At 36.2% G+C, this 57,671-nt stretch carries 51 protein-coding genes (2 of these 51 running past the window's edge); 18 read left to right on the forward strand and 33 right to left on the reverse strand.

Going from position 1 to position 57,671, the window contains the following annotated elements:
- The 8 genes from ACONDI_RS12050 to ACONDI_RS12085 all read right to left on the reverse strand — a co-directional run.
- Window positions 1-492: the 5' portion of a sigma-54-dependent Fis family transcriptional regulator gene (locus ACONDI_RS12050; protein WP_241078797.1), read on the reverse strand. 1,476 nt of this gene lie to the left of the window's left edge; only the first 492 of its 1,968 coding nucleotides appear in the window; the start codon lies at window positions 490-492; the stop codon falls past the left edge of the window.
- Between the two features lie 316 nt (window positions 493-808).
- On the reverse strand, window positions 809-2,950 hold the full coding sequence (locus ACONDI_RS12055) for an acetate--CoA ligase family protein (RefSeq protein WP_241078798.1): 2,142 nt from the start codon (window positions 2,948-2,950) through the stop codon (window positions 809-811).
- A gap of 152 nt (window positions 2,951-3,102) precedes the next feature.
- Window positions 3,103-4,023: a DUF8173 domain-containing protein gene (locus ACONDI_RS12060; RefSeq protein ID WP_241078799.1), complete on the reverse strand. Its 921-nt coding sequence runs from the start codon at window positions 4,021-4,023 to the stop codon at window positions 3,103-3,105.
- Between the two features lie 86 nt (window positions 4,024-4,109).
- Window positions 4,110-4,700: an anti-sigma factor family protein gene (locus ACONDI_RS12065; RefSeq protein WP_241078800.1), complete on the reverse strand. Its 591-nt coding sequence runs from the start codon at window positions 4,698-4,700 to the stop codon at window positions 4,110-4,112.
- On the reverse strand, window positions 4,693-5,283 hold the full coding sequence (locus ACONDI_RS12070) for an RNA polymerase sigma factor (protein ID WP_241078801.1): 591 nt from the start codon (window positions 5,281-5,283) through the stop codon (window positions 4,693-4,695). The genes ACONDI_RS12065 and ACONDI_RS12070 overlap by 8 nt, the downstream gene beginning before the upstream one ends.
- Before the next feature lie 261 nt (window positions 5,284-5,544).
- Window positions 5,545-6,627 carry a hypothetical protein gene (locus tag ACONDI_RS12075; RefSeq protein WP_241078802.1) on the reverse strand — a complete coding sequence of 361 codons (1,083 nt, stop codon included), beginning with the start codon at window positions 6,625-6,627 and terminating at the stop codon, window positions 5,545-5,547.
- Window positions 6,628-6,860: 233 nt separating this feature from the next.
- Complete coding sequence (locus ACONDI_RS12080; RefSeq protein WP_241078803.1) at window positions 6,861-7,508, reverse strand: response regulator transcription factor; 648 nt, start codon at window positions 7,506-7,508, stop codon at window positions 6,861-6,863.
- 22 nt (window positions 7,509-7,530) lie between these two features.
- Window positions 7,531-8,946 carry a sensor histidine kinase gene (locus ACONDI_RS12085; RefSeq protein ID WP_241078804.1) on the reverse strand — a complete coding sequence of 472 codons (1,416 nt, stop codon included), beginning with the start codon at window positions 8,944-8,946 and terminating at the stop codon, window positions 7,531-7,533.
- A 101-nt stretch (window positions 8,947-9,047) separates the two neighbouring features.
- Here ACONDI_RS12085 and ACONDI_RS12090 point away from each other — a divergent pair, with 101 nt between their 5' ends.
- Window positions 9,048-10,382: a dihydrolipoyl dehydrogenase family protein gene (locus ACONDI_RS12090; protein ID WP_241078805.1), complete on the forward strand. Its 1,335-nt coding sequence runs from the start codon at window positions 9,048-9,050 to the stop codon at window positions 10,380-10,382.
- A gap of 45 nt (window positions 10,383-10,427) precedes the next feature.
- Here the strand turns inward: ACONDI_RS12090 and ACONDI_RS12095 are convergent, their stop codons facing one another.
- On the reverse strand, window positions 10,428-12,026 hold the full coding sequence (locus tag ACONDI_RS12095; RefSeq protein WP_241078806.1) for a SpoIIE family protein phosphatase: 1,599 nt from the start codon (window positions 12,024-12,026) through the stop codon (window positions 10,428-10,430).
- A 284-nt stretch (window positions 12,027-12,310) separates the two neighbouring features.
- Between ACONDI_RS12095 and ACONDI_RS12100 the strand changes: the two genes are divergently transcribed.
- From ACONDI_RS12100 to ACONDI_RS12110, 3 genes are all read left to right on the forward strand, one after another.
- Complete coding sequence (locus ACONDI_RS12100) at window positions 12,311-12,862, forward strand: LemA family protein (RefSeq protein WP_241078807.1); 552 nt, start codon at window positions 12,311-12,313, stop codon at window positions 12,860-12,862.
- A gap of 59 nt (window positions 12,863-12,921) precedes the next feature.
- Complete coding sequence (locus ACONDI_RS12105) at window positions 12,922-13,893, forward strand: M48 family metallopeptidase (RefSeq protein WP_241078808.1); 972 nt, start codon at window positions 12,922-12,924, stop codon at window positions 13,891-13,893.
- Window positions 13,894-14,019: 126 nt separating this feature from the next.
- Entirely contained in the window at window positions 14,020-14,760 is a 741-nt protein-coding gene (locus ACONDI_RS12110; protein ID WP_241078809.1) for a hypothetical protein, read from the forward strand.
- 27 nt (window positions 14,761-14,787) lie between these two features.
- Here ACONDI_RS12110 and yqeC read toward each other — a convergent pair whose 3' ends face one another.
- From yqeC to ACONDI_RS12185, 14 genes are all read right to left on the reverse strand, one after another.
- Window positions 14,788-15,567 carry a selenium cofactor biosynthesis protein YqeC gene (yqeC, locus tag ACONDI_RS12115; RefSeq protein WP_241078810.1) on the reverse strand — a complete coding sequence of 260 codons (780 nt, stop codon included), beginning with the start codon at window positions 15,565-15,567 and terminating at the stop codon, window positions 14,788-14,790.
- 184 nt (window positions 15,568-15,751) lie between these two features.
- A complete protein-coding gene (locus tag ACONDI_RS12120) occupies window positions 15,752-16,894 on the reverse strand; it encodes a sugar ABC transporter substrate-binding protein (protein ID WP_241078811.1) in 1,143 nt (380 codons plus the stop codon).
- Between the two features lie 187 nt (window positions 16,895-17,081).
- Entirely contained in the window at window positions 17,082-18,323 is a 1,242-nt protein-coding gene (locus ACONDI_RS12125; RefSeq protein WP_241078812.1) for a DUF362 domain-containing protein, read from the reverse strand.
- A 424-nt stretch (window positions 18,324-18,747) separates the two neighbouring features.
- The gene (locus ACONDI_RS12130; protein ID WP_241078813.1) at window positions 18,748-19,182 is read right to left on the reverse strand and encodes a hypothetical protein; all 435 of its coding nucleotides are present in this window, start codon (window positions 19,180-19,182) and stop codon (window positions 18,748-18,750) included.
- 252 nt (window positions 19,183-19,434) lie between these two features.
- Complete coding sequence (locus tag ACONDI_RS12135) at window positions 19,435-22,803, reverse strand: NAD(P)-binding protein (RefSeq protein WP_241078814.1); 3,369 nt, start codon at window positions 22,801-22,803, stop codon at window positions 19,435-19,437.
- The gene (gene nuoF / locus ACONDI_RS12145) at window positions 22,803-24,617 is read right to left on the reverse strand and encodes an NADH-quinone oxidoreductase subunit NuoF (RefSeq protein ID WP_277397773.1); all 1,815 of its coding nucleotides are present in this window, start codon (window positions 24,615-24,617) and stop codon (window positions 22,803-22,805) included. Before nuoF ends, ACONDI_RS12135 begins: the two co-directional genes overlap by 1 nt.
- Window position 24,618: 1 nt before the next feature.
- The gene (nuoE, locus tag ACONDI_RS12150; RefSeq protein ID WP_241078815.1) at window positions 24,619-25,119 is read right to left on the reverse strand and encodes an NADH-quinone oxidoreductase subunit NuoE; all 501 of its coding nucleotides are present in this window, start codon (window positions 25,117-25,119) and stop codon (window positions 24,619-24,621) included.
- A gap of 30 nt (window positions 25,120-25,149) precedes the next feature.
- Entirely contained in the window at window positions 25,150-25,446 is a 297-nt protein-coding gene (locus tag ACONDI_RS12155) for a hypothetical protein (RefSeq protein ID WP_241078816.1), read from the reverse strand.
- Window positions 25,447-25,742: 296 nt separating this feature from the next.
- Complete coding sequence (locus ACONDI_RS12160) at window positions 25,743-27,515, reverse strand: SLC13 family permease (protein WP_241078817.1); 1,773 nt, start codon at window positions 27,513-27,515, stop codon at window positions 25,743-25,745.
- A 260-nt stretch (window positions 27,516-27,775) separates the two neighbouring features.
- Window positions 27,776-28,330: a helix-turn-helix domain-containing protein gene (locus ACONDI_RS12165; RefSeq protein ID WP_241078818.1), complete on the reverse strand. Its 555-nt coding sequence runs from the start codon at window positions 28,328-28,330 to the stop codon at window positions 27,776-27,778.
- 159 nt (window positions 28,331-28,489) lie between these two features.
- A complete protein-coding gene (gene ald, locus ACONDI_RS12170; RefSeq protein ID WP_241078819.1) occupies window positions 28,490-29,620 on the reverse strand; it encodes an alanine dehydrogenase in 1,131 nt (376 codons plus the stop codon).
- A 15-nt stretch (window positions 29,621-29,635) separates the two neighbouring features.
- Window positions 29,636-31,063 (reverse strand): 2-amino-4-oxopentanoate thiolase subunit OrtB, encoded by a 1,428-nt coding sequence (gene ortB, locus ACONDI_RS12175; RefSeq protein WP_241078820.1) that lies wholly within the window; start codon window positions 31,061-31,063, stop codon window positions 29,636-29,638.
- Complete coding sequence (gene ortA / locus ACONDI_RS12180) at window positions 31,060-31,386, reverse strand: 2-amino-4-oxopentanoate thiolase subunit OrtA (RefSeq protein WP_241078821.1); 327 nt, start codon at window positions 31,384-31,386, stop codon at window positions 31,060-31,062. The genes ortB and ortA overlap by 4 nt, the downstream gene beginning before the upstream one ends.
- Window positions 31,387-31,673: 287 nt before the next feature.
- Window positions 31,674-32,273, reverse strand: coding sequence for a hypothetical protein (locus ACONDI_RS12185; RefSeq protein WP_241078822.1), 600 nt, complete (start codon window positions 32,271-32,273; stop codon window positions 31,674-31,676).
- 253 nt (window positions 32,274-32,526) lie between these two features.
- On the opposite strand from ACONDI_RS12185, the gene ACONDI_RS12190 reads away from it, so the two are divergent.
- Together ACONDI_RS12190 and ACONDI_RS12195 are read left to right on the forward strand one after the other, a co-directional pair.
- Window positions 32,527-33,195 (forward strand): TetR/AcrR family transcriptional regulator, encoded by a 669-nt coding sequence (locus ACONDI_RS12190; RefSeq protein ID WP_241078823.1) that lies wholly within the window; start codon window positions 32,527-32,529, stop codon window positions 33,193-33,195.
- 17 nt (window positions 33,196-33,212) lie between these two features.
- Window positions 33,213-34,736, forward strand: a complete 1,524-nt coding sequence (locus ACONDI_RS12195; protein ID WP_241078824.1) for a methyl-accepting chemotaxis protein — start codon at window positions 33,213-33,215, stop codon at window positions 34,734-34,736.
- Window positions 34,737-34,868: 132 nt separating this feature from the next.
- On the opposite strand, the gene panC is transcribed toward ACONDI_RS12195, so the two are convergent.
- The 3 genes from panC to ACONDI_RS12210 all read right to left on the reverse strand — a co-directional run bounded on the left by panC (window position 34,869) and on the right by ACONDI_RS12210 (window position 37,537).
- Window positions 34,869-35,714, reverse strand: a complete 846-nt coding sequence (gene panC / locus ACONDI_RS12200) for a pantoate--beta-alanine ligase (RefSeq protein ID WP_241078825.1) — start codon at window positions 35,712-35,714, stop codon at window positions 34,869-34,871.
- A gap of 71 nt (window positions 35,715-35,785) precedes the next feature.
- Window positions 35,786-36,619, reverse strand: a complete 834-nt coding sequence (panB, locus tag ACONDI_RS12205) for a 3-methyl-2-oxobutanoate hydroxymethyltransferase (RefSeq protein ID WP_241078826.1) — start codon at window positions 36,617-36,619, stop codon at window positions 35,786-35,788.
- Between the two features lie 51 nt (window positions 36,620-36,670).
- A complete protein-coding gene (locus tag ACONDI_RS12210) occupies window positions 36,671-37,537 on the reverse strand; it encodes a Rossmann-like and DUF2520 domain-containing protein (protein ID WP_241078827.1) in 867 nt (288 codons plus the stop codon).
- A 297-nt stretch (window positions 37,538-37,834) separates the two neighbouring features.
- Between ACONDI_RS12210 and ACONDI_RS12215 the strand changes: the two genes are divergently transcribed.
- From ACONDI_RS12215 to ACONDI_RS12240, 6 genes are all read left to right on the forward strand, one after another.
- Window positions 37,835-38,449, forward strand: a complete 615-nt coding sequence (locus tag ACONDI_RS12215) for an IS607 family transposase (protein WP_241078828.1) — start codon at window positions 37,835-37,837, stop codon at window positions 38,447-38,449.
- 1 nt (window position 38,450) lies between these two features.
- On the forward strand, window positions 38,451-38,657 hold the full coding sequence (locus ACONDI_RS12220; protein ID WP_241078829.1) for a hypothetical protein: 207 nt from the start codon (window positions 38,451-38,453) through the stop codon (window positions 38,655-38,657).
- Complete coding sequence (locus ACONDI_RS12225; protein ID WP_420848145.1) at window positions 38,620-38,841, forward strand: zinc ribbon domain-containing protein; 222 nt, start codon at window positions 38,620-38,622, stop codon at window positions 38,839-38,841. Before ACONDI_RS12220 ends, ACONDI_RS12225 begins: the two co-directional genes overlap by 38 nt.
- A 387-nt stretch (window positions 38,842-39,228) precedes the next feature.
- Entirely contained in the window at window positions 39,229-39,663 is a 435-nt protein-coding gene (locus tag ACONDI_RS12230; RefSeq protein WP_241078831.1) for an Hsp20/alpha crystallin family protein, read from the forward strand.
- A gap of 189 nt (window positions 39,664-39,852) precedes the next feature.
- Window positions 39,853-40,986 carry a mechanosensitive ion channel family protein gene (locus ACONDI_RS12235; RefSeq protein WP_241078832.1) on the forward strand — a complete coding sequence of 378 codons (1,134 nt, stop codon included), beginning with the start codon at window positions 39,853-39,855 and terminating at the stop codon, window positions 40,984-40,986.
- 142 nt (window positions 40,987-41,128) lie between these two features.
- Window positions 41,129-41,974: an isopentenyl transferase family protein gene (locus ACONDI_RS12240; RefSeq protein ID WP_241078833.1), complete on the forward strand. Its 846-nt coding sequence runs from the start codon at window positions 41,129-41,131 to the stop codon at window positions 41,972-41,974.
- Between the two features lie 115 nt (window positions 41,975-42,089).
- Here ACONDI_RS12240 and ACONDI_RS12245 read toward each other — a convergent pair whose 3' ends face one another.
- Window positions 42,090-43,286 (reverse strand): M20 metallopeptidase family protein, encoded by a 1,197-nt coding sequence (locus ACONDI_RS12245; RefSeq protein WP_241078834.1) that lies wholly within the window; start codon window positions 43,284-43,286, stop codon window positions 42,090-42,092.
- A gap of 170 nt (window positions 43,287-43,456) precedes the next feature.
- Window positions 43,457-45,142 carry an ethylbenzene dehydrogenase-related protein gene (locus ACONDI_RS12250; protein ID WP_241078835.1) on the reverse strand — a complete coding sequence of 562 codons (1,686 nt, stop codon included), beginning with the start codon at window positions 45,140-45,142 and terminating at the stop codon, window positions 43,457-43,459.
- Window positions 45,143-45,424: 282 nt separating this feature from the next.
- Between ACONDI_RS12250 and hisC the strand changes: the two genes are divergently transcribed.
- The 6 genes from hisC to ACONDI_RS12280 all read left to right on the forward strand — a co-directional run bounded on the left by hisC (window position 45,425) and on the right by ACONDI_RS12280 (window position 51,188).
- Window positions 45,425-46,543 (forward strand): histidinol-phosphate transaminase, encoded by a 1,119-nt coding sequence (gene hisC, locus ACONDI_RS12255; RefSeq protein ID WP_241078836.1) that lies wholly within the window; start codon window positions 45,425-45,427, stop codon window positions 46,541-46,543.
- On the forward strand, window positions 46,543-47,379 hold the full coding sequence (gene pheA / locus ACONDI_RS12260) for a prephenate dehydratase (RefSeq protein WP_241078837.1): 837 nt from the start codon (window positions 46,543-46,545) through the stop codon (window positions 47,377-47,379). Before hisC ends, pheA begins: the two co-directional genes overlap by 1 nt.
- A gap of 45 nt (window positions 47,380-47,424) precedes the next feature.
- Window positions 47,425-47,949: a transcription repressor NadR gene (locus ACONDI_RS12265; RefSeq protein WP_241078838.1), complete on the forward strand. Its 525-nt coding sequence runs from the start codon at window positions 47,425-47,427 to the stop codon at window positions 47,947-47,949.
- 213 nt (window positions 47,950-48,162) lie between these two features.
- Window positions 48,163-49,086, forward strand: coding sequence for a quinolinate synthase NadA (nadA, locus tag ACONDI_RS12270; RefSeq protein ID WP_241078839.1), 924 nt, complete (start codon window positions 48,163-48,165; stop codon window positions 49,084-49,086).
- Complete coding sequence (gene nadC / locus ACONDI_RS12275; RefSeq protein ID WP_241078840.1) at window positions 49,073-49,933, forward strand: carboxylating nicotinate-nucleotide diphosphorylase; 861 nt, start codon at window positions 49,073-49,075, stop codon at window positions 49,931-49,933. The genes nadA and nadC overlap by 14 nt, the downstream gene beginning before the upstream one ends.
- A 67-nt stretch (window positions 49,934-50,000) precedes the next feature.
- Window positions 50,001-51,188, forward strand: coding sequence for an anaerobic nitric oxide reductase flavorubredoxin (locus ACONDI_RS12280; protein WP_241078841.1), 1,188 nt, complete (start codon window positions 50,001-50,003; stop codon window positions 51,186-51,188).
- Window positions 51,189-51,339: 151 nt separating this feature from the next.
- Here the strand turns inward: ACONDI_RS12280 and ACONDI_RS12285 are convergent, their stop codons facing one another.
- The 5 genes from ACONDI_RS12285 to murC all read right to left on the reverse strand — a co-directional run.
- Entirely contained in the window at window positions 51,340-53,631 is a 2,292-nt protein-coding gene (locus ACONDI_RS12285; RefSeq protein WP_241078842.1) for a hypothetical protein, read from the reverse strand.
- Window positions 53,628-54,740, reverse strand: a complete 1,113-nt coding sequence (locus ACONDI_RS12290) for a glycosyltransferase family 4 protein (protein ID WP_241078843.1) — start codon at window positions 54,738-54,740, stop codon at window positions 53,628-53,630. The genes ACONDI_RS12285 and ACONDI_RS12290 overlap by 4 nt, the downstream gene beginning before the upstream one ends.
- Before the next feature lie 85 nt (window positions 54,741-54,825).
- Window positions 54,826-55,170, reverse strand: a complete 345-nt coding sequence (locus ACONDI_RS12295) for a hypothetical protein (RefSeq protein WP_241078844.1) — start codon at window positions 55,168-55,170, stop codon at window positions 54,826-54,828.
- 68 nt (window positions 55,171-55,238) lie between these two features.
- Entirely contained in the window at window positions 55,239-56,582 is a 1,344-nt protein-coding gene (locus ACONDI_RS12300) for a radical SAM protein (protein ID WP_241078845.1), read from the reverse strand.
- 4 nt (window positions 56,583-56,586) lie between these two features.
- Window positions 56,587-57,671, reverse strand: partial view of a UDP-N-acetylmuramate--L-alanine ligase gene (gene murC, locus ACONDI_RS12305; RefSeq protein WP_241078846.1) — the 3' portion only. The gene runs 349 nt beyond the window's last position; 1,085 of the gene's 1,434 nt are visible here — the last part of the coding sequence; its start codon lies beyond the right edge, outside the window — the gene reads right to left on this strand; it ends in the stop codon at window positions 56,587-56,589.

Genomic DNA, 57,671 nt, shown 5'->3' on the forward strand with positions numbered 1-57,671 from the left:
GGCCTTCTCAAGAATACACATACCCGAGGCAACCACAACTTCAGTCCCGTCTTCAAAAGCTTTGTCTATCTGGCTATCCAACTCATCTTGGTCTTTATAATAATAGAATTCAAGGTTTTTATTTTTTAGGTTTATTATATTTTTCATGTTATCAAAATCATATCTATTTTTTCTTTTGAAGTATTCGAAATATGCAATATTATCACCGAGGCTTTTGGCTTCGTTTAGAGCCTGTAAGATATCAAAGGAATTAATCTCTACAGGTATCATAGGCACGTCCACTTTACTTTTAATTAAAGCTCCTGTAGCGCCTCTGCTGATAATTACAGTTTTTTTATCATTTTCGTATCTTTTTGCAATTTCTACTCCTTCATCTAAGACCGCATTATAAACCTCCACTTCTTTATTTTCTTCTCTGGCTATTTTGCGCGCAAGGTCAGCAAAGTTTTTGTAGGGCGAAATTACGACTAATTTTTCATTTTGACTTTCCATTATTTTTCACCCTTTCTTTTCTTAATACTATCAGTTGTAATAGTTGTAGCGATTATAACAATTATATCACTATTATACAATACTTTTGTTGATAAGTCCCTGGAAAATATCGTTTTATGTTAAATTACAAAACTATGTATGTTTAAGTTTTGAACGTACATTGTTCATATAAGTTTTAAATTATGATTCCGGTGCAAAAAGTCTATTCACCTAACTTTGTTTCATTTGACTTTTTGCACCAGAATCAATTATTAATTTGTCTCACATGCCAATAGTAGTTATTAAGATGGTATGTGAGGCAAATATTGAAATCATACTATCTCTTTATGAGTAGCGCGTCTAAGGCTTTAACCCCTTTTCCTTCGTCTAGTACTACAAGGGGGTTGATGTCTAGTTCTTCTATATATTCTTCATACAATGAGGCAAGTTTACTTACTTTAACTATCTGATCTGCCAAGGCATCAATATCTTTTTTGTTCTTACCTCTTGTTCCTTCAAGGATTTTAAAGCTCTTAATCTCCTTTATCATCTCCAAAGCTTCAGAGTGGGTAAGGGGTGCAAATCTAAATGCCACATCTTTTAGTACTTCTACATATACTCCCCCTAGACCAAACATTACCATAGGACCAAATTTCGGGTCTCTTTTGACCCCTATAATAACCTCTTCTTTTTCTCCTGTTTCCATCTCTTCTAACAATACTCCGTTGACTTTTGCATCAGGGGAGTTTTCTTTCACTGCTTTCATTATTTCGTTGTAGGCTTTTTCTACTTCTTCAGGCGAATCAAGGTTTAGCTTAACTGCCCCTATATCACTCTTGTGCAGTACATCCGGGGAGTCGATCTTCATAACCTGAGGAGACTTAAGTGATGAAGATAGCTTTATGGCTTCATCTTTGTCACGGCATAAGCCACCTTCTGGAACTGTCAGGCCACAGGTTTTTAGAATCTTTTTCCCTTCTGACTCACCCAAGTTTTTGTCACTGTTGTTGTTTGAAAAAGCCTTTTTGAGGGATTCTTTGATATCAGGGTCAAAGTCATTAGATTCATCTTTTTTGGCATTTAATATTTTGTTTTTGGCTTTGCTGTATTTCATCAGTTTGGATAGGGATTCAAGACCCCTCACAGGGCATTTGTACCAGGGAACATCTCCCTCATCTAGCACTTCAAAGTTATCAGACATCAATCTATCTCCCGCTGGCCAGGTAACTGTTAACGGTTTATCTATTTTGTCAAAGACCTCTACAGTATCTTTTGCCATCTGTTTACCTGCTTCACCATAGATCATACTGATAACTACAATGATGCCATCTATCTCTGGTGCGTCTGCCAGGGAATTTAAGACTCCTTTAAAGTTTTCTGCTTCATTAATCACCTGGGCTGTTACATCAACAGGGTTAAGGGCTGAGCCAAAAGCGGGGATATATTTTTCTACTTCTTCTTGAGCTTTGTCCCCAAGAGAAGGAACATTGATATCTTTGTCGCTAGCCCTATCGGCAAGAAGGATACCTGCACCTCCGGAAGTAGTAACTATAGCTAAATTATCGCCTTTTGGCATTTTGTTAATCTTCTCAAGTAAATATGCAATATCTATCATCTCTTCCACACTATATACTCTTATAACTCCTGTTTGTTTGAAAAGGGTATCATAAGAAGTATCTGAGCTAACCATTGAGGCAGTATGAGAAGCTGCAGCTTTTTGGCCAACTTCTGAGCTTCCAACTTTAAGGCATATTACAGGCTTATTTGCCTTAAGTGCCCGCTCCAAAAGTTCTCTAAAGCGCTTTCCATCATTTACTTCTTCAAGATAAGTCATGATTGCACTGGTGTTTTCATCTTCAATGAAATATTCTAGAAAGTCCAGAGATTCAAGGTCTGCTTCGTTACCAGTGCTAACAACTGCACTAAAACCAACACCTTTTTCCTGGGCTGAATTAAAGATTGAATAACCAAGGGCCCCACTCTGGGTAACAAAACCAATATTGCCCTGTTTTAGCGGTCTTATCTCCATAGATGCACTAAAAGTAGAAGTATTGCCTGTTCTAAGATTCACAACACCCTGACAGTTAGGACCCAAAATACCCATCCCAGATTCTTTGGCGAGCTCCTGAATTTGATCTTGAATCTTTTTACCTTCTTCTCCCGCTTCAGAAAATCCAGAACTATAAACGATGGCATGTTTTACTCCTTTTTGGACACATTCCTGAAGTACCGGCAAAACAAGCTTATAGTTAACTATAATAAGAGCTACGTCTACCTGATCTTCAATATCGCTTATACTTTTATAGCATTTAACCCCGTGCATCTCATCATATTTAGGATTAACCGGATATACCTTTCCCTCAAAGTTGTGTTCCTTAAAGTATCTTAAAGGTCTTCCTCCAATGGAATCTAAGTTTTGCGAAGCACCTACAACAGCAATAGATTTTGGATTAAATAAAGCTGTTAAATCCTTTTTCATAAAACAAAACCTCCTATTTTGTGTTTAATTTGTTAACATATCTGTGGTTTATTTAGTACTACATGTAATATAGATGCAATTTTTGTGCCAAAAAAAAAGACCCCCGAAAATCCCGAGGATCTATTAAAGGAATAAGATGAATGAAAAGTACATTACCCGGTTTTTTTGAACCAGGGGTTCATAGTGCCAAACTTCGTATCTATGACAAGGCCTAAGGAGATAATCACAATAGCTATATAAATAAAGGCACTAATTAAAGGTAACTGCTGTATTAACCACAGAGACACATAGCCTACAATTAACTCAATTGCAATAGTCTGAGATGTTTTGAATAGATTAAGAATATATCTACCTACTAGCACTGCAAGGGCTACATAGCCATAAAATACCACTGCAAAAAATCCTATAATCAAAAATGGCACCAGAGGAAGACCTATTATTGTCAGTGCTACAGCAAGAAGAAGCACTGGAAAAACTGCCAGCCCTATAAGTCCTATAAGAAGAATCCTGCCAATATTTCTCTCCAAATAATCAGACATGTTATCAATGTATTTTTTAGTTAGAGATACCACAAGAAAAGCTATCACCAAAAACCCAAGTAAAGACACTATCCTAATAGCCATTCCAAAAACATTACCAAGAGCCATCATACCCGGGGCATGCACACCAATTGCACTCAATCTGTCAATCACACCTCCTGCCTGTATCGATATCTCACCGCCTCTAAGGGTGCCATCATTAGAGACTGTCAAAGCTCCTCCCATTGTAATAGCATCCCCATGAACCACACCATTTATCTTGACATCACCGGCAAAAGCTATTACGTCTCCTTCTACTTCTCCATCAACCACCACATTACCACTAAAGGCAACTACATCGCCCTCAATTATCTGCCCCGCTTCAACATGTACATCTCCACTAAATTTGACTATTTCGCCTCTTCTTTCCAATTCTTGACTCTGTTCATTTCCTTCAACTGCATTAACATAACTGTTTTCTATTATCCCAGCACCCTGAAATATTAAAGCAAAAAACATCACAATAAATACTGAAATTACTAATCTTTTTCTCATTAATCTTCCTCCTTATAAAAGTTAAAATAGATGCAATTTAACTGCAAAACATATGATCAAAGTAAAGTTTTGTTTTTAATCGTAATTCAGTTTGATACAATTCTTGCAAGGGTTCGGTATAATAACAACAAGACAGCCAAGGACAATATAAATAATGTAAAGTATATCTCGAAAATCGAACTATATATCCCAAAAAATATTTCAAAAGTAACCTGGGCAAATGCCAGCAGAGCTTCTAAGAGCGAAAGAATATATATTCCAAAAGATAGAACTTGACTTATTATCCAACTGCTAACACTCGAAAAAGCAGCTAGCATCGAACTAACCTCTGTAATAATCTGCTCCCTAAACAATGCCCCCTGTAGTATTATTAATGCCGCAATGAAAATAATTTTTACCCCAACTAAAATTCTATTTTTATAAATAGATTTATCTAACTCTGGGATAGGTTTGCTATTTATCTCTTCCATCACTTGAGCTTCAAAATTTACCGGTACTGCTGCTTTTTTAACATCATCAAAGCTAGAATAAAGATTTTTTAGCTCTTCTAGCCGCCTTTCGCACTTAGGGCAGTTTTCTATATGGGAACTAAGCTTTTCTTTTTCTTCACTACCTAGCATGCCATCTAGATATAGATTTATAGCACTTTCATCGCATCTTTGATATCTTTTAATCATCATCGACCTCCTTCAAAAAAACAAGCTCTTTTTGGAGAAGTTTTCTCCCTTTGAATAACCTGTTCTTTACTTTTGATTGATTTATATCAAGAATCTCTGCTATTTCTTTGTAGTTAAAGCCATTAATGTGATAGAGAACCACTACAGCCCTGAATTCGTGGGGGAGCTTTTTTATTGCTTTTTCCATGTAGTTTAGCTGTTCTTTTTGGATCAAATTCTCTTCTGGCCCTTCTGATCCATTAGTGCTTTCTAACTTTTGCATACTGTCATCATCTTTTAAAAGAATATCTTTCTTTTTTTTCAAATAATCGAGGCAGGTATTTGTAGCTATTTTGTATATCCAGGTGCTAAATTTGTACTTAGCATCAAAAGTATCAAGTTTTTGATAAGCTTTTATGAAGCTCTCCTGGGCAAGGTCCTCTGCATCCTGGCTGTTTTTGACCATTCTTTTTGTAAGAGTCAAAATCCCCTTTGAGTATCTATTTACGATCTCAGAGTAGAAAGAGCTATCTCCATATTCTAGTATCTTCTTGACAATTTTTTCATCTGATAGATAATCAGTTAGATAGTCATTGCTTCCCAAAAGTACCCACCTCTGTTAAAAAACCTGACTCTAATTCCAATAATGAATGTCATATATGTTTAGCAATAGTATTTGGTTTTATTTTTTTATCTATTAAGTAATACGATCAGGTTTTAAAAAAGTTTATATCAATCCCGAAATATTATTTTAATTTAAATTTATCATAAAAAATAAGCCAGCAGCTACTAAAGAGTAACTGCTGGCTTATTTTTCGGGGGCTTGTTTTGTTTTTGTTTTAGTTAATTAAGTTAGAAGTTATATCTAGAATCGACCAATAACAACTTCATCTTCAGCTAAGATTCCGGTATTAACAAGTGCTCTCTGGTAAGATGTACTTTCACGAGACATTCTTACAGTTGCGCCAGTTATAGTATCGATAGAATCTTGAGCTGTGTTTGTTGCACCAGATGGTACATCTACTCCAAATACATTGTCTTCATTGACAGCATCTCCCCATCTGTCCACTTCCCAATCTACTAAGGAAGTAAGCTCAGTAGCATCTTGGCCTTCAAGATATTCGGTAATAGCATCGTAGTTACCTGACCAACCACCTAAGCTGTGATACCCGTATTCTACACCCATAGGTACAGGTGTATTATTTTCAAATTCTACACCCATAGCTTCTAAAAACTCTTTTACTGTGGTGTCATTATCCATTCCTTCAAAAGTTCCATAATCGTTAACAACATGATTCCAGTTATCAATATCAAAAATGGTATTGTCTGCTAACTCGTCCCAATCAGGCATATCTGATCCGCCGGTTCTCTTTGTGGGTATAAACTGATCTTCATTTCCTACAGTTAGACCTTCTCCAATTGTAGTGTTCTCGAAGTCGTAATCTTCATCAAACTTCATCTCAAACTGGAACCTTGTCCATGGGTCAACTATAACTGCAGCAGTTTGTCCTGTATCTTCATCTACTTCTACGGCCCATAAGGACATCATGTTGTTTGTTGAAATCTTAAACATAGAGTTCCCTTCTTCTAAGTCTTCACCTTCTGTATCTGCAAAAGTAGGCTCTTCTTCAAAATCAACCCAGATATCTGCTGCATCGTCATTACGTGTTCCCCAGTATCCATCATACATTTGGAAATAACGCATTTTTGCATTTTGAATAATTCCATCTTCATCAAGTTCTAGGATAGTCTCGATGTATCTTTCTGCCTCATCTAATTCTGCTCCGTCTGCTTCCCCCTGCCAGGAATAACCTACGTAAGTTCCTTCCAAAGAATCATCTTCTGGTATGTCAGCTACTTCCTCCTTCTCACAACCGGCAGCAGCAACTACTAATGATAAAGCTAGAACAATCACAAGCATTAATCCCCCTCTTTTGTTAAATTTCACTATTACTTCCCCCTCTCATTTTTTTAAAAAAAGCCCCCTTCTAAAATATACGAAACTTCATATCGTTTTTCTTATTTTAACTAATTTGCACAGGTAATTGCTAGTTACAATCGTACTATTGATCATAGTACGATTGTACTTGTAGGGTTTCCCAAATAAAAAAGGCCTTAACACCACACGGACGCATTGTGTGTTTTAGGCCTTTCGTCAATCCTTTTATTTGTTTTTTTATGTTAGCTATTTTTATCTTTTAACTCTGAGGCATAAAATGCCGCAGCCTGGGCTCTATTACTTAAATCTAATTTACTCATAATACTGCTAAGCTGATTTCTTACAGTTTTTTCGCTAATATATAGTTTTTCACCAATTTCTTTATTGGTTTTTCCTTCTGATACTAATTCTAATATATTAAATTCTCTAGGAGATAGTCTTTCAGAGGTTTTTTTCCTTTTATTTTCATTTTTCTCTTGTAGTCTTTCCATAACTTTTTGGGTTATTTCGTTACTCAAAAGCGGCTGACCCATAGCAGCCTTTACGACGGTATCTACAAGGGATTTGGCTTTAACCTCCTTTAGCAGATAGCCTGATGCTCCGGCAAGGATGGATTCGATTAAAGCATCATCATCAGAATAAGCTGTCAGCATTACAACATTTGCTTCAGGGTTATTATTCATAATCTCTTCACATGCTTTAACTCCACTTTTGTCTGGCAGTCTGATATCCATTATAATTACGTCATAATTGCCTTCTTTTGCTTTGTTGATAGCACTCTCGCCATCTGCTGCTTCATCTACTTGTTCTATCCTATCATCCCTCGTTAAGTGTTGTTTTAGACCAATACGAACAATCTCATGATCATCAACAATCAAAACTTTATACAAAACCCCTCACCCCTCAAGTAATTTAATCAAGTGGCACTTCTAATTTAACCCTGGTACCTTTTGAGTTCTCTGTTGTAAGCCAAAAGCTGCCACCTAAGTTATTCATTCTTTCCTTAACATTTATCAGTCCTAGTTTGTCGCCTTTTTTTTGCTTTTCTTCTAATTTGTTAAGATCTATCCCTCTTCCGTTATCTTGTGTAATTATAACTAATTTATCTTTTTCCTGGTTTAGCTCTATTGTCACAAGGTCACCCCTTGAATGCTTTATAGCATTGATTAGTAACTCACTGAGTACATGATATAAGTTTGCTTTTATATTTGGAGGCACCACCAGAGATGGTTTTAGATTATTAGTTATTTTGATATCCATATTATAGTTTAGCTTATCTTTAAGCTTTTCTAACAGGTCCAAAAGTGTCTGTGAGGCATATTCAGCCGTTTTTAGGTCTTCAATATGAAGCCTAAGATTAGATAAAACTTTATTTAAGCTGTCAATCGAATTCTCTACCTGTGATTTTATTTTATCATATTCATCATTTTCAATGTCGTCTATACTCGTTTCAAGACCAAGGCCTACTGCATATATAGATTGGATAACATCATCATGCAGGTCTTTTTTAATTCTTTCTCTTTCTAAAAGAATTGCATTTTCGCTGTCTATCCTGCTGAGCTTTGCTAAATTCTCTGACTGGATATTTCTCAAAATAATAATAATGCAAATAGTGATTAATAAGCAGAAAAAAGTCCTAAAGAGAGGCACAGGTATATTTACCAGCCTGAAAAATACGTCCATATTTACTACAGAGGACGGGAAAAAATATCCTTCAGGTACAATTACCCCTGCAAAAATTCCATACAAAATAAGGGAAAAAGTCAAAATATTATAATTCATAGATACATTTTTATTGTAAAGTCTATCTTTATTCTGTTTTTTGTGAAGATAAAAAGCTATCCCAGAGATCAGTCCTCCCGGAAAAGCAAAAAAGTACCTGCTTATTATCTGCGCAGAATTAAACCACAGCTCTGTGTTTTCCCCAATCAAAATCAACCTATAAATTACAAAATAGCCTAGCCAAACTAAAATAAGAAAGATAGAAAAATATATTATATATTTTATTACTTCGTTGCCTTTTAGATCATACAGAAATTTTAGACCAAATAATAATAAAAAACCAAAAGAAATCCCTACCAGGTTTAAATTTATAAGTTCTAAAACAAATTCTGAAAAATGAGACTCTCTGAAAGGAATGTAAAAGTAACTCCATTCAGAAACCCCGTGCAAATACCCAAAAACAGCTAATAGCCACAGGTTCCCTACAATTGTCTTACTTGAATAATCTTTAACCTGAAGGGTTATAGCAATAGCCATTATAATAAATGACAATCCGTATATGAAATATATTTCAGCCAGGTATTCTATAAAAAATTCCTTAATCATAGTACAAATCCTCCCTACAAAATGATACCATAAATATAAAATAATTAAATGTACAAAATTTTGCAAAAAAGTGTAAGTTAATAAAGAAGGGGGAAAATTTAATGAAATATGATGTGACTGTTATTGGCGGTGGGCCAGGAGGTATTGCCTGTGCTGTAAAATCTTCAAAGCTAGGGCTAAAAACTGCGTTAGTCGAAAAGAACTTCCCCGGAGGTGATGCTATTAATGAAGGTTATTACCCTTTGAAAGTGCTGCTCTCAGATGACGAAAAAGTTTTGCCAGAAAGGATACAAAATGCATCTTTTGCCTGGCATGATAGGTTAAGAAAGTGCGGTGTAGACGTAATTGAAGGAGAGGCAGAAGTCCTTGATGAAGGTAAAATCAAAATAATAACAAGCACCCATACTCAAAACATACATACAAAAAATATTGTCATCGCCACAGGAAATGTCCCTGTCTCACCAGTGGAGGGCGTCAAGCTAGATGGACAAGGATTTATCTCTTATCAGCATGCTATGAAAGAAAGCAAAGCGGGTGAGTTGACGGGAGATAAGATAGCAATCTTAGGTGCTGATGTAGAGGGCTGTGAATTTGCATCTTTTTTTAGATCTACAGGCAAGGATGTGTCTCTTTTTGAAACTTTGGATAGGATTATGCCTCTATGTGATAAAGATACAGGAAGTTATCTTTATGATAGCTTTGTCCATCATGGTATTAAGATTAAAACCAATACCAAAGTCACAAACTGCAGTTACGAAAAGGCTCAGGACAACGATAGAAGCAATATAAACAATAGAAAAGTCAAGTTAGAGTTTGAAAACAGTGACCCAGAACTTTTTGACCGGGTTCTTCTCACCGGAAAAAGCATTCCAAAATTCCCTGAAGGTTTAGATAAGCTTGGGATATCTTGTAAAGATGATGGGTATATAAAAGTTGATTCAAAGATGAAAACATCGGTGGATGGAATATATGCTATTGGAGATGTTATAGGGGGGATAACGTCTGCTAATGCAGCCATATTAGAAGGAAGGACAGCGGCAGTTAATATATCTGGTATAAAAAAAGACATAGATTATTCTACTATGCCTTATGTGTTCTTTACTAATCCGCAAATATCTGCTGTAGGACTTAGAGAGATGGATGTTATAAGTAAAGAAATCCCTTATAAAGTTGGTAAAATTGATTTTAGATACAATCTAAGAGCACTCTCCCTTGGATATGACAGAGGTTTTGTCAAGGTATTAGTTAATCCAGAAGAAAATATAATCTTGGGTATACACATTATAGGGGATAATATATCGGAGCTAATCCCCCTCTCCACCCTGGCATACAGTAAGGCTATATCTACCTATGATATTACAGATCTGCCGCTGCCCCATCCGATCATGGGGGAAATCGTATTAGAAGCTATAGAAGAAGCACTATATGAAGCTTAATTATAAGAAGTACAATGCAAAACCGAACAGGATCAGATTATCAGATCATAATGTATTTAACGTGTTGATCTGCATAACAAGAAAAGTGATATCGTCATTCCCCTGAAGAGAGCCACCATTAAAACGTCTAAAGTCTTCATTTAAAAACTCGACAATAAATTCAGGGGACAAATAGCAATAGTCATAAAAAACTGATCGCAATCTTTCGTCGTATACTTTGCCCATATTTTCTTGTTCTGTAAGACCGTCAGTATAGATTAACAAAGTAGCTCCCTCGGTTAGAGTACAGGAGCTTTCGCCAAAATCAATAATATCTGCCGGGTATGCCTTCGATATCGGAAGTCCCTGGCTTTTTAGTTCTTTAAGCTTTTCATCAATAACAAGAAGGGGTGGGGTCTGAAACCCAACTCCACTATAGGTCAGCTCTAGTGTATTTAAGTCCAGCACAGCAACAAAAATACAGATAAAGTAGTCATCAGGATAATTTTCTTTACCAAATTGATCCGAAAGGTATTTTAATACCTTTTCAGGTGTTATCTCTTTTTCCTCTACTAAGTTAACATAATTTTGGATTGTGTTTTTAACAAATACGCTCATCATTGCCCCTTCAAGGCTGTGACCGGTTACATCAGAGAGATAAAATACTATCTTTTCATCAAGTTCCATAACATCATAAAAGTCTCCTCCTAACCGTTCTGCAGGGTAATGATGAGCCCCAAAAGAAACCTGTTCGAGCTCAGGCAAAGATTCGGGCAATATTCTTTCATGGATCTGCTTTGCCTTTTGGAGCTCTTCATCTAGCTTATTATAAAGATTTTCTAACTCTAAGTTTTTTAGTTCAACTTCTGCTGTGTATTGATTGATCTTTTCCTGGTTTTCCTTGTTTTCAGTTATGTCCCTTATAATAGAAATAACTTCGTCATTATTAGTGGGTACGAGCCTCGCCTCAAAATATCTTTCTTCCCCGTTCAAAATAGCCAGTTTGTACTCTGTTCTCTGCATTTTGCCGGTTGCAATAGCTTCCTCCATGGAATAGCACACCCTATCTACCACCTCTCGAGGGAGTGTTTCGGATATATTTTTACCAATTGCATTTTCTTCAGCTATATAAAGCATTAATTCATCAGGTGCGTTAATATCAAGAAATTTGCCATCTCTATTAAGTCTAACAATTATATCTGGAATTGCCGACATAATGGTATTACTAAATTTTTCACTTTGAACAAGGGCACTTTCTACTTCTTTTCTTTTTGATATGTCTTTTGAAGCACCAATAATTTTAACTACTTTATCATTTTTTACAATGGGAAATAGAGTTGTAAGCCAGGTTTTATCATCTTCTTTAAAATTTATTGATTCCTGATAGTTTAATTCTTTTTTAGTTTTAAAGCATTCTTGATACTTTGACACCTGCAAGCCACCTGTTTTTTTATCAAACACTTCCACAGGAGTTTTCCCAATTACCTGATCTATATCTTTTATCCCGGTTTGTTTTTTGTATGCTTCATTTACATATTCATAGAAAAAATTATTATTATCGTCTATGCTTATTAAAAAAACAGCATCGTGGATGCTATTCATTATTCCTTCAAACAATATAGATAAATCTCCTAAGTTATCAATTAAGTATTTTTGCAATGGCATAATTCACTCCTCCATTATTGGCTGCACATTAAGCAATATATGTATTAAACACATCAAAATTACATCAGATTCAATATTACATAGAGTCCATTATACTATATTAGGATTGTTTATTATATATTCTTCTAAATAAATCAAATTCCTGTTACCATCACAAAATTATATAAGTATAAAAAATAAATATAGAAAAGAGTTAGTAAAACTAATATAATGAAGTATAATGATTAAATGGAAAATAAATGATTGATTCTGGTGCAAAGATAAATTCAAAGGAGGTATGAAAAATGATTATCGCATTGGTTGTTTTAGGAGTGATAATATTATATGTTGTTGTACTTTATAACGGTCTAATATCTAAGAAAAACAACGTAGACCGAGCCTGGAGCGACATTGACACACACCTGCAAAAAAGATACGACCTTGTCCCAAACCTTGTTAATACTGTAAAGGGTTATATGAAACACGAACAGGAGGTCTTAGAAAATATTACCCAAGCCCGCACAAAATGGATGAATTCTAGTACCCTTAAAGATAAAGAAGCAGCTGAAAATCAAATGGCAGGTGCATTAAAGAGCTTATTCGCCGTTTCTGAGAACTATCCGGAGTTAAAGGCTAACGAAAACTTTAAGCTTTTACAGGAAGATTTGACCGCTATCGAAAATAAGCTTGCTTATGCTAGACAAAGATACAATAGAACTGTTAAGGCTTTTAACACTGCGATTCAGAAGTTCCCTGCTGTAATCTTTGCAAACATGCTAAACTTTGAACAGCAGGAATATTTCGAAGTTGAAACTGAAGAAGCAAGAAGGCCTGTTGAGGTGAACTTTGACGAGTAAAAGAAAAATAAGAATGCAGATATATTTAAGGTGAGTAAAGTGAGGTGTAATTACTAAAAATGCTTATTGAAGAACACATTAAGCGCAACAAACTAAAAACTTACTTGCTTTTCGGGCTGTATATTTTTTTATTTGCTGCAGTAGCCTTTTTACTCGGATTATATACCGGAGATGTAGTAACCTGGGGAATACTGTTCGGTGTTGTTTTTGTTGTTATGTTTATAATTAGTAACTTCTTTGGCAAAAATGTAATCGCCAAGATGACAGGAGCAAGAGAGGTTACAAGAGAACAAGAGCCATATCTCTATCACACAATTGACGGGCTTAGTATAGCAGCAGGTATTAATACCCCCAAAGCTTATATTATAGAAACTGATACTCCTAATGCCTTCGCTGCTGGCTCTTCTCCCAAAAATGCTATCGTTGGGGTGACAAGGGGACTTTTGAATAGATTAAACAGGGAAGAGCTTGAAGCAGTTATCGCACATGAAATGGCTCATATTAAAAATTACGATATTAAGGTAGCTACTATATCCGTAGTACTTGCAGGGACTATAGTTTTTGTGGCTCATATGATGAGAAGGAGTCTTTTTTGGGGTAGATTTGGCCGTGCTGGCATGGGTGGAGGCTCTAGACGAGGAGGCAGTGGCAAAGGCGGTGCCGCTGTAATTCAAATTCTTGCTTTGATTGTAGTGATTATAATTGCCCCTCTAATGGCAAGGATAATACAGTTTGCAATCTCAAGAAAAAGAGAATACCTTGCAGATGCAAGTGGTGCTGAATTAACAGGGTATCCTGAAGCACTTGCAAGCGCCCTTGAAAAAATCTCCGGTATGCAAAAAGATGATACAAAACTAGACAACGATGCCATTAAAGGGCTGTTTATCGTTAATCCTTCTTTGGAGGATAGTGCAGGTGCTGTAGGCAGCGAGCAGACAGATGTGATGAGCTTTAGCGGCAAAAGAAAAAGTAGTCTTTTTTCTACACATCCGGATGTTAAAGATAGAATAGAGCGGCTTCGAAGCATGTAAATATTTTTTAAACATATTAATCACAGGTTGAAAACCTCTTTTTTTATGTTTTATAATCTTTTTCAAGTGGTGTTTTCTTGTGGTGTTTTCTTTAATTTGTAGTCATAAATTTTGGAGGCAGATAGCTTGGAAAAAAAGCAAATACCATTTATAATAACAATTTCCTATTTCATTGCCTTTATCGGTATTAGGATGGCAGTACTAATAGCCGGCTCTGCTGAGAGTGAGTTCGCAGATGCTGCAAAACACGGATTAACTCCAGAGGTAGATTTTTATATAGGCAGAAATATAATACTTTTTGGTTATCATATTCACCATTTTTATTTTGGAATCGCTCTTATATGTATAGCAGGGTGGCTTGCTTTGGTTGGATCAGAGTTTTTGAAAAAGCAGCATATAGCCTTTTTGTACGGGACTGGGCTTGGGTTATTCATGGACGAGATTGGACTTTTACTCACCTGGGGTGATTATTATTCTAGCTTGACTTACCTTATCAGCTTATTCTTGGCAGGGATTCTGGTCAACATAGTGTTTTTTCCATATTTTTGGAGAAGCGTTAAGGAAAACCTGGTAAGTACCAGTCCAAACTCATTCTTTTGGAAAATAACATTATATAACAAAAATTTTGTGAGGACGGTGGATAACTTGAGTAATGATACTAATAAAACTCACAGAGCCAGTTTAGTATTTACTGGGGTCATTTATATTGCTGTCGGATTTTTAATCCTATTGTACCCTGAGTTTGTTTATTACTGGGTTGCAGGTGGATTTTTCATCCAGGGTGCAGCTTCTCTAATTAGAGCCTGGCAGAATAAAGAAGACGAAAAAGAAGAAGCAGAAAAAAGTAAAGCCCAAAATACATCATAGTTTGTCATAGCACAGTTTATTCATAACCTAGTTAAGCACCTTCTGTACCGGGTTCATTGCCTTTAAGGTCCCAAGTATTATCCTATCAAATTTTATTTTGTCTGATTTTGCTAACTTAGATACAATGGGCAGGGCTTTGTTTAATTCTTTTTCGGTATCAACTTTATTAATAAATAATATCACTCTTGCATCAAAAGACATTTTACTAGCTCTAAGTGATGTGTATTCAATGATCTTTCTAAAATAATTTTCTTTCAAAACACTTCCTATTTTTAACCCTGTTATTTTGGCTGCTAGCTCTGCTCTATGAACGTGTTCTTCAGTTAATTTTTTGTCTACTGCATCAATCCCTGTCATCATTACAACCACATCTGTTCCTCCAGGTATCACAGGTTCATTTTCCAAAAAACCACCTTTTAGCGGTTTTCTTTTGGCACCGTCAGCTTCTACGATCATACTTTCTACTAGACCTTCAGTCTTTACAAACTCTTTAAGCTCCTTAATCCATTTCGTAGGCACACCTTCTACTTTATTTCCTGCAATTTTTTTAGAGGCCAAGAAAATAGTTTTATCATCTGGATTTATGGTTTTTAATTCTTTTTTTACCTGCTTCAAATCATCTGAAATAATATATTTATCAACTTTTTTGGGGCAAAGATGCTCCATTTGGGTAGTTGTTGTAATGATAACTCGTTCCTCCATTGTTAATTCTCCTGCAAGACGCAAGATAAAACTTGTTTTGCCCCCACCTCCAACAACACTTATCACTCTATCGTCAAAACCAAGGGACATCCCTTCTATTAACATATATAGCACTCCTATCTATATAAACTGCTTTTATATTTAAAGGTACATTATAGTCCAAAAATTATAGTATGCCTAATTTAAGATTATTATTCCAAAGTTAATATAATTTAATGAAGCGGCCCACCAAAAGAAATTAGGCCGCTTCAATTAGTAATTAATACATTTCTAAACAAGTAAGTTTATATTAATCCCAGAGATGGTCCAGTTTATTCTCCCAAAGCCTCTCATCATCAGGATCTACTTCATGGGGCACTAAAGGTCCCTGCTGCTTCAAGTATCCACCTTCATCAGCCCATGGGTTTTCTTCTACGGGCGCCGGAGCCCAAATAGCGTCCTCATCATCTACTTCATCACCGGGCCTTGGTATTTCTTTTCCTTCATTAAGGTCATTTAAGTACCCTACTGCAAGCTTAGCAGCAGAATATGCAGGCTGTGCTACTATTGACCTTACTTTTCCATCTTTAATTAAATCAAGGCCTTCTGGTCCCATACAGATTCCGGTTATTCCGTAATCGGCCGGATCTTCGCCGTGACTTTCTATAGCGCTAACCGCTCCAGGCCCCATTATATCAGGTGTATGAACATATACACCCAGCACCTCGTCACCATGCCTTGTCAAAAGGTCGCTTGTTCTCTCAAAAGCATCATCATTGTTCCAGTGTCCTTCACCCTGGGCCACTTCTAGCTGAGAATATTCTTCTATAACTTCATTAAAGGCTTCTGTTGAAGCCTGAGCAAACATATCCTGCATAGATCCTGTAATCTCAAGTACCACTCCTTCAGGCACTTCTCCATCATTACGTTCTTTTATACCTTCAATGAAATCTTCAGCTGCTTTTGTGGTAGCTTCATGGATGTCAAAATTAATATATAGCTCTATATCTCCACCTTCAGGGGATGTATCAAGGGCCATTACAGGTATATCCTCTTCATTTAAACTTTCTATACCGGGAACTATAGCCTGTAGATCCACTGCCCCCGCCATAATCAAGCCATCTACCTCCTGAGTGATGTAATTATCCATAAGATTCATTATAGTTTCGGCATCTGCCTGTCCATCCCTTATATCAACATGAACATCACCTAGCTCATCTGCTTTGTTCTCTGCACCTTCTCTAAAAGCCTCTATGTAAGGAGTGCCCGGGTATTTAATAATCATCCCAAAGTTTAGATCAGCATCTTCATCAACTTCAACTTCCGCGTCTTCCATACCGGGATCACCACCAGCATCCTTACCTTCCTCAGGCGAACAGCCAGTTACTATAAACGCAGCCAGTAAAACTGTTAAGATAGTTAACAACAATAATTTACTATTTAGTAATTTCATAAAAAACCCCTCCTCTATTTTTTGCTGCAACAATTAATTTAACTTTTTATTTCTTCATTTTTATTATATTTATTCTATTTGTAGCACCTCCTTCCTTTAAAAAGGCAAAATTCAAATAACTCAAATAATGCCTATCGACTGCCTAAAAATTTTCGACAAAAAATTAATATTTCCTTCGAAAATTTTCTTATTGTAAACATTTAAGTACTTTCAATACTTCATTGTTTTCCGGGGGGCAGCCAAAAACACGGGTTAATTTAACATTTTGCTTATTTGTTTTATTTAAAATTTCAATTTTGAAGGTACATGGTCTAAGAGCACACCTACCAACCAGTATCACTTCAGCGTCGTTTTTGTCATAACTCCCAACACTTTTGGCATCCCCATTTTTTGTCATCTCATTGTATTCTTCCATCTCATTCAATTCACCCGTTATAATTGTTTTATTTGCTAACTTTTTTTCTAAATTGTCTTCTTTTATATCATAAAGACAGCTAATCACAGTATTTTTACACCCTGTGCAAGTCGATTTAGAAAAAACCATCGAAAACCCATCAGCTTCTATTTTTATATCCTTGCCTCTATCAAAATTTTTCACAGGGAGATTATCTTTAGTGTAATCACCAAGAATTTTTATCTTTTCTCTATCGATTGTTCCAAACTTTTTATTAGACAGTGATTTTTCTATGAATAACTCATCCTCATTAACCCCCATTATTTCAGAGGCAATAGCATCAACAGCCACCAAATCCATACCTGCAAGAATAAGGTCCATATTAACAGGGCTACCAAAAACAGGCCCTCTTCCCTCAAGGGCATAAATCCCGTCCATCACCGACAAAACTTGCTTTTCACCAATCAAAGTACTTACAAACTCGCTCAAAGCTTCTGAAAGATTATATTTGTTATGAAATCTCTTTTTTTCTTCATCTGCCAAAAGGCCCTTTAAGTTTTTTATTCCAAGGCTTACTTCAAACTGATCATGAGTTTTCATCACGGGAAGGGTAATGATAACATCTACTTCTTTTACCGTATTATAGATTTTAAATCCGTTTAGCTTTGAAATTTTGTCTTTTTTTAAATCCCTTACATCATAGCCTTTTTGTCTTAACTCATCATAACCGCATGTAGAGATAACATCTTCAGTATTAACACCCACTGCCGAAGAATCACCAATTATAGGAGTTGCTCCAGCTTTAACGACCTGAAGGGCAAGGGCTTCACTTACTTCTACAAGGGTTACAGCTCCGCTTATTCTTTTTGGCGGCACTGCAACCAGGTTTGGTTTTATCAAGACTTTTTGGCCTGGGGTTATATATTTATCTAGTCCAGCTTCAATATAGCTTTTCTCTACAGCATGGATTATCTTTTCTTTATCTAAGTCCCTTACATCCTTCTGTCTAGCTTTATTTACTGAAACAATCGCCATATTAAAACCCTCTCTATCTACATTCATAATACTTTCACATATATAGTACTTGATTCTGGTGCAAAAAGTCATATGAACAAAGGTTTTGTTTTTAATTGTAAAAACACTTAGCTTATGTGAATAGACTTTTTGCACCAGAATCAAATTTTATATTACATCAAAAATCCTGAGAAAGATGATTATAATTATTAAAATAGATATATTCAAGGATATAACAGATATTTTTCGATTCGCAAGAATAAAAGCCCTGCCAACCAGGGAGGTTATTTTTAACAGTAACAATGATATTAGATAAAAGTAAAAATCACCCATCATTAAGTCCTCCCTTGTTAATTCTTTTTGATAGAAAATTTTAGACTTTGTAGACATACTAAAGCCTTTAAGGAGGCTTATCATCTCTTAAAGGCTTCAGCTAAATGGTTCTTTATCTAACAACGTTCTGTGTTTTGTAGATATTTCGGTGAGTTATGTCTATATCAAACAGCTCATTGTCATTACTATCCGTAAATTTTTGTTCAATTCTTTTAGTAACAGTTTTGAAATGTTTTTCTTCTATATTGATTAATAATACAATAATTTGATTCTCATTCCATATAGTCACTAAATCGCTTTTTCTAAGGGCATGCCAAAGAATGTCCTTTAAATTTTTTGCAGCACTCTCAATCTGCTCATAAGATATTTGGCTTTTTCTGCGCATTGTAATTATCATGATTATGGAGTTCCTATTATAACGATAGCTTATCCTTTTCTCCAGGTTATATACAAACTTAAAGTAATCAACTTCACAGAAAATAGGGCCTTCTAAAAGCTCGTGATCTGTTAAAATTTTGTCGATTAAAAAAGAATCTACTTCTTTCATAAGCTTACCCCCCCTTTACTTTATTACTTTAACAAAGGTGGTATTATTGTGAAAATATTCTTTATTATTACTTTAAGTATAACTTATTTTTTCCCAAAAATATATTACTTTTTAATTACTTTTACATCTTCAAACATAAAAATCTCCCCTTTAAGTATTAGATTCTTGTTTAATCTAATTACATAAAGGGGAGATTACCCGAATCAAAAGATCATCTTAAGTTAGCTTTTAAGCTTTTGACTTGTTAATTTATTAAATCTTTTCAACTTCTTTGGCAAGTACATCAAACTTATCTACTGCTTTTTTGCCAAGATTATCAGCAAGCTCATTAACTACCTGCCAGCTTTCCTTACCTGCAGGAGGCATTAAAACACAATTAACTTTTTGTTTGTCGCCAACTGAGTTTATCATTGTACCTCTCTTCTCGGAGTGAGAAGTACCTGGCAAAATGACATCTGCATTTTTGATGTTTTCTTCTAATACCGGGCTAACAACTACTTTGTAGACATCATTTAGTCCCATAATTTCCTCTGGCAGATCATCTTCCGATGCTAGAATTATCATACCTTTTATCTTGCCATCTTTTGCTTTGTTTAATACATCGATGCAGTCGCTAACCGTTGATTTGATCCCTGCTTCCATAAATCCAAGGGTATTACCATAAGGCTGTAGTAATAACGCACTGTCTTCAATTTCTTCAATAAGCTTTAGTTCTTCTTCTTTGATATTTGCACCGTCACAGACAATTACAGGATTTTCTGCCTCTAGATATCCTTTGATAGCTTTAAATAACTTCTGCGGAGTTATATTAAGCTTTTCTGCTGCGTCCATTATAGCATCTTTTACTTTGTCGTCACCTGCTCCTTTGCATTCTTTTAACATCTCTAAGAATATTTTTGCCTTAGAAGGAGTTATGCGAAGTGATGCACAGACGTCTTTTTCTAATCTAATTGGCTTGTTATTGACTGAAAGAGCTTTTTTCTCATCATTGTTTATCGCTTTTCTTATTCTGGTATCTGCAACAGGATAATCTACGTCAACATCTACATTGTACATTAAGATGAAGTCACTATCATCTACAGCGTCGTAATCTTTTAGTATCTTTTGATTCTTGATTGCTTTCTTTGCGTCTGTTACTACGGGACTTGTGGTTAAAACATTTTCTGTTCCAATAACGTCTTCTGCTAATTTCTTCCCTAGTATAGCTTCCTCTAAAGTAAGCTTTGGTGAAATTAGTACTGCTACAGAATCTTTGCCACTATCAGAAGCAATCTGTTTTACTTCCTCTGCTGCTTCTTTAACTGCATTTTCTACTACTGTTTCTTGTAGGTCATTTCCATTTTTTACGTATGCCTTTTCAATACGTTTATCCATATCCCATTCACAAAGCTCGAAAGAACCTTTGATGCATAGATTACCATTATTGACTGTACCATTTCCATTACTTCCGGCAATTGCTCCTCTAACCTCTGCTACAGCGTCTCCTGCTCTGTGAAGTTCAATTTTGCAGCCTACTCCGCAGTGAGGACATACTGATTCTACTGCTTCAGTTTCAAATGGTCCTGGCTTTTCTAGGTTTACTTTGGAAACTAGAGCACCAGTTGGACAACTGCTGATACACTGACCGCAGGATACACAGTCGGTATCTTTAAGTGGTAGTTCAAGGGACGGCTTAACAACTGTGTCAAGTCCTCTATTAACCATACCAAGAGCAGCAATTCCCTGAACTTCTTCACAGATTCTCACACAGTTACCGCATAGTACACATTTGTTAGGGTCACGCTTAACGTATTCATGATCATCAGAGATAGGATGAACCTGGCTATCCATAAGCTTCGTTATCTTATCATCTTCTACCCCGTAGCGTGTTGCAAGTTCTTTAAGTCTGCAGTCATATACATCCTCGCAACCACAGGATAAGCATCTCTCTGTTTCTTTTCTAGCCTGGAATTCTTCGAATCCTTTGTTGAATTCATCGAAGTTAGTTCTTCTTTTTTCAGGGTTTTCCTCTTCAGGGTGCATTCTTTTGATCTCTTCGTATTCTTCAAATTCTGCTCTATCAAGTTCTTCTTTGTTACCTTTAGTAGCATTGTATGGTTTTGCTACTTCTATTGGTTCTCCATTTAGATACTTATCAATAGATTCGGCAGCTTTTTTGCCCTGGCCGATAGCTTCTACTACTGTAGCAGGTCCTGTTACACAGTCCCCTGCAGCAAACACTCCTTCAGTGCTTGTCTGCATTGTCTCTTCGTCTGCGGCTACACTGTCCCATTTGTCTGTTTCTATACAACTCTTAATACAGGCAGCTTCAACTTCCTGACCAACTGCAAGGATTACAGAGTCAACATCAATGGCAAAGTCTGAACCCTCAACGGGCATAGGCCTTCTTCTGCCACTTTCATCCGGCTCACCAAGTTCCATCTGAATACACTCTAACTTCTCGGCACAGCTATCGCCCAGTATCTGCTTTGGATTTGTCAAAAATCTAAATTTAACGCCTTCTTCTTCCGCCTCAATTATCTCAATCTCTTCGGCCGGCATTTCATTTCTTGTACGACGATAAACAACAGTCACATCTGCACCTAATCTAACGGCAGACCTTGCACAGTCCATGGCAGTGTTACCGCCACCTACAACTACTACTTTCTTGCCAAGATCAATTTCTTTTCCATATGCAATATCCCGCAGCAGCTCTACCCCTGAATAAAATCCTGGGATATCACCGCACTGAAGATCAAGCTCTCTGTTCATTTGCGCTCCGATTCCTACAAAAACAGCATCGTATTCTTTCTTTAAGCTCTCTACGGTGAAGTCCTCGCCAAGGGTTACTCCTGTTTTGTAGTCAATTCCTAGCTTAAGGATATGGTCAATCTCTTTGTCAAGGACATCCTCTTTGGGAAGTCTGTACCTTGGAATTCCATATCTCATGAAGCCACCAAGCTCTTCTTCTCTTTCATAGATAGTAACCTCATGTCCCTGCTGTCTAAGGTAATAGGCTCCAGTAAGACCTGCAGGACCTCCCCCTACAATTGCTACTTTCTTACCTGTATCAGGCTTAACTTCAGGCAAAATGTCAGCGCCTGCTTCAAGGTCTTTATCACCTGCGTACCTGTGAAGGGTACAGATAGATACTGATTCCTCTACGATCTGGCGTCTACATTCGTCTTCACAAAATGCAGGACAAACTCTTCCCACAGAAGCAGGGAAAGGCATATTCTGTCTAACGACTTCTGCAGCTTTTCTATACTGGCCATCAGCAATATATGCTATAAATCCTTGAATATCCACACTAGCAGGACATGTCATATTACATGGAGGGCTGCAGTCACCATAGTGATTGGATAATAACAGTTCAAGGGCTGACTTTCTGATCTCATCTATAATTTCAGAATTAGTTTTTACTACCATCCCGTCGTCAGCAACAGTAGAGCAGGCAGTGAGGGGCTTTCTAGCACCTTCAACTTCTACAAAACACATTCTGCACGCTCCAAAAGGCTCAAGACGAGGGTCATAACAAAGGGTCGGTATATCAAGGCCTAGTTTTCTTGCAGCTTCTAGTACCGTACTGCCTTTCGGAACGCTAATTTCTTTACCATCAATTGTCAAATTAACAGCTGCCATTATCTCTCCCCTCCTTTGTTCATCTTTTGAAGCTCTTTTTCTCCAGATAGAGCTTCTATAGCATCAAATTTGCAAGAGCTAATGCAAAGCCCGCACTTGATACACTTTTCAGTATCAATTACATGAGCTTCTTTCTTATCGCCTTCTATTGCATCAGAAGGACATACTTTCTTACATCTTGTACATCCAGTACATTTTTCTTCATCTATAAAGTATAGAATAAGTTCCTTACACTTTTTGGCAGGACATCTTTTTTCATTTACATGGGCTTCATACTCATTTCTAAAGTATTTCAAGGTTGTTAGAACCGGGTTTGGCACTGTCTGGCCAAGTCCACAAAGTGAGCCTGCACTGATCTGCCCACCTAACTTCTCAAGCTCGTCTAAGTCTTCTTCCTTACCTTCACCCTCGGTTATCCTATCTAGTATCTCTAACATCTGATGAGTTCCTATTCTGCAAAAAGTACACTTACCACAGGACTCTTCTGCTGTAAAGTCAAGGAAGAACTTAGCAACGTCTACCATACAGGTGTCTTCGTCAGTAACCAATAGTCCCCCTGAACCCATGATAGCCCCAAGGCTTGTAAGTGAGTCATAGTCAACAGGCGTATCCTGCAGGCTTGCAGGGATACATCCCCCAGATGGACCACCAATCTGCACAGCTTTAAATTCCTTACCTGAAGCAATACCTCCACCTATATCATAAACTATATCTTTTATAGTAACTCCCATGGGAACCTCTATTAGGCCACCTCTTTTAACCTTTCCTGCAAGGGCAAAGACCTTAGTTCCTTTGCTATTTTCTGTACCAAGTTTACTGTAAGCCTCTGCTCCGTCGGTGAAAATTCTTGGTACATTAGCCAAAGTTTCCACGTTGTTAATACAGGTAGGCTGTTTCCACAGTCCTTTTTGGGCAGGGAAAGGAGGTTTAAAGATAGGTGAGCCACGTTTACCTTCTATACTTGCTAGAAGCGCTGTCTCCTCACCACAGACAAAAGCTCCTGCACCTTCTCTGATATAGATGTCAAAATCAAAACCAGAACCCATTATATCTTTTCCTAGATAACCTTTCTTTCTTGCATCATCTATAGCTATATTGAGCCTTTTTACCGCTAGGGGATACTCGGCTCTGATATAAATATATCCTTCATTTGCACCGATTGCATATCCAGCTATAATCATTCCCTCAAGTAAGCTGTGTGGGTCACCTTCAAGGACACTTCTGTCCATAAAAGCACCGGGGTCTCCCTCATCTGCGTTACACACAACATATTTAGGATAATTGTCTTCTATTTTGGTAAAGTTCCATTTCATGTGAGTCGGAAATCCTGCTCCCCCACGTCCTCTAAGACCTGCTTCTTTAACTTCGCCGATAACATCATCAGCACTCATTTTCTCTAGTACATTTTTGAGGCCATCGTATCCTCCAACCTTTTCATAGCTTTCGATACTTTCAGGGTCAATATTTCCGCTATTTCTTAGAAGAATTCTTTCCTGCTTATCTATATAATCCTTGTCTTCAGTCTCTACTACATCAGAATATACTAAAAAATCTTCAACTGGCTTGTTTTGTTCTACATGCTCATCAATTAGCCTCTGGGCTTTGTCTTCAGAGTCAATCCCACCGTACAAATACAGGCCTTTGTCGTCTTTTATCTCAACAAGTGGTTCATTGAAGCACATTCCTATACAGCCAGTCTTAGAAATATCGATACTATCGCCTTTTAGCTTTTCTTCCAAATATTCATGCATCTTATTTGCTCCGGCAGCTATCCCACAGCTAGCGGAACCTACTTTTATCTCTATTTTACTCATCTTAACTCTCACCTCCCTTGGCGTTTTCCTTAGCGCCTTTAACAGCTTTTTCAGGGCCAAGCCTTCCTAAAGTTTCTTCATTCATGTTCATAACCGGTGCTAGACTGCAGCAGCCAATGCAGGCAACTTTTTCCACGGTGTATTTTTTATCCGGACTGGTTGTTTCTCCTTCTTCAATGCCAAACTCTCTTTTTAGGGCATTTGTAATCTCTTCAGCTCCGGCAAGATGACAGGCAGTTCCATGACATACCTGGATATAGTTCTCTCCTAGCGGTTCAAATCTAAATTGTGAATAAAAAGTCAAGATACTATATATGTCACTTTGCGAAATTCCTGTTAAAGCTGATAACCTCGGGATTAACTGCTTTGGAACAAAACCAAACTCCTCCTGTATGCTCTGGAGGATTGGGATTGCAGCTCCCCTCATTTTACCGTGGTCTTTAACTATTTCTTCTAATTTTTTTGCCATTTCAGCAGGCTTTATCATTGTTTTGCCACTCATATAACTTTAACCCTCCTTTTGAATATACTTTTACTCGGCCATCATTGATTTAAGTTTTTCTTCTGCTCCTTTTACCTTTCTTTCAAGACCAAAAACCTTCAATGTAGTTAACTCCTCAATTCCACCAACTTTAGTTTTTAGGTTTTCTTCTAGCTCTCTTGGACCCATTTCAGCTTCCATAGCCAAAACAAAGTCATATTCGCCCATGACTGGGTCTAGCGCTTCTATTTCTCCCTGTTCTCCCCCCAAGTTAAGCACTTTCTCGACGAATTCGTCCTGGCTTGCCCCTTCTTCTAACTTAATTAAAAAATAAGCCCTCTCTGCCATAGAATAACTCCTCCTTTAAAATATTTTAAATATTTATTAAAATTATGATTTCGCTGTATTCCGGCCAAAAAATAGTATTCTACTTTGGCAGTTAATATTCCTGCCAATTATGAGAAACATTATTAAAGCCTTTTTTTAAAAAATAGGTTTTTAGCATATATATAATTGATTTTAACAGGCTTATTTTAAAAAAAGAAGCAGTAAAATTTTACTTCTATTTTACTGCTTCCATCAATTATATTCCTTAAATTTACACTTAATTAAAACATTATATAAAAAGTCTATACGAGCTAATCTTACCACCCAGATGGGAACACATTTACATCAATACCCCATATTACAGGCAGCCAGATATATACCAACACTGTAATTACCACAATAGCAATCAAGTTAAGCCAAATACCTGCTTTAGCCATCTGAGGTATAGTTATATACCCACTGCCAAAGACAACTGCATTAGGCGGAGTTGCAACAGGTAACATAAATGCATAAGAAGCGGCAGTTGCTGCTGTAATCATCAAAGCATATGGGTGAACCTGCATAGCCGCTGCCATCGAAGCCATAATAGGCATCATCATAGATGTAGTTGCTGTATTAGAAGTAATCTCGGTAAGGAAGATTACAAGAGCAACAACAGCAAGCATAATTATAATCATCTGTGTACCGTGAAGAATTGATAATCTCTCGCCAATCCATACAGCAAGGCCAGTCTCAGAAAATCCTGCTGCTATAGACAGGCCTCCACCAAATAGAAGTAGTATGCCCCAGGGCACTTTTACCGCTGTTTCCCAGCTGTTTAAGAATTTTCCTTTACTTATATCTACAGGAATCAAAAAGGTAATCACAGCTCCTAGTATCCCTATGGTAGCATCATGGATCATAGGAAAAATATCTTCTAGCAAAAAGGAACGGCTAATCCATGCAATCGCAACAAAGGCAAAAACTACAGCTATCTTTTTCTCTTCACTTGTAATCTTGCCAAGCTGTTTTAGCTCATTTTGTATAACTTCTTTGCCACCAGGCAGATCACTCATCTCCGGCGGATAAGCTATTTTTGTCATATATAACCAGGCAATAAGCAAGAAAACTATTGAAAGAGGCAGGCCATACATAAACCACTGGTCAAAAGCTATTGTCTGGCCAAACATTTCGTCTGCAACACCTGCAAAAGTAATGTTTGGAGGTGTACCTATAAGAGTTGCAACTCCTCCTATAGATGCTGCATATCCAATCGATAACATAAGCCCCGTACCAAATTTGAAATAACCTTTTCTGACATCTATACCCTGCATATCTTTTTTCTGTACTATTTCTGCAACTTTTACAATAACTGCAAGCCCTATCGGCATCATCATCATAGTCGTTGCAGTATTAGATATCCACATAGATAAAAAAGCAGTAGCAACCATAAATCCTAGGATCAATCGGGTAGGGCTAGTCCCTACAATATTTATAATATTTAGTGCAATCCTTCTGTGAAGGTTCCAGCTTTCCATACATACGGCAATAGTAAATCCTCCCAAAAACAAAAACACATTTGGATTGGCGTAGGGAGCCATAGACTCAGATGCTCCAAGGGCCCCTGTCATAGGAAACAACACTACAGGTAATAATGATGTTGCCGGAATTGGTATGGCTTCAGTTATCCACCAACAAGCAACCCAGGCAGTAGAAGCAAGAACTCTTTGGGCTTCAGGTTCCATGCCAGGTGGAGTTGGAATTAATAAGAAGATCACAAATAACAAAGGACCCAAAAAAAGCCCCACTTTCTGACGACCACCATAATTATCCCCAGGATCCATTCCGCCACCTCCACCTCCGGCGGATTCATCACCATCGGGAATAATGTCTTCTTTTTTTACTTCTTCTTTTTCTTTTGACTCTGACTCATCGCTTGCATTAAGATAAGCTTTTTCTCTTTCTTGTTCATTTTCTTCAACTGCTTTGGCAATCTTATTATTTACGTACTGCGGCGACAAGAACCTTAACGTAACTATGTCTTTTGTCTTGTAATGAAGCTGCCAAAGATAGTTCCAAAATTCCTTAATTGATGTACTAGTTGAACTCAAACTGCATCCCTCCTCCATTTTATTATTCTATTTAATACCGGCAAACATCTTGGCCGGGGCTACCCTGTATTAAATTTTCGCATTTTTTGACAATTCATATATTTCTAAATGTAGATACTATTATTCTCATATCATCGATAGATTTCCTTCTTACTTCCAATATTCGCAATATTTGAAACTGTCGTAATTAACATTTAATTACCGCAAATTAAAAAACCCCCGATTTTTAGGGGGTTTATACTTCTTTATAACAAATGCAATTATTTATTATGCACTATCATAAGGATTATGATGGACTTTTCATCCAAGGGGTTTTTAACGGATTCTAAATATTCTCTTTTGATGTAAATGCTGTCACCTTGATATAATTTGATTTTTTCACTACCAAAATTAAATTCCAGTTCTCCTCTTACAAGCAGGGCACATTCCTCTTCATCATCACCCAGGTGAATAAGCTTTTTTTCTTCAGAATGCGGTTCAAATTCAACCTGCAGCAATTCAATCTTATTACAAATATCTGGTGATAAAATCTCATATTTAGTCTTACTTCCAGGGATAAGTAATTTTTTTCTATCGTATTTTCTAACAACTAGTTTGTCTTCATTCAAGTCCCTTTCTTCTTTAAAAAACTCAGTAATAGAAACCCCAAGGCCTTGTGCAATTTTTCTCAAGGTACTAATCGAAGGAACAACATTTCCCTTCTCAACCCTAGAAATCAAGCTTTCAGAAAGCCCCGTTTTAGACGAAAGACTAGCAATCGTTAAATTTCTTATTTTCCTTTGCTCTTTTATTTTCATACCGATATACTTTTCCATTGGCATTCATCCTTTAAATTAGTATCAAATCAGCACTCATATTCTGCCGTAAATATAGCTTCTATACATATATCAAAATTTCCTTTAAATATTAACAATAATCCTGACAAAAAAATAAGCGAGACTTTCTCACCTGTGTAAAGCCCCGCCATCGTATATTCACACTTTCACAGCATCCAAAAGCTTACCTAGTGGAGTATATTCCATGTTCAATGATTCTGCTACCCCTTTGTAAGTTAATCTTCCTTTGGCAGTATTAACACCAAACGCAAGTAATGGGTCATCAACACACGCTTCTTTGAAGTCAAGATTAGCAAGTTTTAGAACGTATGGCAGAGTTGCGTTGGTTAGAGCAATAGTGGAAGTTCTAGGAACAACACCAGGCATATTAGAAACAGCATAATGAATTACACCGTGCTTTTCATAAGTGGGGTTTTGGTGGGTTGTTATCCTGTCTATTGTTTCAATAGAACCCCCCTGGTCAACAGCCACATCAATTACTACAGAACCTTCAGGCATCTTCTTAACCATGTCCTCTGTCACCAGCTTTGGAGCTTTGGCACCAGGTATCAAAACTGCTCCTATTAATAAATCAGTATTTTCTAAACAGCTTTCTATATTATAACTGTTACTCATCATTGTCTTAATTTTATTGTAGAATACATCGTCTAGGTATCTTAATCTTGAGGGATTTATGTCAAGCAGCGTTACATCTGCACCCATCCCTGTGGCTATCTTTGCAGCATTTGTACCTACTATGCCTCCACCCAATATAGTAACCCTGGCGGGTGAAACTCCCGGCACTCCCCCGGGTAAAATACCCATACCTCCATTTGTTTTTTCTAAAAATCTAGAACCCATCTGTACTGCCATCCTGCCGGCAACTTCACTCATAGGAGTTAAAAGAGGAAGACCTCCATTGCTATCTTCAATAGTTTCATAAGCAATAGCAGTAACTTTGCTTTCTAACAATGCCTCGGCAAGCTGCGGTTCTGCAGCTAGATGCAGATAAGTAAATAAAATTTGATCTTCTTTAAAATACTTAAACTCAGAAGGCAGGGGTTCTTTAACTTTAATTATCATATCTGCTGTTTCATATACTTCCTTTGCACTATTTTGTATTTTTGCCCCAACCCTTACATAATCTTCATCTTTAAATCCACTTCCAACCCCCGCTTTTGCTTCAACAAAAACATCATGACCCGCATCTTTAAGTGCCGTCACACCCGAAGGTATTAATCCAACTCTATTTTCATCCGGTTTTATTTCCTTAGGTACTCCAATTTTCACAGAAATCACTCCTGTTTAATTATTAATTTTTGACTCCTGACTAATATTTTGAAGAAAGTTTTCTACTTGTTCAGGCGTCAGTTTGGTGTCTTCTGCCAAAAATTCAATTGTATTTTCATCAAAATAATCACCGCCGCTAACTTTAATAACATTCTTAAAATACGTCTTTTTTAGTTTGTCTAAGCTTATTTCCGTATATTTAAGCTGTTCGGGTTTTTTGGGTATAACAATTTTTTCTCCAGGGACATTGTCTTTTGGATCCCCATTTGTGATGTCAATATTGTTCTCTTTTGCAAAGGTAAGCTGAGCGTAGGGATGTTTGCCTGCACCTGTGTATTCTGTTTCCTGGACCACGACTACCTGATCCTCATCTAGCATTTGGGCATAATGAAAAGCTGATGCAAGGCTTGTGTTCCCTGCAGGCCCTCTCTCTAAGCCTTCTAGAGCCGCTAATGCTTCTGTGATATAAAAGACATCTCCCTGGGTAACAGTTACATATTTGTCCATATATCTAAGGGCCCTTGCAGCATTTATCGGTACGTCTGTACGATCAGGCCTTGTTGCAAAAGGAACTCCAAATCCTGTATGGCCCGTAGTAAATGATTTTTTGTTAAAATCGTTATCACTTGCCATGTGAAGCCCTGTCAAATCAACGCTTGTAGCAATAATGTCAGTATCTACACAATCTTCTCTCAAAAGTCCCCTGGCAGTACCTGTTAAATTGCCACCACCGGCATTTGTTACTATTACAGCATCCGGGTCTTTACCCGTTTCTTCATTAACCTGTTTCTTTATTTCTATTCCTATTGTCTCAACTCCGGCAATACTAAATGGAGTATACAAAGAAGCGTTAAAATACTCTGTTTGTTCTAGCAAAATCAAAAATTTATAAAAAAGCTCCGGTCCAACGGTCAGCTGAATAACCTCAGCTCCATAAGCCTCACATTTTCTACCTTTTTCCAAAATTTCCGGCTGGCCTACATTCCTTGAATCAAAAACTTCTTGAACTATAATACAATCAAGTCCAAGTTTAGCTGCTAGGGAAGCAACTGCCGCGCCATAGTTACCACTTGTTGCAGCAATGACCCCTTTATAGCCTTTTTCTTTCGCATGATATACAGCCATACTAGCACGTCTTGCCTTGTAGCTTCCAGATGGATTACAGGCCTCATCTTTCAAAAATATTCTAGCACCTTTTCCAGGTGGAGATATCACCCTTGCAAGCTTAGTTATATTTTTCAATTCTAACAGAGGAGTGTTTCCCACACCAGTATCTTTTTGTATTTTTTGTACTTCAAGGGTACTATACCCTACTTCTTGCATCATCCTCTCATAATCAAAAACCAAAGGCGTTTTCCTATATCTTTCATAATCTATGCCTACAGCTTCTTTCATGATCTGCTCTCGCCTTGTCATTACACTATAGTAGTCTTTTCTCATCATCTATCAGCCTCTCTCAGGAGATTTTTTAGTTCGGGGCCTATGTCTAGTAACTCCCTGGGCACTCTCCCAAAGTCATGATCATAGTAAGGGTTAACATCAATCAGCTCCCCCTCAACCTCCCTGCCAATTACCGTCTTTATTTTTACACTATCTCCTAGTGTACTATCTTCCTGTAAAAAACCTTTTACTTTCATTTGAAGAGGTAGCCTTCTAGTATCTTCAGGAATGTTATCCGGCCTCTCATTAGGTTCTAAAACTGTCTTTTGAATCTGTACATAGCTTCCTTTGTTTACTTTAGAACCTGGGTTATCTATCCTATTCATAATCAAAAGCCTCCTAGGTGGAAGAGTTACTCTGGATATTATTAGTAAACTTTGATTCGGTGCGAAAAGTCATTGAGCAAAGTTTTGTTTTTAATCAATTAAAACACAGGTAGCTTATGTAAATAGATTTTTCGCATCAGAATCATTTTAATTTGCACGATTTTTGCAAATTCTTGCGCCACGTTGGTATGTGTGAAAAACTAAATTGGTTCTTTTTGATTATTTTCAGCAAAATAAATATATTTATGATAAATTTAATCATAAAAAAAGCTGCCAGATTTCATTTTCTATCCAGCAGCTTTTTCCATTAATCTATCTATGGCCTTTTTTTCTTCAGGCATGGATTTATTTATTAACTTTTCTAGGCTTTCTTCTTTCCCGCCAAGCTCAAAGTATTTTTGAATATAACGTAAGGAATCGTCTTCCACAGGCGGGTTATAAGCTTCTAGCAAAATTGCCAATCTACCATACCCGGATACATAGTTAGAATCTTTTTTTATAGCTTTCTTCAAACAGTTATATGCTTCATAGTACTTTTCCTGGCGTTTAAAACAGGTAGACATATTATTATATACTGCCGGCGAAGGAGCATACCTTGCGGCAATTCTATACATAGAGATGGCAAGCTCAAAGTGCTTCTCCTTTGCACAGGTTGTCCCTACATTATAATAGATATTTCCTGCCCATTTATCTTCTGGATAATACGGATTTTTGGGCGAAGTAGGGTAAACTTCTAAGAATTTTTCTATATATTCATTTAATTTTTCTTCGTCATTATCCTTAATTGCCTGCCCCATCTTTTGTTCAATTTTGGAAGCCTGTTTTGACAACTTGTATTGTCTGAAGAATTCTTTTATCAATGCAGGAAATTTTCTTATATCCTTCAAAGTAACCTAACCTCCTTGGTTTCGACTCTTACTTACTACTTGTGACTTATATATCCCTTTTGCCTTAATTTATTTTATCATTTTAACACAATTTAATCCTCAGGTGAACTGAACAGTTTTGCTCCTGAACATTTGCTTCCCGATAAGTATTCAAAATAAAGTATTCAAAATATTATTGATTTTTACGCTTTTATGTGAGAAAATCTTGATAAATATTGAACGTTCATTATATTATTGGAGGTAAAATTCAAAGATGAGCAAAAACCTACCATCAGAGGTAAGGAAAAGTCAGGTTACTAACGCTTTTATAGAATGCTTATTAGAAAATGGATATGATAATTTCTCGGTAAAAGACATCGCCAAAAAAGCTGGAGTAAGTACAGGAATTTTGTATCATTATTTTTCTGGAAAAGAAGACATTATCGTGGCCGCTCTAAAAGAATCATTCTCTTCAACAGATCGAAAAGTATTAAATATTGTTGAAGAAAACGATGATCCAGAAGAAAAGCTGACTTTATTTATCAACTATATTGGCAAAATGGTAAAAGAAGATGAACAGACATTTAAGATAGCTGTTAATTATCTCGGTCAGGTACTACATAATGACAGTATTACAGATTTGATGGCCAAGTTTTTTGATAACATTAGAAGCTTCACTACAAATACGTTGGAAAACACAATATCAGACATAAGTGCCAGGAGTAGCGAAATAAATACTAGTAGTAACGATGAAACAAAGTATAGTGACAAAACAGAAGTTAATGATTTAAATGAAAAAACTATAAACTCTCTTTCTACCATCTTTGTGGCTTTTAGCATTGGTCTTGGTATTCAGTATATGGTGGACAAAGATGAAAAGATTGACCTTGAAGACTGTACCAGGTTAATGGAAAAATTTTTTTCAAATGAATTAAAAAGTTAAATGGAGGGAAGTAGATTATGAATTACGAAGAGTTCAGAGAACAACAACTAAAACAAAGAGAACAAAAAAGTGTTAGAAGTCTTTTAACTACTTATTCAATATTATATTGTTTTTCAATTTTGGTAGCTTTTATTGTTTTAATTATGGGTGATTCTTCTTTGGACAGGCCAGAGCATTTGTTAATTTTGGTCATAGCGGGGACTCCAATATTTGCACTTTATTTTTACTCTCGAAGAGGCAATTATCACCCTCTTCTAAAGTACATATCTATCTTCGCTATTTTCTTAGCCCTTTTTATCTTCAGTTACTTTTTAATCGAAAATCCTACCATTTACACGGTTTTGTATGTGGCAGTGCTGTCATCTCTATTTTTTATTAATAATAGAGTTACAATTTTTGCTTTTATACTGGCTGTGATAGGTATTGCAATCATCTCGCTAAGTAACCCATTATTAATCGATTTAGGTGCAACAGCTTTTTCTGTGATAATAGTAGCAACCATGCTAATCTGTACTGTATTATGGCTGAACATTAGATTTCTTAGAGAGACTTTTGAAGATTCTATAGACAAGGAATTTGAAGCACTAAAATCAGCAGAAAACCTTAAATCACTAATTAAAAGCGTTAACGAAAAATCACAAAGAGTAGCAAACTCATCCCAGGACCTAAGTGAAAATGCCGACGATAATGCAAGAGCAGCAAACGAAGTTGCAAAAGCTATTGAGGAGATCTCCGAAGGCGCTTCAAAACAAGCAGAAGAGACAGAGGATACCTCTAAAAAAATAGACTCTCTTGGCAGCTTAATTGAACAAGAAAAAGAAAATGTAGATATTTTAGAAAACACCACAGAAAAGGTTGACAATCTTAAAGAAGAAGGCACAACCACTATAAACAAATTAATTGAAGCAAATAATGAAAGCGATAAAGCAACCAAGGAAATCTCCCAAGTAATAAATGAAGTTAACGAAAGCTCCAATGATATTCAATCTGCAAGTGAAGCAGTGGGTGAAATAGCAGAGCAGACCAATCTACTTGCTCTAAACGCTTCTATAGAGGCTGCAAGAGCAGGCGAACATGGCCAGGGCTTTGCAGTAGTTGCCGATGAAATTAGAAAACTAGCAGAGCAAACAAATGAACATTCAAATAATATTACAGAGGTTATAAACAAATTATCCGAAAAAACCGGCAAAGCTGTTGAAACTATAGATAAAATAAAAAACGAAATCATCAACCATCAAAACGAATATGTTAAAAGTACAGAAGAGAAGTTTGGTGAGATTGCAGGTGTCATAGATGAACTAAATAGAGTCAGCGATACTCTTAAAGAATCCGGTAGTTCTATGGAATCCAAAAAAGAAGAAATACTAGAAAAGATACAAAATTTGTCATCCATTGCTGAAGAAAACTCTGCCAACACAGAAGAGTCAACTGCATCTGTAGAAGAACAAACAGCTTCCATGGATGAGATTAAAAATGCAAGCAAAGAGCTTGCAAATCTAGCAGAAGAACTGCAAAGTGAAATGAATCAGTTTAGCTATTAACTAGCTGTCAATTTTTTAATTTTGGTAGACTAACAGTTTTATAAAGCCCGGTGTAATTACCAAAAATATAAACCTTCAGTAGTTTACACCGGGCATAAAAGGATTATTATCCTCTTCAAACTTCAAACATCTCTAAACTTCTAAACTAATATTATCTATCAACCTTACCTCACCAAGTCTTGCTGCAAGAGCAATAAGAATTTTCCCTTCGATAGTACTAACTTTTTCTAGTTCAGTTTTATCGAGAATTTCTACATATTCTAGCTCAAACAAGGGTTCTTTATTTATCTCTTCTTCAATTAAATTTTTTATCTCACCTGCGTTTTTTTCTCCTTTTTCTATCTCCTCTTTTGCTTTAGCCAAAGCTTTGTAAAGGGCTGGGGCAGCTTCTCTTTGTTCTGGTGTTAGATTGACATTCCTAGAACTAACTGCAAGTCCATCTTCTTCTCGCTGAATGGGACAGGGAACGACCTGAATAGGAAAGTTTAGATCTCTTACCATCTGCTTTATAACTAGCAACTGCTGGGCATCCTTTTCGCCAAAATAAGCCCTATGAGGTTGAATTATATTAAACAGCTTAGAAACTACGGTTAGCACTCCAGTAAAATGCCCCGGTCTGCTTGCCCCGCAAAGTTTTTCCGTTATTTTTTCAACATTAACAGAAGTTTTAAAATCCTCTGGATACATATCTTGTTCGGTCGGGCAAAACATAATATCTACACCTTCTCTACTGGCTAGCTTTTGGTCTCTTTCGAGATCTCTAGGATATATATCAAAGTCTTCTGATGGTCCAAACTGTATAGGATTCACAAAAAGACTGACTATAGTTATATCATTTTCTTCTACTGACTTTCTCATTAAAGAAAGATGCCCTTCATGAAAATATCCCATTGTTGGAACAAGCCCAATAGACCTCCCACTGGCCCTTTGGGTCAGAGCCATGTTTTGCATATAATTAATAGACTTTATAATTCTCATAATATCATCCCCTTTACTATTTGACTTTAACTAATATCTATAAAGTCTGGTTGATTTAAACAAAAGTTAAGTTATTCTATATCTTCTAAAATACTTTCATCCATTGAAAAACAATGTTCTTTGGCCGGAAATTCACCCTGCTTCACCTCTTCAATATACCCTTTTACAGCATCTTGAATCTGTGTACCAAGATCAGCGTACTTCTTGACAAATTTCGGCACCATATCAGAGTACATTCCAAGCATATCCTGATAAACCAGTACCTGTCCATCACATGCATTTCCGGCACCAATACCTATTGTGGGGACGTTTATTTTTTCTGAAACCAGTTTTGCTAAGGGGTAAGGCACACATTCTAAAACTATGGCAAACACCCCTGCCTTTTCGAGTAGCCTAGCATCTTTTAAAAGTTTTTTCGCCTCTTCTTTTGATTTACCTTGAACTTTGAAGCCACCTGCCACATTAACAGACTGCGGAGTAAGGCCAAGATGGCCAACAACAGGTATCTGGGCTTTGATTATAGCTTCGACTTTATCAATTATCTCTTGTCCACCTTCTAGCTTAACCGCTTCTGCACTGCCTTCCTGAATCATTCTACCGGCATTTCTTATCGTTTCTTCTACACTTATATGGTAGGACAAAAAGGGCATGTCAGCTATAACAAGACTTCTACTTGCACCTCTTGATACAGCCTTAGTATGATGGATAATATCATCTACACTTACCTGAAGGGTGTTATCATAGCCAAGCATAACCATCCCAAGGGAATCTCCGATCAACATAGCATCAATCCCCGCACTATCAAAAAGTTTTGCCGTAGAATAGTCATATGCTGTTAGCACCGTTAACTTCTCATTATCTTGTTTTTTTTCAATAAAATCACTTACCGTTACTTTTTTGGTCATGCTAATTCTCCTTTCGTTTATTTATTCTTATAGTTAAATTATATTCAGCTGTTAATCGTTATTGCTTTCAAGCAATTTGTTAAGTTTAATAACTTCTTCTTCTGACAGTCCTTTTTTGTAAGCAATCTCAACAGTTTCTAACCCAAGTAACCTGTATATTTCTAGTATTCTATCGTAACCTTCATCTTCTAAAGTTTTCAAATGTTTATCTACTGTAGAAGCATCTCCCCTGGCAATAGGTCCTGTGAGTGCTTCCACGGTATCATAATTTTGTATATTATTCATAGTACCTTCCATAAGTGTTCCTGCTACACCAAGAGCCTCTTCTCTTTTGAAACCACAGTCCTCAAGAAGTCTAAGGGCAATATTAGTAAGAGCAACAAGATAATTCGAGGCAATTGATGCTGCACCATGATACAGGGACTTTTTTTCTGGATCTATTTCAACATAAGGATTGTTAAGTTTTTCAAAAAGCTTTATTAACTTAGCTTTGTCACCCTCACCTTCTAAAGTAAAGAAGGTCTTTTCTAAATCTTGTATAGCTTTTTGGACATTGGCAAAAGACTGTAATGGGTGAAGAGAATATGTACTTGCTCCCTGGTCTTTTGCACTCTTTAATTCTTTTGAAGAAAGGCCTCCTGACATGTGAACCAGGGTATGATTCTTTTTAAAACCAATATTATCTGCCATTTCATCACATACTTTAGATATCTGTGAGTCAGGAGTTGTTATGAAAATTAGATCAGCTTTATCTACTATCTCTTCTCTTGTTACCACAGAGCTATCCGTTTCTTTAGAAGCAAGTTCTTCTGACTCTTTGGTTCTGCTAGAATAACCTATTACCTCAAAACCATTAGATTTTAAATAATATCCAAAACTACGTCCGACTTTGCCAGCTCCTATAAATGCAAGCTTCAAGTATCCACTTCCCCCTTGAGTTAAGAATAAGAATCTATTTCTAAATTATTTTTCTTTTATTTCTAATATTTTCTTTCAACGAATTTTTAATCATTTCCTGCTTGATTTGCTAGAATTTAAGTTCAAAAAAAAACAATTAGATATAATATAAGCTCCAAAATAACAGAAAAAATGTGCCAGAGCTAGCAACTGATATTTAAGAAATATATATTTCTAGTTAAATATACTTATACCTATGTATTTTCTCTCTTTTTTGTGTTATACTAATATTAAGGCTTTAATAAAGGAGTTAGATGTATGAAAGTACCTATTAGCAGAGCATCTAAAGAGCTTGGTGTTAGTATAGATACATTAAGGCGCTGGGAGCGTGAAGGAAAATTTACTTCTGAACGTACTCCTGGCGGACATAGACGTTACGACTTAGATAAACTTCAAAAAATAGCAAATAAGGAAAGAGATGATGAAAAAATAACAATTATATATGCAAGAGTATCTACTCCAAACAAAAAAGAGGACCTAAAATCTCAAATTGAGCGATTAGAAATGTTTTGTGCATCTAAAGGTTGGAGATACAAAGTTATTCAAGACATCGGATCAGGATTAAACTACAATAAAAAGGGTTTGCTTGAGTTGATAAAACTAATCGAAACTGATCAGATTGAACGTATAGTTGTAAATTATAAGGATAAATTATTAAGGTTTGGGACTGAATTGCTATTCGAAATTTGCAAATATCACAATGTTGAGATTGTCATTTTAAACGAAGATGAAGAAAGAACTCACGAAGAAGAACTTGTAGAAGATGTTTTGTCTATAATAACTGAGTTTTCTGCAAAACTGTACGGAAGCAGAAGTCATAAAAACAAAAAGGTGGTAAGTGAGGCAAAAAAACTCTTTAAGGAGAGCGATTAATATGCAAGTTCCAAAATGTGTTAAACAGCATAGCTTTGAACTTGATCCAAAAGTTTTAGAAGAACTGGAGATAATATCCGACCGTTATAACTCAGTTAAAAATTATATATATTCAAAATATAGTGGAATAAGAAGTTTACTTTTAATCCAAAATCCTCGTAAAAACATTCGTGATATTTGGATTAAAGAAAAATTCAAAGATTTGTAATAAGTGTGAAAGGTTCGGAGACAGAAAAGGTGATTTGTTTAAGTGTAAGTGTGGTGAATATTATGCTGATATTAATGCAGCTATAAATATTAAAAAACGTAAATTTGATAGCGAAATTGGTTTATATACACCTTATAAGCAAGTTGAAAAGACTTTAGAAAAAAGAATAAAAGAAGTAGTGTGACCGTCAAGTAGTTTAAAACATTCTCCTTATCACAAGTGTAGCTACCCCTTTTTAGGGAGGTTGCGCTTCACCGCAAGGCGGGGGTAAGGAAGATGTAGAAATACTCTTAAACGGTTGGGGGAAGTATCCTTATTTAGGTTCTATCTAAGGAGGGGGACACTGGTTCAACCTAGGCTTCGTGTCCTATGCGGTACAGAAGTGTGAAATGCTCTAAAATCTATGTAGAACATATATTTGAGTAGTTTTACATATGTTTTAGGGACCAGGCCTTGACTAATATATTGTGTTTTTTTACAATATAATCGAGAGGAGTTAGCACTCTAGCATGAAGAGTGCTAATTGGTGGGTCTATAAGACTGGTAATAATAAAATATGGAGGTGATTCCTATGACAAGACTACCAAGAAGATGGGGAGAGCCTTTCGGAATGTTGGCTGACTTTGGCAGCTTGCTAGACAAGTTTGACACAGAGTTTGGACTCAAAAGTAATTATGGCAGAACCGACATCTATGAAAAAGACGGAGAACTGCACTTTGAAATCGAACTGCCAGGTTTAGATAAAGAAAACCTAAATGCTAGGATTGAAGAAGATCGATTAATAGTAGAAGGCGAAATAACCAGGGACGATAAGATAGAAAAGGAAAACTACTTAAGAATGGAAAGAAGTCGCGGCGAATTCAAGAAAGCATTCCCATTACCAAATGAAACAGACACTGATAGTATCGATAATCTAAAAGCCAAATTCCAGGATGGAATTTTAAAAATCTCTGTCCCGTTAAAGAAGTCTATCAAGGGCGATTCTATTGACATCGAAATAGAGTAATAAAAGGTAGTTACCACAAATCTTTGCTCCGGCATTTAGCCGGATTTTTTTTTGTTTAAAAATTATACATATAATGTATTATCATGGTATAATTATGTCTAAACTTATTTATATAGCCAAAATATAGTCAACGCACCTGACTAAAATTGAAACTACTGCAAAAACTCTACATCAAGGAGGAAAAGAAAATTGATCGAAAGTTATTTATTTGAATTCTTAGGGGTTGAAAATTTTCCGGATTTATTTTTAAACATCGTCAAAATACTTATAGCAGCTTTTATCGCCCTTGTACTACATAAAATAGGCACTTATATTATAAATAAATATGTTAGTAAAGCTAAGAACGAACTTATTGATGAAGAGCTGGTGAATTTTGTCACTGTTAGCCTGAAGAAAATTTTAAAATATGGATTGATTTTTGTAGTTATCCTTGTAAGTCTTGAAATATTCGATATAGATGTTATAGGGGCAAGTGAAATAAGGCTAGCCGGGACTACTATTGTCAAAACAGCAGTAATTATAGTACTAGCAAAAATTTTACTCGGTCTTGGCAGACAGCTTATAACTCATATTTTTGAACGTAGCGATATCAAAAAACAGATGATAAATGAAAGACGACGCCATACCCTGGCAGGACTATTAAAGAATGTTTTAAAATATGCTGTCTATTTTATAGCAGGACTTATGATTCTAGAAAATTTCGGCGTAAAGACAAGCTCCATCCTTGCAGGTGTTGGGGTAGCAGGTCTTGCAATAAGTTTTGGCGCCCAAAGTTTGATAAAAGATGTTATTACAGGCTTTTTTATAATGTTTGAAGACCAGTATAATGTAGGGGATTTTGTGACTGCTGCAGGGGTTACAGGTATAGTCGAAGAGCTAGGACTTAGAACATCCAAAATCAAAGAATGGACAGGAGAACTTCACATCATTCCAAATGGTGAAATAGGGCAGGTAAAAAACTTCAGCAAAGATAACATAATAGCTCTGGTTTTTATGGATATTGCTTACGAAGAAGATATAGACGAAGCCATTAGTGTATTTGAAGAAGAAGGTAAAAAAGCTGCAGAAGAACTTGAAGCAATAATCGAAGAACCTTTGGTTCACGGTGTTGTAGAGCTAGGTGATTCTTATGTTAGAATCAGGATAGGTACAACCTGTGTACCAGGAGAGCAGTGGGCCATAGAAAGAGAGCTTACAAGGCGCTTTAAGAAAGCATTAGATAGAGAAGGAATCGAGATCCCATATCCAAGAAGGGTCCTTATTTCCAAAAATACAAATGAAAACGCCAAAGATACTAATATTTCCCAGGAAGACCTGGACTAAGCCATGTGATATAATTGTATAATCACGCATAAGCTAAATCAATTATTGACATTTTAAATAATTGTATAGGAAGTAAAATAAATTTGTTTATATGGATTAGTTAAATTATGGTTTTTTTTAGATTTATTTTGGGGGGAGTTATGTGAAAATCTATGCTCTATACGGCAAAAGCGGCACCGGCAAAAGTCACAGGGCCGTAAAAATAGCCCATAAATATTCTATACCCACTATTATAGACGATGGGCTAATTATTCACCAGGGCAAAAAGATCACTGATTCAAAGTCAGCAAAAGGTGAAAAGAACATGATAGGTGCGATCAGAAGAGCAATATTTGAAAACCAAGAATACGCAAAAAAGATGAAAGAGGAAATAAATAATTTAGATACAGATAAAATTCTAATCCTCGGAACTTCGGTAAATATGATCTATAAGATAATAGAAAATCTTGATCTGCCTGAGCCCTCTATATGGATAGATGTAAATGAGTTAACAACTCCCGAGGAAAGAAAAATAGCCAAATCTCACAGGGTAAAAGGCAAACATGTAGTTCCACTAGCGCCTACAGAGGTATCAAATGGTATTAAAGTACCCCTTCTTGGCAGGTTAAAAATATTTCTAAAAGGTGAGGAAAACCCTCGCAAAAAATCATCCAAAAAAAGTAGAATAACAAAAGAGCAAACCATAGTTAGAGCTAACTATCAGGCACTTGGCTCAGTTTATATCAAAGAAAACGTACTCTATGAATTAATTAAATATACTTTGGAAAAAGATTCAAGAGTTAAGTATATAAAGGATATAAAGGTACATCCTCCAAAAGCCTCTCCGGTTATTGAAGCAAAGGTAGCACTCGATTTTGACTGGGGAAGTAAGCTTCAAGAAGCGGGAGGTAACATTTCAACAGAGATTACAGATTTTGTTAAAACTACCACAGGTATTGATGATTTAAAGGTGGTAATTGTGATTTCGGAGATTGCGATTAACACCTGAGAGATTTGACATCATGCACTCGCCTCGCAAAAGGATTCGTAAAATACATACGAATCAAAAGCTCGCTCATTGCATGATGTCAAATTTTTAGAAAAACCGTCACCTTGGCTAGTAGTTAAGTAGTTAGGTCTTCAATTGTCTGGAGGATTATAGAGGTTGCTATTATAAGAGCTCTTTCGTCAAAATCAAATTTAGGATGATGGTGTGGATATTTGTACTCATCACCACCAGCACCTAAGAAAAATAAAGCTGCTGGTACATACTTTGCATATTCAGAAAAATCTTCAGAAGGAAATACCGGACCGTAAGGAAATTGGATACTGTCTTCTGGCAGTATCTTTTTCATCGATTCTAAAACATATTCTGTAAGAGAAGGATCATTATAAGTTGGACTTGCACTACTTTCTAAAATGTATTCCCAGTTTATACCATATAAATCTTTTTTATTGTCCAAAAGGCTATAAATTTTTTCTTTTATCAAGTTGGCAGTTTTTTCTTCAAATGTCCTAAAAGTCCCATCGAGTTCTACCTTTGATGGCAGTACATTTCCTTTCCTCCCGCCTTCAATCTTACCAAAGGAAAGAACGTAACTCTCCTCAACCGAAATCACTCGAGACAATATATGATGAATACCCTGGATAAACTCTGCCGCAGCTGAGATAGCGTCTATTCCTTGATGAGGCATAGCACCATGAGATTCTAACCCGTGTATGATAATTTTAAAATTTTCCGTTGATGCCATTAACTCTTCCTTTTTGATCCCAACTTCACCTGTTTGAAGAGGCTGCCAAATATGAAAGCCCAGTACATAATCGGGCCTAGGCGATTCTAACACCCCTTCTTTGATCATCCTTTTAGCTCCTTGAACAAGCTCTTCAGCAGGTTGAAAGATAAGTTTCACTGTTCCATTCCATTTGTCCTTATTCTGGACAAGTAGTTTAGCCGCTCCTAGGACAGCAGCCATATGACCATCGTGACCACAGCTATGCATAACGTCCTCATGCTTTGACTTATAAGAATGACCTGTTTTCTCACTTGCCGGCATACCATCCATATCAGCCCTTATGGCTATTACAGGTCCAGGATTTTTGCCTTCTATCAATGCAACCATCCCCGTATCAGCACAGTCCTTATAATCAATCCCCATGCTATCTAAGTATCCTTTAATCTCCATTGAAGTTTTTTCTTCTTCAAAGCTAAGTTCTGGTATCTGATGTAGACTTCTTCTATAGTTTATAATTTCATCTTTTATTTTTTGGGACTTTTCAAACCATATATTATCTTTAGCAATTATTTCATTAATATTTTTCATGCATGATTATCCCCTTTCAAAAAACACCTAATAAAAGTTAAATTTAATTTGATATTTACAACATATCATATCACAAAACAATTTGTTAATTCTACGAATGATTCTAGTGCAAAAATAAAAAAATTTAGACCCCCTATCCAAAAGTTAATAGAGGGCCTAAAAAAACCGGATTAATCAATATATTCTTTTGACTTTTCATATATTTCCTCTTCAGTATGACAATCCTTGCAACTTGTTTCATCTTCTATGAAATTAGCACCTTCACCGTGGAATTCTTCATCTGTCAAATCATCATAATATACTTCCCCGGGAAGATAAACCGTTACTTCCAAAGGTTCTATATCATCCCAATTCACCCTGTCTACTTCATCTGTAGTATCTATAGTCAAATCTTCTTCCACATTTGCTATTTCGAGGTCCGCTTCTACTTCTTCTCCTCCTATCTCAAAAGGAAGGGACACGTGATGGAATATACCATCTTTTTCGATATCGTGAATCGAAAAGGCCATGTTATAGATTTCTTCTTCTAACAAGGCTTCAAAATCTACATCATCTACTGGTTCTTCCTCATCTTCACCTTCATCGTTATTTTCTTCATTATTCTCCTCATCGTTTTCATCTTCATTCTCATCATCTTCTGCTTCTTTTTCTTCTGCTTCCTTTTCTTCTTGATCTTCCTCTTCTTCTTCCTTAGCTTCCTCCTCTTCTATCTCTTCAACCGGTGGGTCTTCTTCATCCTCATCTGCTTCAATATCCCGTATAAGAGTTACACTCCAGGTATTAGTATCAACATCAAACTCTCTAGTTGTTCTTACATCATGCTGGCTAGATTCAAAAACATAGCCGGTATTTGATGAAATAAGCGCCCCTTCTTCTAACTCTTCTACAATTTCATTTAACAGTTCTTTAGCTCCTTCAGGAGTAGTTATATTTAATCTTTTACTCCAGTACTCTTCCCATTCTTCACCAATATCTGGGGAGAGTTCATCATTTGCCATCAAAACCAAAAACTTAACATCAATAGAGTTAACCCTATCCTGCTCTGGGTCAAACTCAAAGTCTTGATAAGCTACATTCAAGGTTTCATATTCCATGTCGTCTATGCTTTCTTTAAGTTCATCAGGATCGGTTATTAGATTACCTTCTTCATCGGAGTAAAAGAAGTTTTCAAATATCACTTCATCCGGGTCAAAAACAAATCTGGGTATTATCTTCCCTTCCCACTCTCCTGCCGACATAGGCTGGTCCTTGATTATCGAAGCTCCCTCTTCGCTGACCCATTCAGGCAGTTCTTCTTTTTCTTCATCGTCTATTATGTCCCTTTCTACACCGCTGACACCTTCATCTGATTCTTCATACATTATCCATTTGTCCCTGGCATAATCCATCGAACCTATTTGTCCTCCAAAGTCCCACATATCAAGGGAAAATTCTCCTACCTCTTCTTCATCTTCAACTTCAACATAGTGATGCTCCATATCTTTGTGACAGGAAACATAACAGCCTGCCTCACCAAAACCTTCTATTTCATTTTCGGGGTCTTCAAACATTATAGAAACCCGATCTTCTACCACCTCATCTTCACCTTCTAATTTAGTCCACTCTTGTCCATCATACTTCATTATGTCACTAAACTGTGCCGGATAGCCTTTTCTACTTTCCCACTCAAAATGAAAAGCGATCTCATCATCAGTATGAGCAGCCCTTACTTCAACCTCTATAGGTTCTTTTAAAGATTTTTCATCAGCCTTTTCTTTGTCTTCTTCTTCAGGCGAGTCCGGTCCTATATCTATCAACTCACAAGCAGGCAGCAGTGCAGCTAACATCAAAAATACGAGAACTATAATCTTTTTCAAAGTTTTTCCTCCTTGTACAGCTTTTTGATTTTCGTTAGTTTTTGCAAATAGACTTTTTGCACCAAAAACAAACTTGAAACTTTCATAAAATAACTGTGTCATAAAATAACTGTTGACACCAAAAACCTAATGTGATACTTTTTTATAGAGTGATGAGAATGGGATAAATGTAGTTTCTAAGAGACATTTTTAGAGTATGTTTTACGTAACTAAATACATATCGTCCTTGCCCAGAGGTGGGCGAGGCTTTTTTGTATTAATAATTCTGGGAGGCTAAGCAAAATGGTACTTAGAGCCAGAAACTGCATTAAAAAATTGTCTGCCACAAAACCTGGCGATCCCGCTGAAGAAGCGAAAATCAAGCTGGGTACAGATGATGTCATGAATCTAAGTTCTAATGAAAATCCTTTAGGCCCATCGAGGCAGGCTGTTAAAGCCATGCAGGAAGCCATAACCAGTGTTCACCTGTACCCGGATGGAAATAGTACTGACCTAAAAAATGCTCTTTCGAGACATTTGGGAGTAGATAAAGAAAACCTACTCTTTGGAAACGGATCTGACGAATTGATCAAGTTAATTGCAGAAACCTTCATAGAGCCAGGAGATAATGTCAATGTATGTGATCCATCATTATTAGAGTACCATTTTGCGGCCTATCTTATGTCAGGAGAACTGGTAAAAATTCCTCTAGATGAGATGGCCTGTAATCTCGAGAAGATACTGCATTCCATCACGGATGATACTAAGTTAATCTACATCTCAAACCCATATAATTTAACCGGCACCATATACACCCAAAAAGATCTAGAAAGATTTATAAAAAGAGTTCCCTCTGATGTCGTTGTAGTCTGCGACGAAGCCTACATTGATTACTGTAATGATGAAGAGTGCGGTTCCGGGATTACTCTGATCGACAAGTACCCTAATTTAGTTGTACTTAGAACCTTCAGTAAGCTATATGCTCTTGCCGGGTTAAGGCTTGGTTTTGCCATAGCAAATAAAGAAATGATCTCAATGTTACAGAGGGTTAGAGAACCCTTTAACGTTAACCGTATTGCTCAGGCTGGTGCCATAGCTAGCTTAAAAGACAGGAAACATATAGAAAAAACCAAGAAATGCACCTGGCGGGGATTAAAATTTTATTACCGTAATTTACCCGAAATTGATCTTGGCTATGTAAAAAGCCAGGCAAATTTTATACTTATAGATTTAAAAAGTAGAAACGACGAAATCATCACTGAAAACCTTTTTAGAAAAGGTATCTTGGTAAAAAGCGGAACTTCTATTGGGCTTAAGGGATATATTAGGGTGACAATTGGACTGATGCATCAAAATTATGCTGTCATATCAGCTTTAAAAGAAGTTATTCAAAACCAGGTTTCAATCAGGAGGTCTATATAATGGAAAATACTGCCGGTTATCTTGGGCCGCCGGGAACTTTTTCTAGCGAAGCTGCTGACAAAATTTCTGATGATATAAAACCCTATCAGAGTATCAGAGAAGTTGTAGATGCCATTGAAAATAGAGAAATAAAGCTAGGTGTTTTGCCTATAGAGAATTCTTTAGAAGGTGCTGTAACAGAAACCATGGACCTTCTCTTAGAAGTAGAAAATACAATTATAACCCAGGAAATAATATTACCTATAAGGTACGTTTTGCTTGCAAATCCTGGCGAAAAGCTAGAAAACATAGATACAGTAATTTCACACTCCCAGGCCCTTGCCCAGTGTAGAGAGCTGTTTGTAGAATACCCACATCTTGAAAAAGAGATATCATCTAGCACTGCCGGTGCTGCCGAAAAAGTCCAAACCAAAGAAAAAGCGGCTGCCCTAGCCCCTGCTTCCTGTAACAATTATAGTTTAGATATTCTCTGGGAAGGCCCCAAAAAACAATATAACAATGAAACTAGATTCATAGTTCTAGGGCATGAGCCGCCCAGTCCTACAGGAGATGATAGAACTTCTATAGTCTTTGGTATCGAGGATAGCCCAGGAGCTTTATACAAATCTTTAGAGATTTTTTCCAAGTTAGAGATTAACCTTACCAGGATAGAAAGTAGACCCTCAAAAAGAAAGCTAGGCGAGTATGTCTTTTATGTTGATTTTGAAGGGCATAAAGAAGAAAGACGTGCTTATCAGGGACTAAAAGGTGTAGAAAAAAACGTAAACTTCTTAAAAGTTCTGGGAAGCTACCCAAAAGAATACGGAAACTTAGGTGAAAATAAAATTACATCTTAAGTACAGCTTTGTATAATTCCTAGTCAAGAGGTGGTGAGATTAATTTTGACTGAAAGCAAGGCACAAAATAGAAGAGAAAAGATCCTTGAACACCTTTCCGGCAAGACTCCTATTACAGGTAGTAAGCTTGGAGATATGTTAGGCGTATCAAGACAGGTCATTGTCCAGGATATAGCTATTTTGAGAGCAGGTGGTCATGAAATAATATCCACCCCTCAGGGTTATCTTCTCAAATCAGATGAAGAAAAAACAAAAGAACTTAAATTCACTATAGCATCAAAGCATGACAGAGAAGGAATAAGAGATGAACTTACAACTATTGTTGATCTTGGAGGCAAAGTAATAGATGTTATTGTGGAACATCCAATTTACGGGGAAATATCCGGTTACTTGATGATAGGTTCTAGGAGAGATGTAGAAGAATTTTTAAGTAATTTGTCAAAAAGTAAAGCAGAGCCTCTTTCCTATCTCACAGGAGGAGTACATCTGCATACAATTGAAGTCTCCAAAGAAGAAATTGCAGAGGAAATAAAAAACGCTTTGAAAAATAAAGGTTTTTTAATAGAGTAAGGTCTTTTTTTATCCCATAGGTGTAAAGACACTTGACATTACAAACGTCAAGTGAAATAATCTTTCATAATACATTTACAATTTTGATTCAACTGCAAAAATTCTATTCACAAAAGTAAAGTGTTTTTAAAAACAAAACCTTGTTCATATGACTTTTTGCGATTGAATCAATCTATAATTATTAATGTTATCTAAACTGAAAGGGGATTTTGTATGTATAACAAATTGGAAAAGATAAAGGAGCTAAAAAAAGAAAGGGACGCTGTTATACTTTCTCATAATTATCAGATGCCAGAAATTCAAGATGTTGCTGATGTAGTAGGTGATTCTTTTGAACTTAGTAAAAAAGCCGCCGAAGTCAAGGCTTCAACTATAGTATTTTGTGGGGTACATTTCATGGCAGAATGTGCTCATATCTTAGCACCAGACAAAACTGTGCTTTTGCCAGACAAAACCGCAGGATGTCCAATGGCAGATATGGCCGATGTAGATGATTTGATCGAAAAAAAGAAAGAACATCCAAATGCTAAAGTAGTAGCTTATGTAAACACTTCAGCAAAGGTGAAAGCAGAAGTAGACATATGCTGTACTTCTTCAAATGCAAAAGAAGTTGTTGACTCTTTGGACACAGAAGAAATTTTATTTTTGCCAGATAAGAATCTGGCCTGGTATATCTCTAACAAAACAGACAAAAAAATAATACCCTGGCAGGGATACTGCATCACCCATGCAAGGGTAAGCCAAGAAGAAGTTGACGCTTGTAGAAGTAATTTCCCTGATGCACCGATCATCTGTCATCCGGAATGTTCTCCTGAGATCCAAAATAAAGTGGACCACATTATGGGTACCGGCGCCATGGTGAGATTCGCCAAAGAAACAGATGCCAAAAGAATAATAGTAGGAACTGAGATGGGTCTTATTCATAGGCTTCAAAAAGAAGCCCCTGACAAAGAGTTTTTGCTATTAAGTCAAAGTTTTGTCTGTTCAAACATGAAAAAAACAACTCCTGATAACCTGCTGTATGTTCTTGAAAATATGGAGAATAAAATAACCCTTGAGCCAGAAATAAGAGAGAGGGCAAAAGACTCATTAGTAAAAATGCTAGAAGTTAGAGGTGAAGCAATTGGAAGTAGATAATATAATACTAGAAAAAATAATAGAAAATGCACTAATAGAAGATATAGGGCCTTCAGATATCACTACTGACAATATATTTGTTGATACAAATAACATAGAAACAGCCCAAATAACTGCAAAAGATAAAGGAGTTCTTGCCGGAGGATTTGTTGTTAAAAAGGTTTTTGACCTAATAGATCAAAACATAATTGTTGATCTAAAGTTAAGTGACGGCCAAGAATTTGAACCTGGAACATTAATTGCTTCAATTGAAGGCCGTACAGACAAAATCCTAAAAGGCGAAAGGACTGCCCTAAATTTTGTCCAAAGGCTCTCAGGCATTGCAACTAAGACCAGAGAAATGGTAAATTTAGCTTCGCCTTACGGGGTAAAAATCCTAGATACCAGAAAAACCACCCCTACTTTAAGATATTTGGAGAAGTACGCTGTTAGAGCTGGCGGGGGAATAAACCACCGTATGGGATTATATGATGGTGTAATGATAAAAGATAACCACAAAAAAGCAGCAGGCTCGATAAAAAATGCCCTAGAAAAGTTAAAGTCAAACCTTGGACCAATGGTGAAAATTTGTGTAGAAGCGACAAACAAAGAGGAAGCAGAAGAAGCTTATTACAACGGGGCAGATCAGATTTTACTTGATAATATGAGCCCAGAAGTTATCTCTGAAATAGTAAAAAAGATTGGTGACGAGGACAAAAGAGCCGAGAATAAAATAGTAAAGTTTGAAGTTTCGGGGAATATAGGAGAAAGTGATATAAAAGCCCTAGCAAAAACAGGGATAGACTTCATATCATCGGGAAAAATTACTCATTCTTATAACTCCATTGATTTTAGCCTTAATTTTTGAGTCATTGTATGTTATACTTAATAATTGATAGTAATTATTATTTATAGGCAATGAAGGAGGAATAAAAATGAGTTTTAAGATAACAGATGGAGTCAAATGGGTAGGAAAAATCGATTGGGAATTAAGAACTTTTCATGGTGAAGAACTGTCAACTCACAGGGGCACAAGCTACAATTCCTATTTAATTCAAGATGAAAAAACAGTCCTTATCGATACATCCTGGAAGCCTTTTGCAAAAGAGTTTATTGAGAACCTAAAAAAAGAAATTGACCTAAAAGAAATAGACTACATTGTAGCAAATCACGGCGAAGTAGACCACAGCGGGGCACTCCCAGACTTGATGAAGGAGATACCGAACACACCTATCTACTGTACCAAAAACGGAGTCAAATCCCTAAAAGGCCAATATCATCAGGACTGGAATTTTGTCGAAGTAAAGACAGGCGATAAGCTAGACCTTGGTAGTAAGGAACTTACTTTTATCGAGGCAAGAATGCTTCACTGGCCTGACAGCATGTTCTGCTATCTATCTGAAGATAATATTCTGTTCTCTAATGATGCCTTTGGTCAGCATTACGCTTCAGAGCAAATGTACAATGACCTTGTAGATGAATGTGAACTATATCAAGAAGCTATGAAGTATTATGCTAATATTGTTAATCCATTTAGCAAGCTGGTAGAAAAGAAAATTAATGAAATCCTGGAGTTAAAGCTCCCTGTAAATATAATCTGTCCAAGTCACGGTATCATTTGGCGTGATAGCCCACTTCAAATAGTAGAAACTTATATGGAGTGGGCTAAGGATTATCAAGAAGATCAAATTACACTAATATATGACACCATGTGGGAAGGTACCAAAAGAACTGCAGAAGCTATCACAGAAGGCATCCACGAAGCAGATAATAATACAACTGTGAAGCTAATCAATTCTGCAAAGACCGACAAGAGTGATATTATTACTGAAGTGTTTAAATCAAAAGCAATTCTTGTAGGTTCACCTACGATAAACAAAGGCATTCTTTATTCAATCGCAGGTATACTAGAGTTAATAAAAGGCGCAGGGTTTAAAAATAAAAAGGCTACTGCCTTTGGTAGATACGGCTGGAGCGGCGAGAGCACCGATATTATTACAGAAGAATTAAAAGATGCTGGCTTTGAAGTAGTTTTAGAAGGGTTCAAAGAATTGTGGCACCCTGACGAAGAAGGACTACAAAAAGCAAGAGAGTTTGGAAAAGAGTTTTGTAAGAATTTGTAATGAACAGAGCTTTGTTCATATGACTTTTTTGCACCAAAATTTATAAATTTGTTTGTTGAAAAACACCTGCTAGCTACCATAAGTGAGTGAGCTTTTAATTTGCGAGGTTTTTAGCAAATTCTTGCGATACGTTGGTAGCTAAGCAGGTGTTTTAATTTTCTAATCCCAAGATAAGTAAAGGGACACTCACATACAAAAACATTGTTGCAGCAGCTATCACACCGGAATCATTGATCAAAAAGGCCGTAATACCTCCAAATACTACACCAACAAGGCCTCTTTTAAGTATGGGATAATTTTGATTTAAATTATCCATTACAGAAGTAAATTTTAGTAGTTTCAAAAATAGCACAGCTAAAAAACTTAAAAAAACTATACTCCAGTCAGAATATCTAAGAAGGTTCAAATTCATCGATATTTTTCTCGTTATGATTGGCAAAAGTTCACCGGGACCCTCGACAATGGCTAGTCTAATAGCCCTCCCAAGATGCGTAACTTCTTCCAAAAGAAGGTTAAACCCCAAAAAACCACCTATTACTAAAATCAAAGAGCCTAAAAAGATGTAAATCAATTGTTTTTGGTGATTATCTTTTAAAAATATATAAAGTATTACAAAGAAAGCTACTGCCGCACTTACACCCCCACCAAAATTAGCACCAAAACCTGGATGAAAAAAATAAAATACCAGTAAAATTCCCAGAAGATAATACGAGTTTTTCCACTCAGGCTTTATAGTGTAAAGGCTAAAAAAACCCATGACAAAAGAACCTATTAAAACACCCATTAGTTCATTTCCAAGCCCATAGTACCTGGCACCACTTATAGGATCATGGCTTAAAACTCCAGTGTAGATTATATTTTCACTTCCTATAATAAAAGGCAGCAATATTGCAATAGAAGTTAAGAGACATATTGTACCTATCCTCCATATATTGCTAGCCGTTAATTTTACAACTAAGATACTCCCTCCTATAGAAATAACCAGGACAAATACGGCTAACCCCCACAATGAAAAAATAGAAAAATATGGCGCCAAAATAAATCCTAGAGGGCTAATAAGCATGGCATAGAGCAGTATATCAAGATAAGGTATTTTGTATTTGGTTATAACAGCCAAAAGACCAAGTACCATTACAACAACCTGGGCTATTATATAATTTTTTAAAACAGGCGGCCTGACATTAAACGTATTGATAAGCTTATCATTTAAGCTAATAAGGCTTTTAATTTTACCTTCACCTTCATTAAAATTCAAACCAGAAGCGCTATTTGTTTCTATCCTATTACCCTTTGACTTCGGAGAAATTTCTATATCAAATTCTTCAAGAATAGTAGGTAAAAAGTCCATATTTGCTACTAAACCATCTCTTTTAGTGGTATTAGAAACAAGTATATTACCATCTAGCTCACGGCTTAAACCTCCTACAGGAGAGTACAAAATAGGGGTTAATCTTTTCCCTTGATGATAATTCTCGTGACTTGGAGCAGGGTTTAGAAGGATCAGGCCAAAATCTTTCTCTTTCCTTAGCGAACTTATCCGCCCAATTAATTCATCTATGTTTTGAAGGGTTTTAGCTACCAAATTTTCTCTAATTTTTTCATCTAATCTTTCTTCTTCATAATCATCAATCCTTGTACCATCTCCAAGCTCTAAAATATACAGAAAAGAGCTATCCTCTTCAGCTCTATCTTTAAAAGTTTCTTCTACTACAGTGTAAGTTTTGTCATAATCTGTCTTGTAACCAAATGGGAAATTCTCTTTTGCTGTTAAGGTGCTTTGGGGAGTTACTATTCCCTGGGAAATAACCCCCATATCATTAATTGCAAGAAGTCCACCATATCTTTTTTTTTCATAAGTATCTGTATTCCCATGGTATACTACATCGACATTATTTTCTTCCAAGTTTGCTGCCAGTTTACCTATTTCGACGTTATAATCTTGATCTTTATTTTTTGTTTTTAAGAGAGGATATTCTACCGCTATAGCAGACTCTTCCTCTAATTCTGCATCTAGACCGGTATGTCTTTGATAAAATTTTTTTGCATTATAACCTTCATATTTTTCTAAAGGGTTATAGATAGCTCCTGACATCTTACATGAAGTGGACCTAATACCGGTTCCAAGGGAAAGATAAGAAGACGAAGGGTGATATGGTCTGGTAACAGTAGTGTTCATAAGCCCTACCGCAGAATCTTCAAGCAATTTCTCAAAATTATTTAAGTTATAATTATTATAATCTTCCCAAAAAAACCCCGGCACCAGGATAACCATAATAGGATCTGTAGAATTTTCTGTATTATTCTCAGAGAAGTTTTTTGTAGAATTATTAAAATTATTTGTCAAACTAACAGTTAAGTCCTCATTATGATGGTTAATTGCTACCAACGCCACCATTAACAAAGCCATAACAAAACCAGTAAACATGACAGGTTTCTTTCTCATACTTTCACCCCGTTATACTGATCAATTACATTCTTTATCATAATTTCATCGTTAAAATTGCTTATTACATTTATATAAGCCTGCAAGGCGATTCTTCTGCGAATTTTTTGATTCTTTACTAAAGTCATTATCGCTTCGCCCATCTTTATAGGGTCATCAGATGGACATAATAAACCAGTTTCAAAATGATTTATCAGTTCCACAAGGCCACCTTTTTTGGCAGCGATCACAGGGCAAAACGACGCCATCGCTTCAAGGGCGGTAATCGATAACCCTTCATGTCTTGATGGTATACAAAGAACTTCAAGGCTTTTTAGTATATCAGTCACGTCCTCCCTATGACCCAAAAACATAATTTTTGAAGCAAGGCCCAGGTTCCAGGTCAGTTTTTGTAATTTTTCTTTTTCTGGCCCATCACCAATAATTAAGAAATAATATCTCCTGGAGTTAAAGTAATTATTATATCTTTCATATAAATATTTCACAGAATAAATAAAATTATCTATACCTTTGTCATGATTTAGCCTGCCGATACAACCAATTAATTTGCCCTTTGGAAGCGACAATCTATTATCAATAGGGCGATGAAAAGAAGGTAGAGAAATGCCATTGTACAATACTGTACATTTTTCTTCATCTATACCCACAGAAATCAGTTCTCTTTTCAAACTATTAGAAACGAGCTGAATTTTATCTGCCCTGTTTAAAATATTTTTTACAAAAAACTTGAATGTCTTTCTACGTATTGATGAGGTTTGAAAATTATGTATGGTTGTTATCCAGGAAAAATTCACCATGCTCTTTGCCATAGCTACAATTAAAGAAGCTTTGTAGCCGTGAGAGTGAACTATATCTGGCTTTGTCTTTTTAATCAATTCTTTTAACTTAAAAACATTTTTATAATCTTTAATTTTAAATCCATCCTCTAATGGGAGGTGATAAAATTCTCCACCCGAGATAGTATGTTCAAAATCTTCTTTGGGAGCACAAATAACAGGACTTATGTTATATTTTGGAAGTTTATTTGCAAGGGTCTTTAGATGGGTTCTTATCCCGCCCCTAGCCTTTCTGGTTACAAACATGCATTTGACCCGGTTATTATTTTCCATTTGTTTTTATCACCTCCCATGTTCCATTTAATATTTTGTTCCAAATTAAAAATAAAAAAACGCCCAACGGGCGTTTAATTTTTTCCTATTCATCCTTTAATTTATAGATAGCTTTTACAACGGATTCGAGAATTCCCTCACCTGTATGAAATACTTCTTTTTCTTTACCTTCATGGTTTGCAAGTAAATTAATACTTATTACATCCCTATCGTAGCTTCCTTTTCTGGTCTCTGCAAGGAGCCTTTCATCTTTTACATCACCTAATTTTTCATCAATTAATTCACAAAAACAATTGCCAATGGCACCAAGCAAAGTTTCACCTGTCGCCTGATATTTCCTGTACTCCTCCTCATCAATCTTTACCTCCATTGAAACCTGAATCGAACCATCCTCTAATACCTTACTGTACATACTTACAAGTTCAACCATATTTTCTAGCCCCCTTATAGATCATACTTGATTTGGATACAAAAAGTCATATGAACAAAGTTTTGTTTTTAATCAAATAGTTCTACTTCTATATCAAATTCATCTTCCAAACTTGAATAGTGTTCCCCTCTTAAATCAAAGCCTTTATTGTCAAAAGCCTTCCCTGGTAGGATGACACAGTCATAATTTTCTTTTAGGTATTCAGCAAAAAACTGCTTTTTCAGGCAGTCTCTAAAGTCATCTACTACCAAAAGACCTGCTGATATTATATTTCCTCCAAGATATTTGCTTTTTACTTTTTTTATATCTACCTTATTTTGGAGCTTGTCTTTATCTTTAGCTTTATTTGTCTCCCTTTTAAGTATATTATATCCTCCCTCAGAGGCTAATAACAATATATTCTTTTTTTGATCAGTTTTTGGATCAGAAACCGAAAGTCCTGCCAAAAATTTTATTTCTTCTGGCGAGATATCATAATCAAAACATAGCCCGCTAGATTCACCTTTACTTTTTTCTATTTTTACAGTTTTATTTTCTAAAGATATAACCGGGTTTTTCTTATATGTAACAAGACGATAGGCATGAACACTGCTTGGGACATCCTCTTCGTCTATCTTTAGGATAAGATCATTTCTTTTGATTCCTTTTTTATGGGCTGGCGAATCCTTGATTACACCTGACACTATAGGTGCTGCTTCAGTTTTAATGGAAGGTTCAATCAAAATTGGCACATCAAACTGGTCCTTAATTTTGTATAGCTCTTGGTAATAATCAGGTGGAACTTTTAATTTATCATTAAACTTTGTAAATCCAGGAACAAACAATCTTACTGTTTTGGCCCCATTGTCCTCTAAATGTTTTATCGTTTCTAACAGCCTTTCCCAGCCGTATAGAAAGGATAACGAAACTATACTTCCATTGTAATCTATTCCTAGTCTATTAAATTTTTGGGGAAGCTCTCTTGCTATATATGGTGATGTATCCTTCATTATTTCACACCTTAAATCTTCATCCAATACATTAATAGAAAGATTAATCTCTATTGGCTCTAAGTTCTTTAATACTTTTAATATATTATCATCAATCAAAGTACCATTTGTTGTTATCTGTATAGGTACCAAAGGATATTTATCCCTTAAAAACTCCAATATTTCAATTATATTTGGATGTAAGAAAGGCTCTCCTTCTGAAATTTTAGTAGCTGATTCACCAATAATAATTTTCTTTTTTTCATCCAAAAAAATAGAAGCCTCTTTAACCTCATTTAAGGTTAAAGGAGGCAATCTTATCTCTTTTAGATCCGGGGGGTTTTGGTTATTACTGCAGAAGATACAGTTTAGGTTACAGCCACTAATAAGTGGAAGTATATTTGAATTGTGGATAGATTCTAAAATAAGATTTAAGTTATCCATAAAGTTAGCCGTTTGATTTAGCTTTGTTACTAGAATCTAATTCTAATTTTTCCTTTAGGTCTTCTGCAGCTTTGTAAATATCACCAGCTCCCATGGTTATAACATAATCACCCGGCTTTACTGTATCTTCTAGGTATTTTACTATATCGTCTTTATCATCCATTACTAGAACTTCTTTAGTGGAGAGGCTTTCACTTTTTATTATTTTGTCTGCTAATATATCTGATGAGACACCTTCAATAGGTTCTTCCCCTGCAGGATATACTTTATTTAGGATAATTTTGTCCGCATAACCAAAAGACTCGGCAAATTCCTCCATCAAAAATTTTGTCCTTGAATACCTGTGAGGCTGAAAAACAGCTATAACATTTCCTTCGCATTCATTTTTGGCAGTCTTCAAAGTAGCCTCAATCTCAGTTGGATGATGAGCATAATCATCCACAATAACTGTATCATTAACTTTACCAACTATGGTAAAGCGCCTTTTGGCACCTTTAAACTTAGATAAAGCTTTTTTAATTTTATCAAAATCTATTCCAAGCTGTAATGCTACCACTGCTGCTGCGGCAGAGTTCTGGATATTATGTTCTCCGGGCACCTGCATTTCTATAGTTCCAAGTTCGATAGTTCCAAGTTCGTTTGCTTTTCCATTTTCTTTTAAAACAAACTTTGATCCGCCTTTAAAAAGCTTAATGTCATCGATAACATAATCGGCATCATCTGACTTACCGAAGGTTATTAGCTTTTTATCCACACCTTGTATTACTCTTTTTATGTGATCGCAGTCAGCACTTACTACAGCAACTCCACCTGGCTTCAAGTTAGCCAAAAACTCCTCATATGTTTTAAGAAGCTTCTCAAAGTCCCCATCATAGTATTCTAGATGATCTGCCTCAATATTTGTTATCACCGCTATATAAGAATTATATCTCAAAAAAGAATGATCACTTTCACAGGCTTCTGCAACGATTTTATCCCCTCCACCTGTTCTAGCATTACCACCAAAATTAGATAGCTCTCCCCCGATAAGAGCCGTTGGGTCAAGACCGCTTTCTGCCAAAATCAATGATATCATGGAAGTTGTAGTAG

The organism is Natranaerofaba carboxydovora (assembly GCF_022539405.1).
In the GTDB taxonomy this organism is placed as follows: Bacteria; Bacillota; Natranaerobiia; order Natranaerobiales; family Natranaerofabaceae; genus Natranaerofaba; species Natranaerofaba carboxydovora.

Excerpts from the sequence above, each read along its gene's own strand:
- ACONDI_RS12065 (WP_241078800.1), bottom strand. The coding sequence starts at position 4,700 with ATGATTAAAAGATATCAAAGATGCGATGAAAGTGCTATAAATCTATAT.
- nadA (WP_241078839.1), top strand. The coding sequence starts at position 48,163 with ATGTATAACAAATTGGAAAAGATAAAGGAGCTAAAAAAAGAAAGGGAC.
- panB (WP_241078826.1), bottom strand. The coding sequence starts at position 36,619 with ATGACCAAAAAAGTAACGGTAAGTGATTTTATTGAAAAAAAACAAGAT.
- ACONDI_RS12125 (WP_241078812.1), bottom strand. The coding sequence starts at position 18,323 with ATGGCGATTGTTTCAGTAAATAAAGCTAGACAGAAGGATGTAAGGGAC.
- ACONDI_RS12155 (WP_241078816.1), bottom strand. The coding sequence starts at position 25,446 with ATGGCAGAGAGGGCTTATTTTTTAATTAAGTTAGAAGAAGGGGCAAGC.
- ACONDI_RS12195 (WP_241078824.1), top strand. The coding sequence starts at position 33,213 with ATGAATTACGAAGAGTTCAGAGAACAACAACTAAAACAAAGAGAACAA.
- ACONDI_RS12285 (WP_241078842.1), bottom strand. The coding sequence starts at position 53,631 with ATGAGAAAGAAACCTGTCATGTTTACTGGTTTTGTTATGGCTTTGTTA.
- hisC (WP_241078836.1), top strand. The coding sequence starts at position 45,425 with ATGGTACTTAGAGCCAGAAACTGCATTAAAAAATTGTCTGCCACAAAA.
- ACONDI_RS12090 (WP_241078805.1), top strand. The coding sequence starts at position 9,048 with ATGAAATATGATGTGACTGTTATTGGCGGTGGGCCAGGAGGTATTGCC.
- ACONDI_RS12105 (WP_241078808.1), top strand. The coding sequence starts at position 12,922 with ATGCTTATTGAAGAACACATTAAGCGCAACAAACTAAAAACTTACTTG.
- ACONDI_RS12190 (WP_241078823.1), top strand. The coding sequence starts at position 32,527 with ATGAGCAAAAACCTACCATCAGAGGTAAGGAAAAGTCAGGTTACTAAC.
- nuoE (WP_241078815.1), bottom strand. The coding sequence starts at position 25,119 with ATGAGTGGCAAAACAATGATAAAGCCTGCTGAAATGGCAAAAAAATTA.
- ACONDI_RS12060 (WP_241078799.1), bottom strand. The coding sequence starts at position 4,023 with ATGAGAAAAAGATTAGTAATTTCAGTATTTATTGTGATGTTTTTTGCT.
- ACONDI_RS12280 (WP_241078841.1), top strand. The coding sequence starts at position 50,001 with ATGAGTTTTAAGATAACAGATGGAGTCAAATGGGTAGGAAAAATCGAT.
- ACONDI_RS12300 (WP_241078845.1), bottom strand. The coding sequence starts at position 56,582 with ATGGATAACTTAAATCTTATTTTAGAATCTATCCACAATTCAAATATA.
- ACONDI_RS12220 (WP_241078829.1), top strand. The coding sequence starts at position 38,451 with ATGCAAGTTCCAAAATGTGTTAAACAGCATAGCTTTGAACTTGATCCA.
- ACONDI_RS12215 (WP_241078828.1), top strand. The coding sequence starts at position 37,835 with ATGAAAGTACCTATTAGCAGAGCATCTAAAGAGCTTGGTGTTAGTATA.
- ACONDI_RS12100 (WP_241078807.1), top strand. The coding sequence starts at position 12,311 with ATGATTATCGCATTGGTTGTTTTAGGAGTGATAATATTATATGTTGTT.
- ACONDI_RS12130 (WP_241078813.1), bottom strand. The coding sequence starts at position 19,182 with ATGAAAGAAGTAGATTCTTTTTTAATCGACAAAATTTTAACAGATCAC.
- pheA (WP_241078837.1), top strand. The coding sequence starts at position 46,543 with ATGGAAAATACTGCCGGTTATCTTGGGCCGCCGGGAACTTTTTCTAGC.
- yqeC (WP_241078810.1), bottom strand. The coding sequence starts at position 15,567 with ATGTTAATAGAAGGGATGTCCCTTGGTTTTGACGATAGAGTGATAAGT.
- ACONDI_RS12295 (WP_241078844.1), bottom strand. The coding sequence starts at position 55,170 with ATGGTTGAACTTGTAAGTATGTACAGTAAGGTATTAGAGGATGGTTCG.
- ortB (WP_241078820.1), bottom strand. The coding sequence starts at position 31,063 with ATGATGAGAAAAGACTACTATAGTGTAATGACAAGGCGAGAGCAGATC.
- ACONDI_RS12290 (WP_241078843.1), bottom strand. The coding sequence starts at position 54,740 with ATGGAAAATAATAACCGGGTCAAATGCATGTTTGTAACCAGAAAGGCT.
- ACONDI_RS12055 (WP_241078798.1), bottom strand. The coding sequence starts at position 2,950 with ATGAAAAAGGATTTAACAGCTTTATTTAATCCAAAATCTATTGCTGTT.
- panC (WP_241078825.1), bottom strand. The coding sequence starts at position 35,714 with ATGAGAATTATAAAGTCTATTAATTATATGCAAAACATGGCTCTGACC.
- ortA (WP_241078821.1), bottom strand. The coding sequence starts at position 31,386 with ATGAATAGGATAGATAACCCAGGTTCTAAAGTAAACAAAGGAAGCTAT.
- nuoF (WP_277397773.1), bottom strand. The coding sequence starts at position 24,617 with ATGAGTAAAATAGAGATAAAAGTAGGTTCCGCTAGCTGTGGGATAGCT.
- ACONDI_RS12135 (WP_241078814.1), bottom strand. The coding sequence starts at position 22,803 with ATGGCAGCTGTTAATTTGACAATTGATGGTAAAGAAATTAGCGTTCCG.
- ACONDI_RS12085 (WP_241078804.1), bottom strand. The coding sequence starts at position 8,946 with ATGATTAAGGAATTTTTTATAGAATACCTGGCTGAAATATATTTCATA.
- ACONDI_RS12245 (WP_241078834.1), bottom strand. The coding sequence starts at position 43,286 with ATGAAAAATATTAATGAAATAATTGCTAAAGATAATATATGGTTTGAA.
- ACONDI_RS12120 (WP_241078811.1), bottom strand. The coding sequence starts at position 16,894 with ATGAAATTACTAAATAGTAAATTATTGTTGTTAACTATCTTAACAGTT.
- ACONDI_RS12165 (WP_241078818.1), bottom strand. The coding sequence starts at position 28,330 with ATGGAAAAGTATATCGGTATGAAAATAAAAGAGCAAAGGAAAATAAGA.
- ACONDI_RS12095 (WP_241078806.1), bottom strand. The coding sequence starts at position 12,026 with ATGCCATTGCAAAAATACTTAATTGATAACTTAGGAGATTTATCTATA.
- ACONDI_RS12230 (WP_241078831.1), top strand. The coding sequence starts at position 39,229 with ATGACAAGACTACCAAGAAGATGGGGAGAGCCTTTCGGAATGTTGGCT.